44 protein-coding genes and 1 pseudogene (1 of these 45 running past the window's edge) are annotated in these 57671 nt (G+C 34.9%); 32 read left to right on the top strand and 13 right to left on the bottom strand.

Going from position 1 to position 57671, the window contains the following annotated elements:
* Positions 1-146, bottom strand: partial view of a DUF885 family protein gene (locus tag PL77_RS15990; protein WP_044207375.1) — the 5' portion only. 1681 nt of this gene lie to the left of the window's left edge; 146 of the gene's 1827 nt are visible here — the first part of the coding sequence; the start codon lies at positions 144-146; its stop codon lies beyond the left edge, outside the window.
* Positions 147-308: 162 nt separating this feature from the next.
* Here PL77_RS15990 and PL77_RS15985 point away from each other — a divergent pair, with 162 nt between their 5' ends.
* The 3 genes from PL77_RS15985 (at position 309) to PL77_RS15975 (ending at position 6562) form a co-directional block, all read left to right on the top strand.
* Positions 309-3086 (top strand): D-alanine--D-alanine ligase, encoded by a 2778-nt coding sequence (locus tag PL77_RS15985; protein ID WP_371199228.1) that lies wholly within the window; start codon positions 309-311, stop codon positions 3084-3086.
* A 36-nt stretch (positions 3087-3122) separates the two neighbouring features.
* On the top strand, positions 3123-3956 hold the full coding sequence (locus PL77_RS15980; protein WP_044207373.1) for a PASTA domain-containing protein: 834 nt from the start codon (positions 3123-3125) through the stop codon (positions 3954-3956).
* 1310 nt (positions 3957-5266) lie between these two features.
* The gene (locus tag PL77_RS15975; protein WP_052444479.1) at positions 5267-6562 is read left to right on the top strand and encodes a porin; all 1296 of its coding nucleotides are present in this window, start codon (positions 5267-5269) and stop codon (positions 6560-6562) included.
* Between the two features lie 97 nt (positions 6563-6659).
* On the opposite strand, the gene PL77_RS15970 is transcribed toward PL77_RS15975, so the two are convergent.
* The 3 genes from PL77_RS15970 to PL77_RS15960 form a co-directional block, all read right to left on the bottom strand.
* The gene (locus PL77_RS15970; RefSeq protein WP_044207371.1) at positions 6660-7241 is read right to left on the bottom strand and encodes a hypothetical protein; all 582 of its coding nucleotides are present in this window, start codon (positions 7239-7241) and stop codon (positions 6660-6662) included.
* A gap of 221 nt (positions 7242-7462) precedes the next feature.
* Positions 7463-11038: a M1 family aminopeptidase gene (locus tag PL77_RS15965; RefSeq protein WP_044207369.1), complete on the bottom strand. Its 3576-nt coding sequence runs from the start codon at positions 11036-11038 to the stop codon at positions 7463-7465.
* 13 nt (positions 11039-11051) lie between these two features.
* Positions 11052-11936 (bottom strand): ABC transporter ATP-binding protein, encoded by an 885-nt coding sequence (locus tag PL77_RS15960; protein ID WP_044207367.1) that lies wholly within the window; start codon positions 11934-11936, stop codon positions 11052-11054.
* A gap of 315 nt (positions 11937-12251) precedes the next feature.
* Here PL77_RS15960 and PL77_RS15955 point away from each other — a divergent pair, with 315 nt between their 5' ends.
* Positions 12252-13211: an aldo/keto reductase gene (locus PL77_RS15955; RefSeq protein ID WP_044207365.1), complete on the top strand. Its 960-nt coding sequence runs from the start codon at positions 12252-12254 to the stop codon at positions 13209-13211.
* Between the two features lie 292 nt (positions 13212-13503).
* Positions 13504-14556: an aspartyl protease family protein gene (locus PL77_RS15950; protein ID WP_172665876.1), complete on the top strand. Its 1053-nt coding sequence runs from the start codon at positions 13504-13506 to the stop codon at positions 14554-14556.
* Positions 14557-14624: 68 nt separating this feature from the next.
* On the opposite strand, the gene PL77_RS15945 is transcribed toward PL77_RS15950, so the two are convergent.
* Positions 14625-15968, bottom strand: coding sequence for a DEAD/DEAH box helicase (locus PL77_RS15945; protein WP_044207462.1), 1344 nt, complete (start codon positions 15966-15968; stop codon positions 14625-14627).
* A gap of 219 nt (positions 15969-16187) precedes the next feature.
* Between PL77_RS15945 and PL77_RS15940 the strand changes: the two genes are divergently transcribed.
* The 23 genes from PL77_RS15940 to PL77_RS32305 all read left to right on the top strand — a co-directional run bounded on the left by PL77_RS15940 (position 16188) and on the right by PL77_RS32305 (position 38921).
* The gene (locus tag PL77_RS15940; protein ID WP_044207361.1) at positions 16188-17465 is read left to right on the top strand and encodes a DUF255 domain-containing protein; all 1278 of its coding nucleotides are present in this window, start codon (positions 16188-16190) and stop codon (positions 17463-17465) included.
* Positions 17466-17469: 4 nt separating this feature from the next.
* Positions 17470-18051, top strand: coding sequence for a YfiT family bacillithiol transferase (locus tag PL77_RS15935; RefSeq protein WP_044207358.1), 582 nt, complete (start codon positions 17470-17472; stop codon positions 18049-18051).
* A gap of 4 nt (positions 18052-18055) precedes the next feature.
* Positions 18056-18526 carry a GNAT family N-acetyltransferase gene (locus tag PL77_RS15930; protein WP_044207355.1) on the top strand — a complete coding sequence of 157 codons (471 nt, stop codon included), beginning with the start codon at positions 18056-18058 and terminating at the stop codon, positions 18524-18526.
* A complete protein-coding gene (locus PL77_RS15925) occupies positions 18516-18959 on the top strand; it encodes a GNAT family N-acetyltransferase (RefSeq protein WP_044207352.1) in 444 nt (147 codons plus the stop codon). The genes PL77_RS15930 and PL77_RS15925 overlap by 11 nt, the downstream gene beginning before the upstream one ends.
* Positions 18944-19471 (top strand): GNAT family N-acetyltransferase, encoded by a 528-nt coding sequence (locus PL77_RS15920; protein ID WP_044207349.1) that lies wholly within the window; start codon positions 18944-18946, stop codon positions 19469-19471. Before PL77_RS15925 ends, PL77_RS15920 begins: the two co-directional genes overlap by 16 nt.
* Positions 19458-20000, top strand: a complete 543-nt coding sequence (locus PL77_RS15915) for a DUF1697 domain-containing protein (protein ID WP_044207346.1) — start codon at positions 19458-19460, stop codon at positions 19998-20000. Before PL77_RS15920 ends, PL77_RS15915 begins: the two co-directional genes overlap by 14 nt.
* 18 nt (positions 20001-20018) lie before the next feature.
* Positions 20019-21638 (top strand): hypothetical protein, encoded by a 1620-nt coding sequence (locus PL77_RS15910; protein ID WP_044207343.1) that lies wholly within the window; start codon positions 20019-20021, stop codon positions 21636-21638.
* 118 nt (positions 21639-21756) lie between these two features.
* Positions 21757-23643 carry a mucoidy inhibitor MuiA family protein gene (locus PL77_RS15905; RefSeq protein ID WP_172665875.1) on the top strand — a complete coding sequence of 629 codons (1887 nt, stop codon included), beginning with the start codon at positions 21757-21759 and terminating at the stop codon, positions 23641-23643.
* 334 nt (positions 23644-23977) lie between these two features.
* On the top strand, positions 23978-25654 hold the full coding sequence (locus PL77_RS15900; RefSeq protein WP_253273994.1) for a PhoX family protein: 1677 nt from the start codon (positions 23978-23980) through the stop codon (positions 25652-25654).
* 109 nt (positions 25655-25763) lie between these two features.
* On the top strand, positions 25764-27557 hold the full coding sequence (locus PL77_RS15895) for a cytochrome-c peroxidase (protein ID WP_052444478.1): 1794 nt from the start codon (positions 25764-25766) through the stop codon (positions 27555-27557).
* Positions 27558-27764: 207 nt separating this feature from the next.
* A complete protein-coding gene (locus PL77_RS15890) occupies positions 27765-28190 on the top strand; it encodes a MarR family winged helix-turn-helix transcriptional regulator (RefSeq protein WP_044207338.1) in 426 nt (141 codons plus the stop codon).
* Between the two features lie 2 nt (positions 28191-28192).
* Positions 28193-28747 (top strand): NADPH-dependent FMN reductase, encoded by a 555-nt coding sequence (locus tag PL77_RS15885; RefSeq protein WP_044207336.1) that lies wholly within the window; start codon positions 28193-28195, stop codon positions 28745-28747.
* The gene (locus tag PL77_RS15880) at positions 28725-29540 is read left to right on the top strand and encodes a pirin family protein (protein WP_044207333.1); all 816 of its coding nucleotides are present in this window, start codon (positions 28725-28727) and stop codon (positions 29538-29540) included. The genes PL77_RS15885 and PL77_RS15880 overlap by 23 nt, the downstream gene beginning before the upstream one ends.
* A gap of 91 nt (positions 29541-29631) precedes the next feature.
* Positions 29632-31026 (top strand): MATE family efflux transporter, encoded by a 1395-nt coding sequence (locus PL77_RS15875; RefSeq protein WP_044207331.1) that lies wholly within the window; start codon positions 29632-29634, stop codon positions 31024-31026.
* Between the two features lie 204 nt (positions 31027-31230).
* Positions 31231-32103 carry a lysophospholipid acyltransferase family protein gene (locus tag PL77_RS15870; protein ID WP_044207327.1) on the top strand — a complete coding sequence of 291 codons (873 nt, stop codon included), beginning with the start codon at positions 31231-31233 and terminating at the stop codon, positions 32101-32103.
* Between the two features lie 163 nt (positions 32104-32266).
* Positions 32267-32704, top strand: a complete 438-nt coding sequence (locus PL77_RS15865) for a hypothetical protein (RefSeq protein ID WP_044207325.1) — start codon at positions 32267-32269, stop codon at positions 32702-32704.
* Between the two features lie 292 nt (positions 32705-32996).
* Positions 32997-33524, top strand: coding sequence for a peptidylprolyl isomerase (locus PL77_RS15860; RefSeq protein ID WP_044207321.1), 528 nt, complete (start codon positions 32997-32999; stop codon positions 33522-33524).
* Positions 33525-33775: 251 nt separating this feature from the next.
* The gene (locus PL77_RS15855) at positions 33776-34297 is read left to right on the top strand and encodes a peptidylprolyl isomerase (RefSeq protein WP_044207319.1); all 522 of its coding nucleotides are present in this window, start codon (positions 33776-33778) and stop codon (positions 34295-34297) included.
* Positions 34298-34306: 9 nt separating this feature from the next.
* On the top strand, positions 34307-34516 hold the full coding sequence (locus PL77_RS15850) for a YwbE family protein (RefSeq protein ID WP_044207316.1): 210 nt from the start codon (positions 34307-34309) through the stop codon (positions 34514-34516).
* Positions 34517-34540: 24 nt separating this feature from the next.
* Entirely contained in the window at positions 34541-35827 is a 1287-nt protein-coding gene (locus tag PL77_RS15845) for a DEAD/DEAH box helicase (protein ID WP_044207313.1), read from the top strand.
* Positions 35828-36470: 643 nt separating this feature from the next.
* A complete protein-coding gene (locus PL77_RS15840) occupies positions 36471-36908 on the top strand; it encodes a MarR family winged helix-turn-helix transcriptional regulator (protein ID WP_044207311.1) in 438 nt (145 codons plus the stop codon).
* Positions 36909-36970: 62 nt separating this feature from the next.
* Positions 36971-37909 carry an NAD(P)H-dependent oxidoreductase gene (locus PL77_RS31350; RefSeq protein ID WP_044207309.1) on the top strand — a complete coding sequence of 313 codons (939 nt, stop codon included), beginning with the start codon at positions 36971-36973 and terminating at the stop codon, positions 37907-37909.
* 493 nt (positions 37910-38402) lie between these two features.
* Positions 38403-38921 carry a hypothetical protein gene (locus PL77_RS32305; protein ID WP_216595909.1) on the top strand — a complete coding sequence of 173 codons (519 nt, stop codon included), beginning with the start codon at positions 38403-38405 and terminating at the stop codon, positions 38919-38921.
* Positions 38922-39026: 105 nt separating this feature from the next.
* On the opposite strand, the gene hpt is transcribed toward PL77_RS32305, so the two are convergent.
* Positions 39027-39575 (bottom strand): hypoxanthine phosphoribosyltransferase, encoded by a 549-nt coding sequence (gene hpt / locus PL77_RS15825; protein ID WP_044207306.1) that lies wholly within the window; start codon positions 39573-39575, stop codon positions 39027-39029.
* 253 nt (positions 39576-39828) lie between these two features.
* On the opposite strand from hpt, the gene PL77_RS32300 reads away from it, so the two are divergent.
* Genes PL77_RS32300 through PL77_RS15810 form a run of 3 tightly spaced genes read left to right on the top strand, consistent with a single transcriptional unit; the run spans position 39829 to position 41924 of the window.
* Complete coding sequence (locus PL77_RS32300; protein ID WP_063769027.1) at positions 39829-40506, top strand: hypothetical protein; 678 nt, start codon at positions 39829-39831, stop codon at positions 40504-40506.
* A 6-nt stretch (positions 40507-40512) separates the two neighbouring features.
* Complete coding sequence (locus PL77_RS15815) at positions 40513-41376, top strand: hypothetical protein (RefSeq protein ID WP_044207303.1); 864 nt, start codon at positions 40513-40515, stop codon at positions 41374-41376.
* Between the two features lie 2 nt (positions 41377-41378).
* Positions 41379-41924: a hypothetical protein gene (locus tag PL77_RS15810; RefSeq protein ID WP_044207300.1), complete on the top strand. Its 546-nt coding sequence runs from the start codon at positions 41379-41381 to the stop codon at positions 41922-41924.
* Here PL77_RS15810 and PL77_RS15805 read toward each other — a convergent pair.
* From PL77_RS15805 to hisE, 5 genes and pseudogenes are all read right to left on the bottom strand, one after another.
* Positions 41919-42761 carry a DUF4249 family protein gene (locus PL77_RS15805; protein ID WP_044207297.1) on the bottom strand — a complete coding sequence of 281 codons (843 nt, stop codon included), beginning with the start codon at positions 42759-42761 and terminating at the stop codon, positions 41919-41921. The genes PL77_RS15810 and PL77_RS15805 overlap by 6 nt on opposite strands.
* A 7-nt stretch (positions 42762-42768) precedes the next feature.
* Complete coding sequence (locus PL77_RS15800; RefSeq protein WP_044207294.1) at positions 42769-45369, bottom strand: TonB-dependent receptor; 2601 nt, start codon at positions 45367-45369, stop codon at positions 42769-42771.
* Between the two features lie 227 nt (positions 45370-45596).
* The gene (locus PL77_RS15795; RefSeq protein WP_256380343.1) at positions 45597-47102 is read right to left on the bottom strand and encodes a helix-turn-helix domain-containing protein; all 1506 of its coding nucleotides are present in this window, start codon (positions 47100-47102) and stop codon (positions 45597-45599) included.
* A 398-nt stretch (positions 47103-47500) separates the two neighbouring features.
* Complete coding sequence (locus tag PL77_RS15790; protein ID WP_156152396.1) at positions 47501-47758, bottom strand: hypothetical protein; 258 nt, start codon at positions 47756-47758, stop codon at positions 47501-47503.
* 158 nt (positions 47759-47916) lie between these two features.
* Positions 47917-48186: pseudogene (gene hisE, locus PL77_RS15785) on the bottom strand (phosphoribosyl-ATP diphosphatase); the annotation flags it as partial.
* Positions 48187-48542: 356 nt separating this feature from the next.
* On the opposite strand from hisE, the gene PL77_RS30690 reads away from it, so the two are divergent.
* On the top strand, positions 48543-49154 hold the full coding sequence (locus PL77_RS30690) for a hypothetical protein (protein WP_052444476.1): 612 nt from the start codon (positions 48543-48545) through the stop codon (positions 49152-49154).
* Between the two features lie 133 nt (positions 49155-49287).
* On the opposite strand, the gene PL77_RS15775 is transcribed toward PL77_RS30690, so the two are convergent.
* Positions 49288-50712: a hypothetical protein gene (locus tag PL77_RS15775; protein WP_044207288.1), complete on the bottom strand. Its 1425-nt coding sequence runs from the start codon at positions 50710-50712 to the stop codon at positions 49288-49290.
* A gap of 714 nt (positions 50713-51426) precedes the next feature.
* The gene (locus tag PL77_RS30685; RefSeq protein ID WP_052444475.1) at positions 51427-57279 is read right to left on the bottom strand and encodes a PKD domain-containing protein; all 5853 of its coding nucleotides are present in this window, start codon (positions 57277-57279) and stop codon (positions 51427-51429) included.
* Positions 57280-57671: the final 392 nt, after the last annotated feature.

The following is a 57671-nucleotide window of genomic DNA, read 5'->3' as shown; positions in this document are numbered from 1 at the left end:
GCATTAAAAACACTGTCGAAAAAGATGTCTAGATTGGTGTTTTGCTGTTCTGTTTTACTGACTTGTGCCTCATTTGTTTTATGACAGCTTGAAAAAATTGAGGAGAAAAGTACAGTAGTTAGTAGTAGTTTGAAATAATTACACATAATATGTCCTTGTAAAGTTTAAATAATTATTTACAAAATCATATAATTTTCATCTTAATCCAATTGAAAGCGAAATAATTATCATGAATGAATCCTATTTTTATAAACAAACTCTTACAAGGTGAAGTATAGTGCTATTAGATAATAAATTTTCTTGTATTTTTGAGACGTAATTGCCTAGAGAAAACAGAGGAAGAACCTTTGACTTTCTTGGGAAACAGAAAAAATGATATCATGATCAAAGTAGGGATATTTTTTGGAGGTATTTCACGAGAGCGCGAAATCTCGTTTGCAGGTGGTAGAACTGTTTATGATAACTTAAACAAACAACTTTTCGAACCTGTTCCAATATTTGTAGATAGTTTAGGCCATTTTATTCATTTAGATTGGTCATATGTATATAAAGGTACTGTAAGAGATTTTTATCCTCCAGTAAGTAGCATTCCAAGTGATTTACAAGGGTTTCAGATGTATGTGGAATCTTTAGGTAAGCTTTCAGAAGATGAGGCTGCGGATATGGCGTCAGAAGTAGGTAAGAAAGTAAATCCAAGTGATTTTGCAGGGTTATTTGATTTTGCCTTTTTAGCACTGCATGGTCCTTATGGCGAAGATGGTAACTTACAGGGGCTTTTAGAGTGGTATAATATTCCTTATTCTGGTGCAGGAGTACTTTCATCTGCTATTGGAATTGATAAAATTACGCAGAAAAAACTCTTTACGGACTTACAGTTAACAACACCTTCTTTTGATGTGATAACAGAGGATGATTTATCATCTGATAATATCAATACTACTTTCCAATCTTTAAAGGATAAATTAGGAATGCCTTTAGTGGTGAAAGCACCAAGACAAGGTTCTTCACTAGGTGTAAGTATTGTAAAAGAGGATAATGTTGAAGCATTCCATAAGGCGGCTAAAAAGTCACTTTTCATAGAAGAAGTGGAGCAATCTTTTTGGAAAGGATTAGATGAAGAAGCGAGAGTACGTTACATCCATGATTTCACGGATGTACGTCTTGGAATTGGTTTGCCTGTTTACGTATTGGGAAATGATGATTTGGTGATTTATGATCCGAAATCATTATTAGAGTACTTAAATGAGCAGTTAGTTTCTAATAATAAAGAAATTGTAGCACTTCAATCATTGGATGCTGAAGAGGCATTGTTGATTGAAGAACATATAAAGGGTAGAGAGTTCTCATGTATTGTCATTGAAGACGAAAAGGGTAATCCTCTTGCTCTTCCTCCTACTGAAATTGTGAGAGGAAACGAAGGTGTATTTGATTATAGATCAAAGTATCTTCCAGGTATGAGTCGTAAAGTAACGCCGATTGATTTGCCTATTGAAAAGGTAAGGGAGATTCAATTAGACTGTGAGAACTTATACAAGAAGTTACAGTTTGATGTTTATGCTCGAATTGACGGTTTCGTTACAGCTGATGGAACAGTTTACTTAAACGATCCGAATACGACTTCTGGAATGATGCCTTCTTCGTTTTTCTTCCATCAGGCAGCTGAGATTGGATTAAATCCATCGCAGTTCTTAACGTTCATTATTCGTACATCGTTGGCTTGCAGAATTCGTTCTGGTAAGAACACAAGGGTGGCTAAGCCGATGTTGAAAAATTTGGATCATCAGATCGAAGCTTTGAGTGAGGCAGATAAGCAAACGAAAAAAGTAGGGGTAATCATGGGTGGTTATTCTTCGGAACGTCATATTTCTGTTGAAAGTGGAAGAAATATCTATGAAAAATTAGCTTCATCAGATAAATATGAAGCTATTCCGATATTTCTAACGGGATCGCATGATCAGCATGAATTGTATGAATTACCGATTAATATCATGCTGAAGGATAATGCTGATGATATCAAATTAAAGATCAATCAGGCTTTGAATGGTGAGAAGCATGATGTATTGGTGGAGGCAATTCAGAAAGCGAAGCCAATTACTCAAAAATATGCGGCAGATGCTTGTTTTGATCCTAAAACATTGAATTACGACCTCTTAAAAGAAAGAGTGGATGCAGTATTTATAGCCTTGCACGGTAGACCTGGTGAGGATGGTGCTGTACAGAAACATTTAAACGTAAAAGGAATTCCTTACAATGGCTCTGACGTTGATAGTTCAGAAATAACTATTGATAAATACATGACTACTGAGATACTTCGTAAATCAGGAGTGTTTGTGGCTGAGCATATGTTGTTGCAAAAAGAGGATTGGTTATCGAACCCTACTGAAGCTATTGATCAAGTAGAAAAGGATTTTAGGTATCCTCTAATTGCAAAACCGGCAGATGATGGTTGTAGTTCTGCAGTGATGATGATCAAGTCAAGAACACAGCTTGAAAACTTTGCCGAAGCAATTTTTAGAGAAGGTGATGAGGTAGAGGAAGGCTTAAGAATAAAGCTTGATTTAGATAAAAATGAAGAGTTTCCAAGTAAGAAATGTATTCTTATTGAAGAGTTGATCAGTCCATTGGATTCAGATCATTTCTTGGAGATTACAGGAGGCATGCTCACAAAATGGCACGAAGATGGATCGCGTACTTATGAAGTATTCGAACCTTCGGAGGCCTTGGCAAGTGGTGAGATTTTATCATTAGAAGAGAAATTCTTAGCAGGTGAAGGTCAAAATATTACACCACCTCGTTTTTCACCTGATGCAGAAGAGCAGCAATGGATTTCGGATGCCGTGAGAAAAGATTTGGAACATGTAGCGAAAGAATTAAATGTTCAAGGTTATTGTAGAATAGACGCATTTGTGCGTATTTGGAAGGAAACAAAGAAAGTGGAAACTATCGTCATCGAAGTAAACTCGCTTCCAGGAATGACTCCTGCTACTTGTATTTTCCACCAAGCTGCAATTAACGGCTACAAGCCTTTTGATTTTATTGATAGTATTTTAGATTACGGAATAAAGAGAACTGAAGCTAAGTGCTAGGTAAAAACTAGTACTTCAATCATAGCTAAATTAATTATGGATCAAGACAAACTGAAAAAGTTAATTTTTGGAGATACTCCTTCTGCATTATTGATTAATGTGGTATTAATGGTCGCAGCCGCCTTTTTGTTGGCGATCATGTTTTTTTATTTATATCTCCCAACATCAACAAAGCATGGGCAAACTGTAACTGTTCCCGATATTGATAGTTTATCGATTGATGATGCCACCAAGAGATTAGAATCGGCAGGGTTGCGTTTTGAAGTTTTTGATTCTGCAGCTGTCAATTATAATCCTGACTTACCTTACCTTACAGTGTTGTCACAAACACCTTTGGCTGGTGAGAAAGTAAAAGACAATAGAAAGATTTACTTGACTGTAAACCCTTCTAAGCCTGCTGCAATTAAGTTGCCTGATTTGATTGATGGCTCATTGAAAAATGCAGTAGTGAGAATTAAAAACTTAGGTTTGAAAATAGGTTCAATTAATAGAAAGCCAGATCAATTTGTGAACAACGTCTTAGAAGTGAAATATAAAGGTAAATCTATTTCAAAAGAGGAGTTGATTCGAGGTTTTAAAGTATTGAAAGGTACTGAGGTTGATTTAGTAGTAGGTGACGGTATGGGGAATCCACTGACACAGGTTCCTAACCTCATCGGTATGACTGAGGGAGATGCTGAATTCACTTTGTATGGTTTAGGCTTAGGTGTGGGAAAAGTGAAGTATGTACAATATGACACTATTCCAGGTGTTGTAGTAAGACAGTCACCTATTCCAAATATGAATGAGGAAACAGGACGATATCCTAAAATGAGACTTGGAAGAACTGTTAACCTTTGGGTTTCTGAATTCTCAGGAAATAAGAAATAATAAGTACCTGTTCAAAATTATCTATAGCTTAAATGCATTTGAATTAAACTCAGGTTTCGTTAAAATTTTTCGTCTTAGCTATGGCTAGGACTGTAAATTTTGCCTTACCTTAGATCAATTCATTCTACATTTATAAACTATATTTAATTATGATCAGCTACTTAGTTTTTGCTAGTTATATAAAAGCATTTGAAGCCGCCCGTTTTGGGTGGCTTTTTTTGTGTCTAAAATTAGAGATTAACGACGTTTTTATCATTTACTTCACTGTAAACAAAGTTATCATCAACTTCTATTCGAGCTTTCTATGAATATTTATGGGATTTACTTTCAAACTTCCTTCTTCTTCGTTTTTGTCTTGAAACAAAAACGAAGCAAAAAATTCAAGGCTTAGAAGTCAAAAGCTAAATTCCATTTCTCTCGCCTATTGAAAGGATAACTCGATCAAAACTTCATCGTTTTGAGATGCTCAAACAGCAAAATCATTCTTAACGGCTCAATACATGAAATTCTTCACGCTTTTCCCTTCAAGGCCGAGGGAAGAAGTAGCAAATGAATTGGGTAGAAAGTCCATTGGCGCGAATGTTAAGCGATAGCGTCATTCGTGTCCTAAAGATCATTAGAAATCTCCTGATTTCAAAATACCGTAAATATTCGAAAACTTAGTTAACAATGTATTTGCAAAGTAGTGAAGCATTCATCGTATAGTGACTTCTTAGTGGTGTATCATTCTATTTCAAAGAAGGTTGTATAAAGGTACGTTTACCTACCTGTTTTGAGCTATCAATTGTCAATTGATGGGAACCTCATGTGTAATGATTTGTAAATGAATTATTTAGTTTGTTTCTGAGTTTTAAAGATTGTCGTTAGGACATTAAATTTCATTATGTTACTTAAATGTTAATAATGTATTAAGTAAATATATTTTGTAATAATAAATTAATATGAATCAGTTTTCAATCTCTTGTTTTAACTTTGTTAATATATGATTAACATTAGTGTATTTAAAATGTATGTATAGTGAATTGTAAATAACTTTAAAGTTAAAATTGAAGTATTGAGGTTTTTCTATTTAAATGTTGTTAATACATTTTTTACTGATATTTAGCTTGTTGAGATTTTATGATTATTGATTTTGTGCATTTTATTATTCTTTAAATCTAATACACAGCAACATTAAGTACATAAATATTCATTTTTATTTCCTTAAAATGTATTCAATGTTAACTCAATATTAATTATTGATTTTTAGTGGGGATGTAAAATATTTCGGTTTAACATTGCAACCGCAAACACATTATCGAAATATATTAATGGAACAGTTACTTACAATTTCATGGAAAAGATTCACGATGTCTTTTCTTTTTATAGTTACAACAGCCTCTTTATCATTTGCACAAGACTCATTTAGAAATGAGGAAGTAAAAATTGATTCTTTATTCAACCCTGACCAAGACGGTGAAGGACTTATTCAACAGTCTTTACCCAAAGATTGGACAGACAGAATAAAAGTAAGTGGTTATATCCAAGCGAGATATAACGGACTTTTTGAGACAAACCCTGATTTGTCAGTACCTCAGATGGATAAAAACTGGGGAGCAGACAAGGGAATATCTCTAAGACGAGTACGTTTGAAAGTAAGCGGTTGGTTATTGGACAACGTTTATGTTTATATGCAAGCGGACTTTGCAGGTGCTCCAACACTCCGTGATGCCTACATGGACTTATATTTTGACCACCATAAATCGACATGGCTTAGAGTAGGACAAAGTAAAGTGCCTTTTGGATATGAGAATATGCAATCGTCACAGTTTCGTATTCCTTTAGACCGTTCAGACCCTATCAACTCCGCTTTACCCAATGAGCGTGATTTAATGGCCGTTTTATATCATACTCCACAAAAAGTGAGAAAGATTTATGAATACATGAAGGACAAAAACCTAAAGCATAGTGGTAACTATGGTACTTTTGCATTAGGTGTATTCAACGGTCAAGGAATTAATACTCCTGATAAAAACGATAATTTACATGCGGTGGGTAGAGTGTCTTGGCCTTTCCAATTTGCTAATAATCAAATTATGGAGCTTTCTGTGCACGGGTATGCTGGTAAATATGTTTTACCAACCACTTCTCAAGGTTTGCAAGCAGAGATTGATAACAATGGAGAAAAAGAAATTATATATGCAGCAGGTCATAATTTTAACGATAGAAGAGTAGGAGGTACTTTCGTTTGGTACCCACAGCCTATCGGTTTTCAAGCAGAATACAACTACGGTATTGGACCGGAGTATGACCCGGAAGCGAATTTAGTGAAAGAACAAAACTTACATGGTGGTTATGCCATGCTTTATGGTAAGTTTAATTACAAGCATCACACATTTTTCCCATTCACAAGATATATTACTTACCATGGTGGAAAGAAGTTTGAGTTAGATGCTCGTAGTTATAGAGTAAACGATTTAGAAATTGGTATAGAGTGGCAACCTAATAGAGCGTTTGAATTTGTAGCAATGTATGTAATTGCCGATAGAACGTATGTTGACTCTCAAAATCCTGTAAATGACCAAGCAGGTAATCTTTTAAGATTACAGATGCAAGTCAATTTCTAGGCAACAGTTTTTCAATTAGTAGAAACTATATAAAATACAAACGTCATTTTGGGTATTACCCAAAATGACGTTTGTGTTTATAGGATGAGAAGGTTTATTAAAATCTTTTTCCTATAGCAAACCCAAAAGTAATAGCGTCATAAACTTTATCTTCTCCTCTAAATTTTATTTCATAACTCAGCATAGGTGTGACATCCCATCCGCCTTTTCCTACAATAGGAAATTCTCTCTCAATAGACATTTTGAGCACTCCAAAATTTTTATTTTTTTCCATCTCTATTCCAGGACCAATACCAAAAACCCAAAGATGCGCAAACTCTACAAACCCCATTAATGCTCCAATGTATACATACTCTCTTTCAAGTTCATCGCCTTCCCTTGTCTCAATGACATAATTTTGAAGCTCCAAATCATTGGATAATCCAATCGCAAAACGATGTGAGAACCAATATTCATATTCAAAACCAATGGTGGGAATTATTAATGTTTTAGCACTATTATTATCGTTAAATCCCTTAGGAACATAACTATGTCCCCAAAGCAAGGCTATTCTGTGATGTTTAAGTTCACCGTGTGCTTCCTCTCTTTTATGGACTTTTTTATCTGTCGAAGAGTTTTCCTGAGCAAAAGAAAGAGAAGTAATAAAGAGAAATAGTAGACATAGGGTTAGGTACTTCATTTGAATAGAGAACTTTATAATGAAACTTCTGTCATAGGACGTTTCAAATTAAAGAAAACAAACACTTTTCAACCTATTTTGAATTGCTCATTTTGCCTTAATCCAAATAGTTCTTCTCTTAGTACTAGAACTAAAGTTTTGGATGGTAGTAAAAGAAAAAGGATAGAAATTTGAAGTGTTTCGCAACACAAACATTTCTATCCCTTTCATTTTCCTAAATTCTAGAATTTTTTGCTATTATCATTAATTACCCTTTCCACATATAACCTTTTAGGGTCGATGGCCGCTTTTACAGGCTTTTCGGGTAATTTTAATTGAATGGTTTGAGATTCATTTTGAAGAAAAACCTTTTCCGTATAAAAGAGCTCTTTCTCATCTTGGTCTTTATAAAAACCAATTTCCACCCAATCCTTTATTGGGACATTGATTTCATTACCTATTGAATCAGATTTGATTTTTTTAGCTTCTACTTGTAATGAAACTTCATATGTTGAAGCATTAATTTCACTTAGTGAAGCTTCCTTGATTCTGTAATCATATAACGTAATATCTTCAAACCAGTCTCCGATAAGGTACTGTAATGAATCCGGAATTTTAGGTTGAAGATGCCTCAAAAAGTCATTGGAAGTAGGGTATGGAGGAGCCTTGTACCTGTATTCAGCAAGGAAGCTTTTTAAAGCTGCATTGACACTGTCTTCTCCAATAAAATCTTGAAGAGCGTACATAATCACACTTCCCTTTCCATAATGAAGGTAACTTTGATTTTCAACTTCTTTTAGTGGTAATTCCTTTTCTCTTTCAAAACTTCTTCCTTTTAAATAGCGGTCATAATCATATTTCAAGAAGTTTTTCATTTTGATATCATCATTATTCGAAGATTTTTTCATGACCATCAGAGAAGAATATTCCGCTAAACTCTCAGTCATTAATGTACTACCTTGCACATTGGCACTTACTTCTTGATGAGCCCACCATTGATGTGCCATTTCGTGTGCAATAACCGCATCAACTACATTATTCTTTTCCTCATTTTCCAAGTCTACAATAAAACCAAAAGCCTCTGAATAAGGCATAGTTCCAGGGAATGCCTGTGCAAAGGTTGCATACCTTGGGAATTCGATGATACGTGCTTGTTTCAAATAATAAGGACCGAAATTTTCCGTATAATATTTTAAAGAATTTTCTATAGCAAGGAGCATTTTATCAACGTTTACGCCATGCTTTTGATCATAATATACCTCCATGCTCACACCCTTCCAATTTCTCTTTGCCACTTCAAATCTTCCTGAATTAAAGGAAACAAAATTGAGTGCCTTGTGATCCATTTTATAGGTGTAAAAATTTCGATTATTTTTTGTCCATTGTTTTACCAAATTACCAGGAGCAATCGCCATTTGATCTGCAGATGTTGAGATGGTTGTCTCAAAATTCACCCAATCAGATTGGCCTCTAGAAAGATAGTTATGATTACAGGCTTTACTACAATGCTCTGTGAGTAATGGCATACGGTTCCTTGGCGGAAGGTTATGTTCCTTTCTTTTGAAACGATCACTTAATTCAACAGAAGAATTGTATCCGAAGAAAGGTAAGAAAACAAGGTTATTGAAGAATGTACCATTTTCTAAGATCATGATATCTTCTCCGCTGTTCTTAAACCCTTTTGTGATATAATTGGCATGAATAACAATTTCCAATGAATCTTTGTGTTGTAATGGTTTTTGTAGTACAAACTGTTTAACACTTAACTCTTTGTCATCAAGAATTTCTATCGCATTTTGAATTTCAAACTGTATTTCCCACTCATTATTGTATGAGTACATCAAGGTATCAATACTTTCTTTGTTTTCATTGACTACTTTTAGGTTTGAAACCGTATAAATATTTCTTTCTTCAGGATATATATTTACGTTGTATTCAATGTCTACAATTTTAGGAGCAGCCATGTCTTCGTACTGCTTGTATTTCTGTTCGTATTGTACTTGAAGTAGTTCGGTTTCCTCCTCTGTTTTATAAGTATTCATCATTTGAGTATTGTAGAAGATGAAGCTTCCGATGCTCACCCAAACAATAAACAGCGTTCCAACAGCTCCGATAAAATTAGCATCTGTTTTTTGAGGAATACTCTTGATTCTAGTCAGCAAACTATGTGTGGTACCTCTACTAGAAAGTAATCCTCCTATTAGTAGCATAATGATACCAAAGAGAATCCAATATGCATTAAACCAAATAGCCGAAATCACTGAAGGACCATACCCACTAATATCAGAGAATTTAATTTTTGGAGCACTTGCAATATCAAGCATTCTTGAAGAAATGTCCAAAGCATTTAACATTAGTTCTATAGCGAAAAGCATCACAATAGAAACTCCAAATCCAATAAACTTATGATCGACTAAAATATGGACAAGCATCAATACGGCTGTCCATGTAGCAATCATCGGCATGATGTTCAGGACATACGCTAGGCAGTAAATGTCTATATCAATGGCAGTAAATCCAGACCCTAGCTGATAAAGTATACCCACTATGGATAGGAAAGCATAAATGATAAAAATACTTGTGTTGATCGCAAAATACTTGGCAAACAAAGAAATATAAGGGCTATGCGGACTGGCATCAATCACTTCATTGAGATGATGGTCTCTGTCTTCCCAAAGAAGATCTCCAGCATAATAGACCATTATAATCAATAAGAAAATCATTGTACTATTTTGAATATCCTCCACGACCATATACGTTACCGGATACGATTGAAGCCCCATATATTCGTAGCCCTCTTTCAAGATAGCAGCTAACTGTACAAAACTAAATAGCAATAAGATCTTGAATGTATTACTATTGACAATATTTTTCAGATGGATCTTTGTAAAACTATAGCATTGAGCAAAGTCGGTAAACTGCGAAAAATGACTATAAGCCATAGGTTTTTGGAAAATGATATTTTCCTTTTTAACCGCCTTTTCTTTTTTCTTTTTGAATTTGCTACCTCTTTTCTCAAAAGAGAAAAACCCATAAAAGATTTTTAAAAGCACAAAACTGATAATGATCCATAAGATTCTATTGTAGACAATAAAACTATTGAAACTTGGTGTCAGTGTATTTTTCTCTTGAGGTGTGAAATATTTACTATCCAACCCAAAGGCTGATAAACCAAAGGGGTCTACCATTGCACTTAAAACTTCGTTTTCTAAGTCTGAACTTAAGGATAAAGCAATACTGTAGCCTATAAATAGGAGCATAGTGCCTGCAAAAGAGACAGCCGTAGATCTTGAAATAGAGGCAATAGAAAAGATGATTACACCAGAAATAAAAATATTTGGTATGATCACTAAAAAATAATTAGCAAAGAAACCTGCAAAAGAGATAGGTCCCATTTTTTCTGGATCGACCCAACCCATGGCTGGAGCGATAAAAGTGGCAAGAATAAAACCAATGTATATTCCTAAAAACGGTAAAATTGCTAATGTAAACGCACCCCAAAATCGACCTAAGAAGTAATCTTTTTTCTTGATGGGTGTTGTAAACAGAATATCATCAAAATTATTGTTGAAATCTCTTAACGCCGCATTATTAAAAAATGCAGTAGCAATAAAAAGACCTAATAATGAGAATATTAAGCCCATATGCATAATCACATGCGGACTGTTTCGATGTATATTACCAATGGTACCGCCAATGACAATACTGTCACTCGATACGGCTGCAAAAACTAGTATTCCTAATAAAAGAGAAAAAACGTAGATCATGGGCTGTTGAAGTGCCGACCTAACTTCTCTACCATAAAATTCTTTAAACATGTTGATAGTGGGTTTAGTCTGCAATAATTGAAGCGGATGTTTTAGCAAAGAAAACATCTTCTAAATCAGGTTTTACTTGAATAAAACCCTCTTCAGGTTGTTCATGATGAAGCACATGGATTACAGACTTACCAGAGTTCATTTTATTAGAGATAACCTTATGCTGTGCTTGGTATGTTTCTATAGTGTTACGTTCCACTGTTTTTTCCCAAACCAAACCATCTAACTCACTCAATACATTTTGTGGAGAACCTTTGTACATGATTTCACCTTCATTCATGATGGCCATATCAGAGCAAAGTTCTTTTACATCATCTACAATATGAGTAGAAAGAATGACGATAACGCTTTCGGCTACATCGGCTAATAAATTATGAAATCGATTTCTTTCCCCAGGATCAAGTCCAGCAGTAGGTTCATCTACAATGATCAGTTTAGGATCACCAATTAAAGCTTGAGCAATACCAATTCGTTGTTTCATACCTCCCGAGAAGCTTTTTACAGCCTTTTTTCTTTTTTCGTAGAGGTTGACTTTTTGTAGTAGGTAACCGACTAATTCTTTTCTTTCTTTAGCTTTTGAAATTCCTTTAAGTACAGCAATATGGTTGAGTAGTTCTTCGGCTGATATTTTAGGATAAACCCCAAATTCCTGAGGTAGATACCCCAAAACTCTTCTTAAGGATTCAGGTTCGTTGAGTGCATCAATGCCGTTGAGCGTAATACTCCCTTGATCAGGTACTTGCAACGTGGCAATTGTTCTCATCAAAGATGATTTTCCTGCACCGTTTGGACCTAATAACCCAAACATGCCGCTTTCTATTTCTAGACTGATGTTATTAAGAGCTTTTACGCCATTATCGTAGGTTTTTGTAAGATTTAATATGCTTAGTCTAGCCATTCTTTTGAGTTGGATTAGATGAAAAAAAGATTAAATAATGAGTATTTGTTGATTATTATTCGAAAGTAAAAGATGATGAATATAATTTGACACTTGAGAGATTTAAAAATGCTCCTTGTTAGTTTAGACCTTTTAGTTTTTGTGAAGAATAATGTTAGTAACAGATACTCAGTACTCAAAGCTAAGAAGTTTTTCTTGAATAGTTACTTTTCCATTCTGAATTTTTATTGAGATAAAATAAAAACAGTCCTTTTTTATCAACTTAATCAGTCGTATATTAATAATGCAAAAACTATTAGGAAAACTATATTACACATGAGCAAAACCTTTAAATTAAATAATGGAAAAGAAATTCCTGCTATCGGATTGGGAACATGGAAGTCTGAGCCAGGAGAAGTATTTAAAGCTGTAAAAAAAGCAATTGAAATAGGGTATAAACACATTGATTGTGCAGCAATTTATGGTAATGAACCTGAAGTAGGAGATGCCATAAAAGAATGTATTGACGAAGGTATTGTAAAACGTGAAGACCTTTTTATTACCTCAAAATTATGGAATGACGCTCATTTAAAAGAAGATGTGCCCAAAGCCATAAACAAGACATTACAGGATCTGAAATTAGATTATTTAGACCTTTACTTAATTCATTGGCCTATCGCTTATAAGCCAGGGGTTCAATTCACCCAAAAAAGAGAAGAGTTTCTTACGGCAGGAGAAGCACCGATTCTTGAAACTTGGAAAGCAATGGAAGCATTGGTCGCTGATGGAAAGACACATTCCATCGGGGTATCCAACTTTAGTATTGAAAATCTAGAAACAATACTTACCAATGCTACAATAGCTCCTGTCATTAATCAAATTGAGATGCACCCTCTCAATCAGCAAAGGAAAATGATGGAATATGCTGATGCACACGATATCATTCTAACGGCTTATTCACCTTTAGGAACAAGAGATAGTTTGTCGTTTGAAGACGGAGCCAATCCGCCTATCTTATTAGAAAATGACCTACTAAAAGAAATAGGAGATAAGCACGATGCAAGCCCCGCTCAAGTAATGCTAGCGTGGGCCAACCGTAGGGAAACTGTAGCGATTCCAAAATCAGTACATGAAGATAGATTACGTCAGAATTTAGCTTCAACAGAAATCAAATTAACACCTTGGGATTTAAGAGAAATTGCTGATCTCAATGAAAAGTACAGATTTGTAGATGGTTCTATATTTACTTCAGGTGGAAGTCCTTATACTTTAGAATTTCTTTGGGGAAAAGGGTAATGCCATCTAATTAAAATAATAAAGAGAGTGATGAGAGAAGTAGTAGTTTACTTTTTTTATCACTCTTTTTTTGATGAAATTGAATGCTTCACTTCTTTCTACAACCTAATCTTTACGTTTGGTGTCATGTTTAATAGTTGAAAACAAACTATTAACTATGTTATACTTTAAGAAAATTCTATTCTTCTGTCTATTGCTATCCCTTTGTGCTTGTAATCGAAAATTGATGTCGGTGATTAACTCTGGTCATACCACAGAAAACTTTCGAACAGTTATTCCTTTTGAAACTAAAATGGGAATCATCATAATTCAAGCAAAAATTAAAGGTAAACCTTACCAATTTATTTTTGATACTGGAGCTCCAGCTTGTATTGTTTCTTCAGAAATAATGAAATCTTTAGATGCTAAAACGATTACCACGAGTAAGATTTATGATGTAAACAATAGCTATAGAGAACAGGAATTTACAAAAGTGAATGATATTGAAATTGGTGATGCAGTGTTCTCAGATGTGGGGGCAATGGTAATGGACCTAAATACTATATCTACAATCAAATGTCTTGATGCGGATGGGTTGTTGGGAAGTAACTTATTTCGACATGCTACTTGGTATATTGATTATGAGAAAAAAGAAATTGTAGTCGCTAACGATTTAGCAAGCTTAGAAAAGTCGTTGGAAGGTTTTCATTCTATTAAGTTTTTTGAAGGCTTCGGTGGAGTCCCTTCTATCTTCACTTATTTGAATGGGCATAAAATATTGAATACAACAATCGATTTTGGTTTTGGAGGAACAATATGTTTAGCAGAGGACAAAATGAAAAAAATGAGTGATACGCCTGTAAAAAAAGGGTATGGTACTACAAGTGCAGGTCTTTATGGATATGGGAAGCCTAAGGTAACTTACCAAGCAGCCGTAGACCGATTTTCTTTAGGAGAAGGAATTGATTTTATACATGAAAATGTAGTTTTTGAAGGTAAAAGAAGCAATCTAGTGGGGAATGGTATCTTCAAGCATTACCATGTTATTTTGGACTGGGAAAAAAGAGAGGTTTACTTGAAGAAGAATAACCTTACAGAAAAGTCTAAAAAGGATTTTGGGTATTCCTTGGGGTATGATCATGAAAAAAGTGTTTATATCAATAATATTTATGAAGAATCAGAAGCCTCAAAAAAAGGTCTACAATTGAATGATAAGGTGATTTCTATCAACGGAGTTAATTTAGAGCAAATTACTGAAGAGGAGTGGTGCGGCTTTCGTTTGATAAATGATAAAAGTAATTCAAAAGTCTTGATGATTGAAAGGGAAGGTAAGCGGCAACAAGTAACTTTAGGTTCAAGTAGCTAAAAATGAAAAGGGTGAGAGGAAATTGCAATTATTCCTCTCACCCTTTATGCTGCTGTTTGTTTTAGCATTTATTTTTTTCTGAACTTTTTTTTCAACCTTCCTCTGTTGACAGGTTTGGTTTTCTTTGGTCCTCGGTGTACCTTTTTCGTTTGGTTGGCAGGGTTGTTAATTCCTACTTTTTCATGGAATGCACCACCTCCACTAGCTTCGTTGGTTTTCTTTGTAACGAAGTAATTTTTAGTAGAAAGCTTAGGTTTTTCCTCTTCTGTAAAAATATCCGATACTTTTACCTCCTCAGGCATAGGTTCCAATGGAATTTGCTTTTTCATCAATTCCTCAATCATCATTTGGTATTCCTGTTCTACCTCATTGATGAATGTTATGGCCAATCCCTTTTCGTCTGCTCTACCTGTTCTACCAATTCTATGGATATATTCCTCTGGAATTTCAGGAGTATCAAAGTTGATAATATGTGTAATGCCTTTTATGTCAAGTCCCCTTGCAATGATGTCTGTAGCGACAAGAATTTTAAGCTTTCCTGCATCAAATTCATCTACCATTCTGAAACGGTAGTTTTGTGATTTATTGGAGTGAATGACCCCTACTTTTTCAGGAAATAGCTTTTCGATCATCTCATAAAGGCGATCTGCTAATTTTTTATTTCTAACGAAGACCAATACCTTTTCCATTTCAGGTTCATTGGCAAAAAGATATTCCAATAGGTTGACCTTCGTGAAAAAATTGGGCACATGATAAGCACGTTGTGTTACCTTGTCAGCAGGAGTACCCGTTTTTGCAATCTCTACTTTGGTAGGTTTTCTAAAGAAAGTCTTAATGATCTCTTCTACATCATCAGTGATAGTGGCTGAAAGCATGATGTTTTGACGACGAGGTGGTAGCAAATCCATCAAACGAGTCAGCTGAGGTCTAAAACCAAGGTCAAGCATTTCGTCTACTTCGTCAATGACAAATTTTTGAATTGCTTTTAATTTCAAAACACCAGACAACGCTAAATCATATACTCTACCCGGAGTACCTACTAGGATATCGACACCTTCGTTGACATATTGTTTTTGAGTATTGATATTGGCACCGCCATACACCCCTAAGATTCTCAAGGATTGATATTTAGAAAGTGCCTTAGCCTCTTCAACTACTTGAGCTACAAGTTCTCTAGTAGGCACAATAATGAGTACTCTAGGCTCATATTGCTTGGAGAAATTTAAATTTTGAAGAATAGGAAGAAGATAGGCCATCGTTTTACCTGTACCTGTTTGGGCAATACCAATCATATCTTTTCCTGCTCCGATGACCGGAAAGGCCTGTTCCTGAATAGGAGTTACATTGATAAATTCTAAATCATTAATTGCATTTAGAATAAATTTATTCAGCTTTAATTCGTCAAATGTCACTTTCTCAAAATTTATGTTTCCACAAAGGTACATTCCTTGGGGAAAAAAGTGTGAAAATAAAGAAGAATTATAACACACATTGACACGCATGCTCTAAAAATGTATCTTGTGTTTACATTTAATAACGGATTATCAGTGATTTCAGATTGATTTTATTTATTTCTCACAACATGTAATTTGTGTATTGCGTTTTTTCTAATCTATTAATAATGAGATGAAATGGATAGATTAGTCAAGATAGAACCAATTGATAATCAACGTAGAGTTTATATATCGGAAATCTCAAGCAAACCATTACCAATGATCAAGCTACAATTATTATTATTGATAGGGGGCTTTTTAGTGTATCCCCTAACTGCTCAGCAGGTTGATTTTTTTGAAGGCAAATGGGAAGAAGTACTTAAGGAAGCAAAAAAGAAAGACTTACAGGTGTATGTTGGAGTCAATACGCCTTATTGCGAATCTTGTAAAGAAATGGATCGTCATGTTTATAGTGACAAAGAAGTTGCACGCTTTTATAATGAGCAGTTTGTGAATTATAAAGTGGATATTCAATCGGAAATTGGACGTTTTATTAGCTCCAATTATAATATTCGATCGTTTCCAGCACATTTATATTTTTCATCCGCTGGAAAAATTCTTCATCAAGCGAAAGGGAAATTACCTCCTAAGGTTTTTTTAGAGAAAGGCGAAGAAGCACTATCTCCTAGTTTTCAACTTTATACCCTAAAGAAAAAAGTTGAACAAGGAGAAGAGTTAACTTTCAATGAATACTTAAATTATACCTTAGCTTCTTACGACGTAGGTGTGATGGATCATGCTACAAATGATAAATTATTTACATTATTAAAGCCAGAAGATTTAAAGGATAAAAAAGTACAATCTGCAGTGAGTCAGATATTGTATAACTCTGATGTAAACTCTGAGGCATTCTGCTTTTTTGTGAAATACAAACCACTATTTGCGGATATTTTTTCTCCTCAAAAAATGAATAAAATTTATAGAGGGTTAGCAAAGAATACACTTTCGTCTTCTATGGAAGTCAAGGATGTACATTCTTTTGAGGAAAAAATGACTCAATTAAAAGAAGTGCTTCCCAATACAATAGCACTCCGTATGGCTTTTAGTTATGAACCTCGTTTTTTTCTTTCTATGGGTTATGATGAAAAAGCATTTGAATCCATTCAAAACAATTTCCGCTACATACAGTCTAAACCTAATGCATCGGAGTTAAAAAAGTGCAACGATTGGGCTTGGTATTATTATCAGCATTCAGATAATGTGGAACACCTACAAGAAGCATTGAAATGGGTGACATTTAGTATATCAAAGAAAAACTCTTATAACTACTTAGACACTCAAGCACATTTGTATTATAAATTAGGAAGGTATCAAGACTCTGAAAATGTAGCACGAATTGTGCAAAAGCATTATCAAGAAACAGGAAAAGACACAAAAGCAATAGCACAGCTATTAAGTAATATAAAAGTACACTGATCTTATGAACAACTCTTTCACCACTCTAGAAACATTAAAATTCCCCTTTGGACAGTTTGAAGTTCCTGCTTATATACATGAAAATCAAATTAAACTTTGGATACACGAAATTAGAGTGTTCCCTATTCGACTAAAAAAACTAGTAGAAAATCTAACAAAAGAAGAACTTAACCTCATTTACAGACCTGGAGGGTGGACCATCAAACAAGTAGTACACCACTGTGCTGACAGCCACATGAATAGCTATATAAGATTCAAGTTGGCCTTAACGGAAGAGAACCCTTCTATAAGACCCTATTTTGAAGATCGATGGGCGGAGTTGGTAGACAGTCAAGAAGAAGATCTCTCAGATACTTTACAGATGATTGAATTTCTTCATAAAAAATGGACATATTTGTTAGAGAGGCTGAACAAGGAAGATTTAAATAAAACTTTTTTCCATCCAGAATCTGAAGAACAAACGAGCTTAAAGGAGAATATAGGCATTTATGCTTGGCACTGTAACCATCATTTAGGTCATATTAAACAAGCCCTAAAGTTTCGAAATGTTTTTCCTGAAATAGTTGAAAACCTAGAAGCAAAGTGATATTATGATTACTCTTATCAAGACAGACGCAAAACACCGTGATTTTTTACATTTGGTAAATCTTTTAAACCAAGACCTTGCCGTGAGAAATGGTGAGGACCATGAGTTTTATATGCAGTTCAATGGCTTGGAAGATATTGACCATGTAGTATTGGCTTACAGCGATGGAAAAGTAGTGGGATGTGGTGCCATGAAAGAGTTTGAAGAGAGAATTTTTGAAGTGAAAAGAATGTATGTGTTACAGAATCAGAGGGGAAAGGGAGTTGCAACTAAAGTACTTCAAGAATTGGAAGAATGGGGAGTAGCCATGAATTTAAAAGCATTGGTTTTAGAGACCGGTTTGATGTTACCAGAAGCCATCGGTTTATATGAAAAATATGGTTTTGATAAAACACCTAATTATGGTCAGTATATTGGTAATGAAGATAGTGTTTGTTTTAGAAAAGAATTAAAAGCTCGATCTTATGAAAGTTAGAAAAGCTAATTTTACAGATTTTGATCAATTAGCAGAATTGTTTGATGCCTATAGAGTTTTTTATAAACAAGATAGTGATATTGAAGGAGCGAAACAGTTTTTGCAAGAAAGAACAGAAAGAGGCGAAAGTGTAATTTATGTCGCAGAAGAGGAAGGGCATTTAATTGGCTTTGTACAACTCTATCCACTTTTCTCTTCCACTAGAATGAAAAGACTTTGGTTGTTGAATGACCTCTTTGTGGCAACATCACATAGAGGAAAAGGAGCATCGAAATTGTTGATGGGTGAAGCCAAAAACTTAGCGAAAGTTACAGAGGCAGCAGGCGTGATTTTAGAAACAGAAAAAACAAATACGGTAGGCAATCAATTGTATCCTGCTGTTGATTTTAAATTAGACACAGAACATAATTTTTACTATTGGGACGTAGAGTAATACAGTTAAAACCATTACAGAAAGAGAATGTCAACTCTTTTTATCAATGGTTAAATGATCCTGAAGTAATCCGATATTCTCTATCTCTTTTTCAAAAACTCAACACTGAAGAAGAGATAGATTTTTGGTTTAAAGGAGTATTGAGGGATGCTAAAACGCTTTCTTTGGGTATTTATGTTGACGAAATATTTATAGGTTACGCGGGAATATCTAATTTTTCAAGCACTAATAGATCAGGAGAATATTATATTTTTATTGGGGATAAAACCTATTGGGGGCAAGGAGTAGGAACTGAAGTAACAAAGCAAATTATTAAAATTGCTTTTGAAGAAAAGGAGTTGGAAAGATTGATGTTAACCGTTTCTGTACCCAATAAAGGTGGGGTTATTGCTTATACCAAAGCAGGGTTTAAGGAAGAAGGTATTTTAAGAAATGCAGCGTTGAGAGATGGTGCATTTCATGATAAAATAATAATGTCAATTTTGAAAACTGAATATAATGAGCAAACATAAATACATCAGTTTATTGAGAGGAATCAATGTAGGAGGCAGGCGGAAAATCTTAATGAAAGATTTAAAAGAACTTTATCAAAAAGAAGAGGTGGAAGAGCTACAAACTTATATTCAGTCTGGCAATGTTCTATTTCAAAGTAAAGCAATTGTTGAAGCAGACTTCTCTCAAGTCATCAAAGCAAGAATTCAAGAGCAATATGGGTTTGATGTACCGGTCATTACGGTGGATTTACAAACATTAAAAAATGTTGTAAAACTCAACCCCTATTTTGCAGAAAACGTATCAATAGATAGTCTACACCTTACGGTGCTCTCTATAATTCCTGAGAAAGATAAATTAGAGCAAATTGTTTCCCCCGTTAATGGAGATGAGTTTTTTATTCACGATCGCTTCGTCTTTATTCATTGCCAAGGAAAATACAGTCAATCCAAGTTATCCAATCAGTTTTTTGAAAAGAAATTGGGTGTAGAGGCAACCACTAGAAACTGGAAAACAGTAGAAAAGTTGATTGCATTACACGAAAATTAACATAACACAAAACGTCAAATGAAAAAAACTATCACTTATGCTTCCATATCAGTCATTCTGTTATTTTTATTGTATTACTTATTTTTACCAACGGTAAGATTTGATTTTACAGGATGGATAGTCGCTATTTTGGCTGTCGTAGGCGCTATATTATCCATAGAATCTATTGTTGAGCAAAAAAAGAAATTCACAACCACCAAAGTAGTCACATTATCTATCCTATTATTAGGTTTGGTGTATGTGACAATTGTACCTTTTGCAACCTCTTGGGCTTTATTGAGAAGTAAGGATTATAGAGATCTGATAGGGGAAGTAAAAGCGGGTGAAAATTTTACAGATCATGTAGCACCAATTTCAACGGATGAAATCAGAATTGTAGATAATGCCATGGCTCACCGATTAGGGGATAAGGTGTTAGGTTCTATTCCGTCGTTAGGTAGTCAAGCCGAATTAGGAGAGTTTAGTATTCAGAAAGTAAATGGGAAGTTGTATTGGGTGGCTCCTTTACTGCACTCTGGTATTTTCAAATGGAATAACAACCGTGAAGGAACTCCAGGTTATGTAATGGTGTCTGCCACCAATGAACGTGATGTAGAATTAGTGCAAACTGTGGGCGGAAAAGGAGTACAGATTAAATATCAGCCAGGAGCTTATTTCTCGACTGATCTACATAGACATATTTACTTTAATGGTTACATGACGAAAGGAATTACAGATTTTTCATTTGAAATTGATGATGATGGAAAACCGTATTGGATTGTAACGCTTTATGATAAAAAAGTAGGTTTCTCAGGTAAAAATGCTTCTGGTGTTTTGACAGTCGATGTCACTTCAGGAGAAATTATAGAATATGAAATTGATAAAGCACCCATCTGGATTGATAGAATTCAGCCGGAAAGCTTTATCGTAAATCAATTGGATGACTGGGGAGAATATGTTTTAGGGTATTTCAATTTTTCGAACGAAAGAAAATTGACAACTACAAAAGGCATCTCTTTAGTGTATGGAGCCAACAATAGGGCGTATTGGTACACGGGTTTAACCTCTGTAGGTAGCGATGAAGGTACGGTAGGTTTTGTGTTGGTAGATACCAGAACCAAAGAAACGATATGGTATCGTCAGATTGGTGCAACAGAACAAGCCGCTAGACAATCAGCAATGGGTAAAGTACAGGAAAAAGGTTATGTTGCTTCTTTTCCAATTACTTATAATATCAATGGAATGCCTACTTATGTCATGTCTTTAAAAGATAGAGCAGGGTTGATTAAAATGATTGCAATGGTTTCAGTGGAAGACTACACAATTGTGGGGGTAGGGAATACCATCAAAGAAGCATTGAGGTCTTATAAAAACAGTTTGAACAGTAAAGGTAATGCAGTTTCACCAAGTACTTATGCTAATACTTATCAGATTACTTCTGTAGTGACAAGGATAAGCAAAGACATCAGAAACGGCAATACAAATTACTATTTGATGGTGAAGGATAAGCAAGAAAAACTCTTTATTGGTTCTTCAATGATTTCGAGTGAATTGCCCATCACTGCCATTGGAGACAGTGTTGCAGTGAGATATGATGATAGTAATTCTGAAATAGTGGATATTGTTGATTTTGAAAACTTGACCATTGATTTGAAATAAAATAAATCATACATAATATTATGCCTGATAGCTGCTGCTGTCAGGCTTTTTTGTATATTTAATTATTATTAGGTACGTCTAACGTATTGAATTAAAGAACTATTGAAATTAAATGAATATGAAAACTACAATCACTCTTCTTTTTCTTCTACTTTTTCAGACTTATGTAATAGGGCAATCTTTTCAGGAAAAGAAAATGAAAAGTACCATTAAATCAGCGAGAGTTTTTTTGCAAGGAGCAGAACTTTCTAGAAAAGGATCTATAAAAATTGGGAGAGGTAAATACAGGTTAACACTCAATAAATTGTCCACTTCTATTGATGGAAATAGTCTTCAGGTGAAGGGAAAGGGAGATTTTACGATTCTGTCTTCGAGGTTTAATATCAATGTGACCGAAAAACCTAAAAGTAATTTATCAGTGGATAGCTTACTGATAGAAATAGAAAAAATAGATTTCAAATTAAAGCAAATCAATAAACGAGAAAATCTACTTCGTCAAAAAGAAATCTTAATCACTAGTAATAATAAGCTCGGTAGTGAACAAAAAGGAGTGACTTCTACAGAATTAACTCAGATGTTGAGTTTATACGAAACACAAATCACTAAAATTGATAATGAGTTTTTAGAGTTGGAGAAAAAACAGAAACAACTCGAAGAAGAAAAGGCTACTTTAAATTACCACTTTAAACAAGCAGGTGGAGTGGAGAAAGTGAGATCTGGTGAGATCATTGTTGAAATAGAATCTCAAACACCACAAACGGTCACTTTAGAAGCATCTTATTTCATAAAAGATGCTGGTTGGCTACCAAAATACGATATTAGAGCAGATGATATTACTAAACCTTTGAAACTGGAATATAAAGCTGATGTTTATCAAAATACTGGAGTGGAATGGAAAAATGTCGCATTGACTTTGTCAAATGGAGAACCGGCTCAGTCTGGAGTAATGCCTCAGTTAAGAAAGTGGGAATTGAATTATGCGAGGTATACAAGGTCTACAAGTCAAAAGTATGAGGCTTACCATGGAAATAAAATATCAGGTGTAGTTTATGATGAAAATGGAGAGCCCTTGCCAGGTGCTAATATACTATTTGAAGGAACCTCTATTGGTACAATATCTGATTTTGATGGTAAATTTTCTTTGACAAAATCAATACATGCCGAATACATTGTTATTAGTTACATTGGTTACCAATCTGAAAGACTATCTATTGATAGAGCATATTATGATATCTACTTACAAGTAGATGCTGAATCATTAGATGAAGTAGTAGTAGTGGGGTATGGTTCTTCAAGAAGAAGTGTCGGTAAAAATAGACCTAAAGCAGCGCCTTATGTGTCAAAACCAAAACCGAAAAAAGAAGCTATAAAAATGACTTCTGAGATGAAAGTCAATACCACTACAGTCGACTTTAAGATTGATAAAAAATATACAATCAAATCGGGTACTGGAAGTATTGCTGTTAATATGAAAGAGTACCAAATTCCTGTAGACTATCAATATTTTTCCATTCCGAAGCTAGATCAATCTGCTTTCTTGATTGCAAAAATTCCATCTTGGGATCAGTATAACTTATTAAGTGGTGAAGCCAATCTTTTTTTAGAAGGAGGATACGTAGGAACGACATTGGTGGAGGCCAATACTTTAACGGATACATTGGATATATCATTGGGCAGGGATAAATCTATCGTCGTTAATCGAAATAAAGTAAATGAATTGGCGAAGAAAAAGTCAATTGGTTCTACAAAAACAGACAGTAGAGAATTTGAATTAGAAATCAGAAATAAAAAGTCGTCTCCTATCAAAATAGAATTCTATGATCAAGTGCCCGTTTCAGTGAATACTGAAATTACAGTGACCACAGAAAAGCTTTCTGGAGGAAAACAGAACGATACTGATGGCTTCGTAAAGTGGACAGAAGAAATAGCCCCTGGTAAAAGCATTAAAAAATCATTTAAATATTCTGTGAAGTACCCGAAAAAGGAAAAAGTAATTCTAGAATAATTAATTGAATTTAGACTTAATTTAGATAAGTAGTACACATTAACTTAAAGAAAGTAACGTGTACTGCTTTTTGTTTTAACAAAAGATAGAACAGAAATTAAAAACAATTGATTAAGTGAATGAATATTTACTTAAAATTAAATACCGTGGATGAATTATGATTTACATTGAAAAAAATCAGGTTAATTTTATGTAAAATGTAGGGGTGTTTACATTGTTATTTATTCATGAATGCATTAAAATTATGTAAATCTAACTTAACTAAATCCAATTTTCCCTTCTCTAATTTTGCGGTGATAAAAAACTCATACATTCATCCAATCATCGTAACAAAATGAAAAAACTTATTATCTCTTTAATCTATGTTGCACTAGCAGTTTCTTGCTTTACTTCATGTGAAAACAAAGATGAGACAACTGACCCACAAGAAATCATCGGAACAGGTCAAGTAGTAGACTATACAGTTTCTGACGACGGAACTAAAGTAACTGTAGAATTCGAAAACGGACAAAGATCAACAATCACTTTTGACGATCCTTTATTAGGCGAGCAAGGTGTAGGTATCCAATCAATCACTTTTGATGAAGCAACAGGAATGTTGACTTTCACGCTTACTGACGGTACAGTATCTAAATTCCCAATTGTACCAGCAGCTCCATCTGTAGTATTGAAAAACCACTCAGCAACGCCACATTTATTAAAGCGTCATTCAGGTTTTGAAGATTTAGAAATCTATTCTATTCTTTCTTCAGAAGATGCTTTAGAGCAAAGCCCAGATTATTTTTATGGTTCAATGGCTGACGGTGCTGGTTTATTACGTAATGATGACGGTACTTTCACATTAATCAACAACATTGAGGCGCATTACTCAGTAGCTCGTATTTCATTCGACGAAACTTTCAAGCCAGTAAAAGGTGAAATCATCTTGAACGCTGAAGCAACTGCAAGTACTGCACAATGTTCAGGTACTTTAATTACTCCTGAAGAGCACGGATTTGGTCCATTATACCTTAGCGGTGGAGAATGGGGTGGTTCTGCTAGATATGTATATGCTACAGATCCTTTCAGAGATGCTTCAGAAGCAGGTACAGCTAGAACTTTAACTTCAATGGGACAATGGACAATTGAAAATGCAGTTCCATTAAACAAAAATGCATTCCCTAACAAAACAATTGTAATGATCGGTGATGACTCTCACGGTGACGCAGGTGGACAGTTAGTAATGTACGTTTCTGAAACTGTAGGTGACCTTGAAAATGGTAAATTATATGCTTTAAAAGTAGGTGATGGTACTGTAACAGACAATGATTTAGTAGCTGAAGGTGCTGGTGAGTTCGACGCAACTTTCGTAGAGTTAGACGAAAGAACTTATGATGCATTAAATGAGGAAGCAATCAGCAAAAACATCATGGCTTTCAACCGTGTAGAAGATATCGACTACAGAAGAGGTTCTGCTGCTGCTAACCGTGAAATCTACTTCACTGCTACTGGACGTACAGCTTACAACGATACTAGAACTAAATATGGTAGAGTTTACAAATTAGTTTTAGACGAGAATGACCCATTAAAAGCTAAAATCTCAGTAGTATTAAACGGTGACGATTTAGCGGGTAAAGCGAAAAGATTACATAGCCCAGACAACATCTTAGCTACTTCAAACTTCTTATACATCCAAGAAGATCCAAATGGTTATGCTGATGCACCTGAAAAAGAGCACGATGCTTACTTATATCAGTACAACTTAAACACTGGTTTATTAAAAGTAGTATTAGAGTCTGATCACAGAGGTTCTACAGGTATTGACAACGGATATGCTTCTGCTGCTGACCGTTGGGGTAAGTGGGAGTTAACAGGTATGATTGACGTATCTGATGAGTTAGGAATCGATGGTACTTTCATCCTAATCCAACAAGCTCACTCATGGAAAGACGAGTCGTTCAAAAACCCTACAGGTCATGGTTCTGCAATTGAAGGTAGTATCCTAACAGTAGTGAAAGGTTTAGAACGTTAATAAAAACCTAAAATTACTAGAACAACCAAATCACATATGTTCTAGCACTCTGCTCGAGCAATTGTTCATATTGCTCGAGCTTTTTCAAATTTCTATAATAAGAACTCTGATGAAAAACTTAATAATACTAGCAATCTTCACAATGACTATTTGGGGATGTAATTCGACAATTAACAGAGAACAGATTATCAAAGAACAGAAAGAGCAACTAATCCAATATTATCATGAAAATTTAAAAAAATGTCTTACTTCTTTGGAGACCATTCAAAAATTGGAAGATCCTGAGAAGTTGAAGAAAGAGTTTGATGTGGCTAGGGTTTCTTTTAAAAAAGTAGAACCTATCATGTCATTTTATGCAGCCAAAGATTATAAAACCCTCAATCAACCTAATTTACCTCACGTCGATGAATTTGATAATTTTGATAAAGTGATCAAAGCCATTGGCTTTCAGGTAATAGAAGAAGTAATGTATGCTTCAGATTCTATGGACATTAATGAAGTGCATAGACAAGCAGGCTTAATGATCAATACTCTGAACTTGGAGTTGAGTAACAATAAAATTTTAGTATTAAAGCCTTACCATCTACTATGGATGGTTAGAAATGAATTGGTAAGAATCACTTCTTTAGGTATTAGTGGTTTCGATTCTCCTGTTTATTTAAATAGTTTGGAAGAGAATCAATATGCTTATGATGGTATTGCGTTTCTTTTGTCTGTAAGTAAGGATTATTTTAAAGATAAGGCCCTTTTAGCGGAATGGAATGAAAGCATTGCTCAAGCAAAAAATAAGCTGTCCTCTGCAGAGAGTTTTGAGCAATTTGATCGCTTTACTTTTATCAAGGAGTCAGTACACCCAATGTTAGAATTATGGGTGAGAACTATAAAAGATTGGGAAGTGGAGTTTCCTTTTGAACAAAAGATTAATTATTACGCCACTTCTTTATTTGATAAAAATACATTCAATATCAATAAGTTTTCTTCTAGGTATAGTATAGATTACAATGAAGAAGTAGTAGCACTCGGAAAGCAACTTTTCCATGATCAAAAGTTATCATCTAATGGTAAAATGAGTTGTGCTACTTGTCATGATCCTCAAAAAGCTTTTACAGACGGATTGCCAAAATCTATTACGAATACGGGAGCCGCAAACAAAAGAAATGCACCCACATTAATGTATGCGGGTTTACAGGCCGCACAGTTTTATGATTCGAGAAAATCATTACTGGAGAATCAAATCATGGATGTGGTCAAAAATAAAGATGAGTTTCACTCCAATATGGAACAAGTGGTGGATGTGGTTCAAAAGAATGAAGAATATACAAAAGTGTTGCAGAAGCATTATGAAAACACGGATTCCAAAAGTATTCGTAATTCTATTGCAATGTACATTAGAAGTTTAAATCCTTTCAATTCAAAATTTGATCAAGGAATTACATCGAATCAAGTGGAATTGAGTTCGTCTGAAATCAATGGGTTTAATTTATTTATGGGGAAAGCAAAATGTGGTACTTGTCACTTCGCTCCAATTTTTAACGGTACCGTTCCTCCTTTATTCAATCATAGTGAATTGGAAGTATTGGGTGTTCCTTCAGAGAAAGTTTGGGAAAGTGCTGAAGTTGATCCTGATAAAGGTCGCTTTGAGATTTCAAAAGCACCTATTAAGATGTTTGCTTTCAAAACACCAACGATTAGAAATATTAGTAAAACAGCTCCATATATGCACAACGGCGTTTATGAAACATTAGACGAAGTCTTGAAATTCTACAATCAAGGCGGTGGAGAAGGAATTGGTATTCATCTTGAAAACCAAACGCTTCCTCCAGACGAATTAAACTTGACAGAGAAGGAACTGAGCGATTTAGTAGCCTTTATGGAAAGTTTAACGGATCAAGTAAACTATTGATTAGTAATTGTACGCAATTAAAAACGACCTGCTGTTTTTAATTGATTACGTACCTTGTTTAGACATCAGTTACATTTATAGCGAAAGCTCATTTCAATTAGAGGTGAGCTTTTTTTTTGTGTCCAACAGAAATATTATTAGAAAACATTTGCAATTACAGAAAAACGTTTTTACTATTGTATATACATTAATCGTTTAAACAAATAAATGCATTCAAAAAAATATTATAAAGCAATTCATCAGATCATTGTAACAGGACATTGGATTACTGATCAAGTAGGAAAAGACCTGAAAGAATATGGTATTACAGAACCACAATTTAATGTGTTGAGAATATTAAAAGGACAAAAAGGAGATCCTATTACTGTTCAAGAAATACAAGAAAGAATGGTTCAACGATCAAGTAATGTGACAAGGATTGTTGATAAGCTTTTGGATAAACAACTTGTACTCCGCAAAGAATGCCCTACAAATAGAAGAAAAATGGACATTACCATTACAGAGAAAGGGTTGGAGGAGTTACAAAAGTTGGATACCAAAGTAGGACAGTTCCATGAGCAATTCCAAGGCAATTTATCTGAAGAAGAATTGGAAACATTAGCAACATTAATCAAAAAATTAAAAGGAGAATAATTATGAAAAACATCGTAGTATTTGGAGCTTCAAACAGCCGAAATTCAATCAACCAGCAATTAGCACAATGGGCAGGTCAACAATTAGAAGGTGCACAAGTAAAGGTTTTAGATCTGAATGATTATGAAATGCCGATTTATGGTATTGATAAAGAATTAGCCTCAGGTATTCCTGCAGAAGCAACACAATTCTTAAAAGATATTGAAGAAGCCGATGCCTTGGTGATCAGTTTTGCAGAACACAATGGAAATTACTCTGCCGCATACAAAAATATTTTTGACTGGGCATCAAGAGCAGACCGTTCTGTTTATAAAAATAAGCCAACTTTTGTAATGTCAACTTCGCCAGGTCCAGGCGGTGCAGGAAGCGTAATCAATATTGCCAAAGGCTCTTTACCTTATGCAGGAGCAGACGTAAAGGGAAGTTTTTCTCTACCGTCATTCGGACAAAATTTCTCAGCTGAAGAAGGAATTGTAGAAGGGGAATTGAAAGCAAAATTTGATGCTGAATTTTCAAACTTTAAAGAAGCAGTTTATGAAACGTCAATTGAAGCGTAAGCAACCCGGAAGAAACGGTTTTCAATTCATTCTAGATCCAAGTACTAGAAGAGAATTGCAACCCTTCGTTTTTTTCGATGCTGGAAAAAATAAAAGAAGAGATGAGGGCATGTTCTTCGGAATGCACCCTCACTCTGGTATCGGAATCATCACTTATTTTGAAGGAGGAGATTTAGTACATCAAGATTCAGGTAAAAATGATGATATAATTAGAAGTGGTGGAGCACAATGGATCAACGCTGGAGGTGGAATCTTCCATGCAGAAGGTTATAGAAAACCATTGGAGGAAGAAAAGGAAGAGTGGAGTTTAGCCATTCACCAACTTTGGTTGCAATTGCCTGAACATCTTGAAGAAGGGGAAACAGGCTATCAAAACGTTCAACCGGAAGAAATGAAAGTGGTGGACAATGTGAAAATCATTGTAGGTGAATACAAAGGTCAGAAAGCAACATTAGAAGTACCTTATGATCTGACTTATCTTGATGTACAATTGAAAGCGGGTGAAGAAATTAGCATTCCAACCCCCAAAGGCCAATCAAGAGGTTTTGTTTTTCCAAGAGAAGGAAAAGTGACACTACATGAGGAAGAAATCTCTTTGGGACACCTTAATATTTTGGAAGAAAATGAAGGTGAATTGCACTTCAAAGCAGAACGTGATGCACAATTTGTAGTAGGACTGACAGTTCCATCAGATCAGCATATCGTAGTTGGAGGTGGCTCTATTCACTCGTCATTTGAAGCTTTGAATAATTCAAAAGAACGCATCCGAAAAATAGCCATGGAATTAGTTTAACTTTTTATTTTCAATAACTATTGTATGTACAATAATTGTATGTGTTTTAGTTTAATTCTCTTATTCAATTTCGTCTCAACTACTTTCACTCATGACAGATATTTTAAAAGATAAAACCAGTAATGTATTACTTAAAATGAGTTTTCCTATCAGTATCGGAATGCTCTCTACGTTCCTATTTCAAGTCATTGACACCTATTTTGTAGGAAAACTAGGAGGTGAAGCTTTGGCTGCATTAAGCTTTTCATCTGTACTCTATTTTATCATTGTGGGGTTATTTATGGGGCTTGCAGTTGGGGTTTCTACTTTGGTAGGAAAGGCTGTTGGAGCCAAGAACGAAATCGCAAAAGAACAGTATGCCTTAGTTGGTTTATTGATGTGTTTTATTTTGACAGTAGGAGTAGCTTCAGTGGTGTATTATTTTTCTAATTCCATTTTCTTCATGTTGGGAGCACCTCAAGAAATTTTACCCTTGATAGATCAGTATATGTTACCGCTTCTTTCAGGTATTCCTTTATTGACTACAGGGATAATGGCAGGTAGTATTTTGAGATCAACCGGAAATGTAGTAATGCCTGAAGTAACGATGGCATTAGCGGGAGTAGTCAACCTAATTTTTGATTACTTATTGATTTTTGGTGAATTCGGTTTCCCAGAGTATGGTATCTCAGGGGCGGCCTATGCTACAGTGTTATCATGGTTTTTTATGAGTATAGGAATGTTTGTATTATTTGTAGGTGACAGAGTGATGAAATTTTCATATTCTATCTCAACATTGCCCGTTCAACACTTAATGCAACAAATTATGAAAGTGGGTTTGCCAACCACTTTAACGCAAATGGTGGCTCCCGTCACTCAGATGTATTTGACCTATATTATTGCCTCTCATTCGGCTTTGGCGGTGGGCGCATTTGGTGTGAGTAGTAGAATTGAAATGTTGATGTTAATAGGAATTTTAGGAGTAGGAACGGCATTGACACCTTTTATTGCTCAAAACCTTGGCGCAAAACAAAATAAAAGGATTGATGAAGCTATTGTTTTTGGAGGAAAAACGTCAACGTATTTAGGAATAGCACTGGCCGTAGGTTTATATCTTTTCATTGCTCCTTTGGCCTCTCTATTCAGTGAAGATACTACCATTATAGACTATACTACTTCCTATTTCCAATTGGTGGGTGTCTCTTACGTATTTTATGGTTTCTTTATCATGACATCTTCTACGTTCAATGGATTACAAATGACCAAAGATTCTTTAAAAATTATGTTGATCAAATCATTTGTAATGACAGTACCTCTAACATTAATCGGTTCTTACTTTTTTGCTATTGAGGGGATCTTTATAGGTTTGAGTATCAGTAATATTTTAGGAGGAATATACGCTAGTATTTTTATGAGAAAAAAATACAAAGAAATGGATTCGGACTTACAGAATGCCGAAATATGGCAAGATTATAAAAGTGATATTCAAGGTTTATTTTATAGATAAATAGTAATTAATGATCCGTAGACAGAGAATGTATTGTTGTTTTTGTTATCAAAAATGGTGATACATTTTCTGTTTTTTTATTTTGTTATTCATTAATAATTGAATTATTTTGTCTTAACACAAAAGCAATATTAATAATTAACCTTACTATTTTTAAGTACGTGAATTTCTATAAATTCAAAAAATAACCTGCGATCTAAATTAATGATTTTTGTAAAACTTTTTTCTCGATTACCATTCTTTTTTATACACTTCCTTTCTTATTCTATTGCGTTTTTTATGGGGAGTATTCTGCGTTACAGGAGGTCTCAAATCATGCAAAACCTTAAAATTGCTTTCCCTGAAAAATCACATCTAGAAAGAAAGAAGTTACTATTTCAATTTTACCTCAACCTCACAGATGTTGGTTTCGAGGCATTAAAATCTTATAGCATGACAAGAGAACAGATGCTGAAAAGATTTAAGATCACTAACCCTGAAAAAATGGAAGAACACATCAAAAACAACGAACCATTTTTATTATTAGCAGGGCATATTACAAATTGGGAATGGCAACTTTCAGGCTATGCCAGTCAATTGGATTTTAGTTTTGGAGGTGTTTATAAGCCATTATCCAGTAAATTTACAGATGCACTAATGCTTGATATCAGAGCAAATTTTGGAGGGTACCCAATTCCTATGGCCAAAACAATGAGAGAGATTTTAGTGAGGATGAAAAGAAAGGAAATGTTCTCGTTCGGGTTAGTAGCAGACCAATCACCTCCGGGGTATGATAAAAAAAGAGAATGGGTACAATTTTTTGGGAGAGAAACGGCCTTTTTTTCTGGTCCAGAAATTATTACTCAAATGACCAAAATGCCGGTCTATTATGCACACATTTCTAGAACTAAAAGAGGACATTATGAAGGGGAGATTATTCCTGTTTTTCAAGCAGGAGAGGAGTACGTGAAAGGAAGTAGTCAAGTCACCAAAAAATATGCAGCTTTACTTGAGAAAAATATTAAGGAATCTCCTGCAGATTGGCTTTGGTCACATAATCGATGGAAATATACTCGTGATGAAGTAGAAAATAAGTAATAGAATGGGAATAAGTAGAGTGAACTTGTTCCCATTTTTTGTTATTTTTATTCTGTCCTTTTGAAATAAAATGAGGACAAACAATTTAGCCCTTAACTCATTATATATTAATCTCATTCTTATCAAAAACTGAATATGATATTCAGTTTATATTTCCTTTAGTATGAATAAATTTCTCATAATAGCACCCTTTTTCTTTCTATTATTATTATCCTCTATTCCGTCTGTTGCACAAGCTTTTACCGATTATAAAATAGGTGAAAGGCTAGAAGGAAAAGACATGATCAATATGGATATCGCAGGAGTTTCAGGGACTTTATTTGTCTACACTAATAATCGAAAAATAATTAGATCTATGGGTTTTGTCCCATCAAAAGATGGAGGCAATACACCTGCTGAAGTTTATCAAGGTGAATTTGTAAGGTTTAAGACTTTTATGGAACAATACTACCAAAGTGGATTTGAAAGAACAATCGATAACAACCAACAGAAACAACATTATAAATTGAAATACAATGGATGTAATGTAGTGATCACCATTGGTGAATTTGGAGATACATTTTCCACTGCAAGTTTGGTTTTTATGATCAATAAGATCTGAAAAAAATACCCTAAAATGGGTATAGTTTGTTAATGTGAATTTTCGGAAATTTGTATTAGCAAGTAGTATTAAACTAGGCAATAAACTATTACCGAAAAGGTAACAAAGTTGATTCTTTACCCACAAATAGGTAGACATTCAGGCGAAGATGTTTACCTATTTTTTATTTTTGACCAATTCCCAACAGCTTTTTTTCCTCAAATTCTATCTTAATTCACAATAAACCTTTCTTATCGAATAAAATCTTAACTCAACAGATTAATTCTTAGTACCTTTACAAAAAAAATATATAATGAAAGCAACAAAAGATAAAGTAGTCACTTTAGTTTATAGTTTAAGTGAAGAAACTGCAGAAGGTACTCTTCTTCAAAAAGTAGAAAAAGACGATCCATTTGAATTCTTATTTGGTCACATGGATGTACTTCCTGAATTCGAGACTGAATTAGAAGGAAAAGAAGCAGGATATACGTTTTCTTTTAGTATCTCTAAGGAGAATGCTTATGGTGAGAGACAAGACGCTGCGGTGGTAAAAGTTCCTAAGGAAGTTTTCAACATCGAAGACGAAATAGATCAAAACGAAATTTTAAAAGTTGGTAACGTATTGCCAATGGTTGGTCCTGACGAGATGCCAATGGAAGGAGAAGTGACAGAAGTACATGATGATCATGTAGTGATGGACTTCAACCACCCACTTGCAGGGACTAACTTATATTTCACTGGTGAGATTATTGACGTTAGAGACGCAACAAAAGAAGAACTAGAAGAAGCCATTCAAGTAGACAAAATGGAAGGACTTGAAGGTTTGGAAGGTCTTCAGTAGAAAATAAGATAACATTTATAAGTACTATGACAGATGTAAACGGACTTTTTTAGGTTTTTATTTTTTATTCTAATCGAGGCAGATTTGCAGAGCATAACCGTAGTTATGTGATAAAAATCTAACGAAGAGTAGGATAAAAAAGATAAGATACAATGTTCGATTACTTTTGTCTTAGTACTTAAGACAAAGCTTTCTTCCGAGGGATTTATTCGAAAGAAAGCTTTGTTGTGTATTATAATAATAAAAGTCTAATGGGAGAATTAAGTATTTCAGAAGGTTTAGTAGTAGCACTGACTTATAAGTTATATAGAGATAGTGCTGAAGGAAATTTTATAGAAGAAGCACCCAAAGAGGACCCGTTCTTATTTTATGTAGGAGCAGGTGGGGTACTTCCAAAATTTGAAAATGCTCTTTTAGGTAAAAAACAAGGAGATAAATTTCAAATTTCACTGAAAGCAGAAGATGCTTACGGTAAAGTAATCAAAGAATACAGCGAAGTGAAAGTAGCGAAAAATGCTTTCGGTTTTGCTGATGAGGAAGAAGAGGAAGCAATGCTTCAAGTAGGGCATATCCTTTCTGTAGCGGATCAAGATGGCGATGTTTATGATGGTAAAATCACAAAGATCAATAAGAAAGATGTGATCATGGACTTGAACCATGAGCTTGCAGGAATGGATTTATTCTTTGATGGAGAAATCGTAGAAGTAAGAAAACCAACAAAAGAAGAAGCTGATTTTGATGGTGAAGGGGTTGAAATTATGCCTTCAAAATAAAATACTTTTATGGACGACGGAAGAAAAAGAAGCAACATCAAAATTGGAGGTCATGTAAATATTGTTCTTAAAGCAGATCAGAGAACAGGAGAATTGACTGAAGGTTGGGTTGAAAAAATATTGACAAAATCTTCTTTTCACCCTCACGGGATCAAAGTGAGATTGGAAACGGGTGAAGTGGGAAGAGTAAAAGAAATCCTTGAAGACGGAGAGTTTTAATAACCACTCCAAAGTACATTCATAATGAAATTTGAAAAATACAGTATTTCCTCAAGCTTAAAGAGAAGCTTAGAAGAAAAAGGTTTTAAGAAACCAACGGATATTCAGTTTAAATCTATTCCTCCTATCTTAAAAGGAGAGGATGTGTTGGCGATTGCCCAAACAGGTACTGGTAAAACGGCTGCGTTTGCTATTCCTGTAATGGAACGTCTATTGAATAAACCGAATAGAGGAAATAGAAAGAAAAGTATTCGTACTTTGGTGATGGCTCCAACAAGGGAGTTGGCTCAACAAATTACGGAAGTTTTTGAGACCATCGGTAAATACACAAAATTGGATATCTTGTGTATCTATGGTGGTGTAGATCAAGACAAGCAGATTGAAAAGTTAGAGTCTGGCGTTGATATTTTGATTGCCACTCCAGGACGTATGTTTGATTTACAGCATCAAGGATATGTGGATTTGAGTAGAACTGAAATTTTAGTTTTGGACGAAGCCGATCACATGTTGGAGAAAGGTTTTATCAAGGATATCAAAGACGTCATTCGCTTTTTACCGAAGCATAGACAGACACTTTTCTTCTCCGCTACCATTGATGAGCAAATCAAGAAATTGGCGTATTCATTAGTAAAAAATGCAATTAGAATCCAGATCTCACCAAAAGATCCAGTTTCTAAAAACGTACGTCATGCATTGAGCTATGTAAAAATGGATGATAAGCGGTTCTTCTTGGAAAACATTATCCGTGAACATCCAGAGAAGAAAATTCTTGTTTTTGTAAGAACAAAAGTAAGAGCCGAGAGGGTACATAAAGCGATGGAAAGAGTAGGTTTGGAAACAGTGACGATTCACGGTGATAAAGACCAAAAAGCGCGTACGCATGCCATGAAAACCTTCAAAGAAGGCAAAGTAAAAGTGCTTATAGCTACAGACGTTTCCGCTCGTGGTATTGATATTCCAAATGTGCAAATTGTAGTGAACTATGATATGCCTGACGTTCCTGAAAACTACGTTCACCGTGTAGGTCGTACAGGTAGAGGAATGGAGAAAGGAGATGCGATTTCATTCTGTGATGAGAATGAAAAAGAACTGAAGGAAGAGATTGAAGATTTCATGGGCAAAGAAATCGCCGTTCATAGATTGGAAAGAGGTGATTATGCCAATATCGTAGGCTTTTCTTCAGAACAATCGACAGATTGGAAGACAGTGATGAAAGAAATTGCTCAAGACAAGGCGGATTACAAAGAGATCAAAAAGAAATCCAACAGAAAGAAAGAGAAAAAGAAATTGGCGAAGAGAAACAAGAAGTAGCCTTACATTTCTTTCAAGAACATAAATTGAAAAGTCCCATGATTGTGAAATTGTGGGACTTTTTTTGCTTAAAATATCAATTGAGGAGGTACAGGGTTGTAGAACCACAATGTCTTGTGGCTTACGAGCCATCACATCAAAAATTAAGCACAAAGACAGAGGAAAAGGAGCAAATCGTGCACCATGACTGAAGTCATGGGCAGGTGATATTGACTCCGACAACACTAAAGTGTTATCTCTGTTCTCAATCTTCAAGACTTTAGTCATGGTTAGGTTGCTGCATCACCTGCCGGGACTGTCGCAAAACCTATTATAGTGTTGAAAAACCACCATGTTTCAAGTGTTAAGCGTTAGCGTCACTTGGAACTGATCATTGGCGAAGTCTCCCGACTTCGAATATAAACATCACACTTTCATTCATTTCGAAGTCGGGAGACTTCGCCAATATTTAATCACAAGTGACGCCTATCGGCTTAACACTTGCGATATAAAAATGGTTTTGCGACAACTCCATGTACGAAACACACAGTTACTCTTAGTACTTAAACCAAAAGGTATTAGATTATTTTAAAGTGTTTAACATAAAAATATTTGTATGTACAACTAATTTATGTAGTTTTGTATAAATAAAATGATAAATAGGATGGGTGATCAAAGTAAATCTTTTCAAGAATGCTGTTTGTATTTTACAGCCAATTCACTTTCCCGCTTTATAGGGAATATTGCTAACGATGCATTTAGAGTGACGGGCTTACAGACTTCTTATGCTCATTTGTTGTTATTGATTATTGAAGAGCCCGGTTTGAGCCAAGGTGAAATCAGTCATAAAATGAATTTAAAACCATCAACGATCACAAGGTTTATTGATAAATTAATATCAATGGGGTATGTGCAACGTTCACAAGAAGGAAGAACAGTATATATTCACCCGACAGAAGAAGGAATCAAAATGAAACCAAAATTGGATCAGGCATTAGCAGATTTATTTGATAAATATTGTGAGGTTTTAGGAAAAGAAACGGCCATTAAGTTGACAGCTGACATTCATAAAGCCAATCAAGCTTTAGGAGAAAACGAATAGAGAAATCAATTCTCTATTTTTTTATAAAAATATTTGTATGTACAACTAAAAAATAAAATGACATGAAAACATTAATGATTGTAGCACACCCAGATTTAGAAAAATCAATTGCCAACAAATACATTTCAACTACTATAAAAGAGAAAGTAGAAAATGTTGAAGTGAGAGATATTTTTAAATTATACCCAGACTATAAAATTGATATTGAAGCAGAACATGAAGCATTATTAAAGGCAGATACCATAGTTTTCCAATACCCTTTTTATTGGTACAATATGCCTGCAATATTAAAAGCTTGGTTTGATGCAGTATTTTCATTCAATTTCGCTTACGGTCCAGAAGGGGATAAGTTGAAGGGTAAAAACTTTTTATTGAGCATTACAGTAGGTGGCCCGAGTGATGCTTATTCACCATTAGGATACAATCATTTTAGAATTGAAGATTTCTTAAAGCCTATGGAACAGTCGGCTTATATGTCTCAGATGAATTATTTAGATCCAATTTATGTGCATGGAATGGTTTACGTGCCTGGTGTTTATAATACGCAAGAGATCGTTGAACAAAGAGCCGAGAAACAATTGAATAGCATTTTTGAAACATTAAATACTTTATCGAATGCTGATCCAGAACAAAAAATTAAAGATTTTATCAAAGAGTGGTTTGCTCAGTTTGATGTACTAGGAGATGAAGGTTATTTCACAAATCATTTATTAAAAGACACTGTATTAAAATTCCCTGAAGGAGAATTTAAAGGACATGAAGGTTTCAAAGAATGGTACGATGGTATCAGAAAAACGATAAAACCGAATAACAAACACTCAGTCAAATCGATTGTAGTTACAGAAAGCAATGGCCTTTATAATGTTGATTTAAATGTAAGTCTAGAAGCTGAATTGACAAGCGGAGAATCATTGAATTTGAATGTCAAGGAAGATTGGAAAGTGGAAATTACTCGAGATGACAGAGTGAAAATTCATGAATATATTGTAAAACCATTTTAATGAAAACGATAAAAACAGATCAAACTAATTACATTATTAATACATTGTAAACTAAATTTTCGAATATTTATGGCATTTAGAAATCAGGAGATTTCTGCTGATTTGTAGGACACGAATGACGCTATCGCTTAACATTCGCGCCAGTGGCATTCTACCCAATTCGTTTGGCAGTACTTTCCTCGGCCTTGAAGGGAAAAGCGTCAAGAATTTCATGTATTGAGCCGTTAATAATGATTTTGCTGTTTGAGTATCTCAAAACGATGAAGTTTTGATCGAGTTATCCTTTCAATAGGTGAGAGAAATGGAATTTAGCTTTTGACTTCAAAGCCTTGAATTTTTTGCTTCGTTTTTGTTTCAAGACAAAAATGAAGAAGAAGGAAGTTTGAAAGTAGATCCTATAAATGTTTGCAGAAAGGTCTATTAAAAGTTGACGATAATTTAGTTTACAATGTAATTAATCACATTAAGTTTATTAATCCCAATCCATAAAACCATGAGTCAATCCAACAATAAATTATCACAAGAAAGCTATTCAGTACCGACGGTAGATTATGTTACACTGATGGGAGAAATTAGAAAACGTCAGTTTACAAAAAACGATATCAAGAGTTTCGTCTATAAGGTTTTTAGCATGTACGAAAGAGCTACATGTGACAATGTGAACGTATCGGCGGATGAGTTTAAGCCTTTCATTGATGAAAATATTTATGTTGATTTTCCAGAATATCAAATTAGAAATTGGGAAGAGTGGAAAACATGGCATCATTGGATTCACGATATGTTGGTTTCAGACGATCATGAGATAGAATCGATAAAAGTTGATTTCCTAGCGGATGGGAGGTATCAAGCTACTTTTGATGTGCATTGGAGAGCAGAGTTCAAAGAAGGGTCTTATGTAGAAAACCAATTAAGACAAGTGTGGATAATGCATGAGGAAGAAGGAAAAGACTTACCAGTCATAGAAAGGTACATTGCAAAAATGAATGACCCTATGGTGGTCAGCACTCAATAAGCAAGGAGTACAAAGTATTAGGAGCATTGAAAAATATAAAAGGCTTTCAGAAATTAAAAAATCTGAAAGCCTTTTATATATATAAATCTCGTGTTTGAAAAGAGATTAAGATTTATCTTTTAAAACTAAAATCTCAGGAATATTTCTTCCAAAGTGGTCATAATCCAAACCGTAACCCACAACAAAACGAGGGTCGATTTCAAAACCTACATAGTCGATTGTAATAGGAATTTTAAGTGCCTCAGGCTTATAAAGTAAAGCACAAACCTTTACTGAAGCAGGTCCCATTTCATCAAGATCTTTCAATAAAGCTTTCATTGTACGTCCTGTATCCACGATATCTTCTACGATGATAACGTGTTTACCTCTTACATCTGCTTCATTGAAACCGATCAATTGTTTCACTTTACCAGTACTTTCAGTACCTTGGTAAGAGGAGTATTTTACAAATGAAATGTCCATTTCAAGGTCAATTTCTTTTGCAAGGTCTGATGTAAACATGAATGAGCCATTCAATACACTCACCATCAATACGTCTTTACCTTCGTAATCTTTTGTGATTTGTTGTCCAATCTCTTGATTACGTTTCGCAATTTCCTCTTTACTGATAAAAGGAACGAATTCTTTATCTAATACTTTTGTGACTTTAGCCATGAGTTTTTCTCTATAAGACTATGTTGATTACTCTTTCTTTTGAAAATTAGGTAGTTGTGAAAAATATTTTATCGATGGAATCTCTTCAACAACCTCAGAAAGTAAAAGACAAATATAGTATAGTAGAGTCAATAATAATTGTGAGTATTTCCTAAATGATTACTTTATCTTAAATTTTTGGAATTTTCATTCAATTGATTCAAATTTATATAAGCATTTTTATAATCAAATTATAACCCCTTAATACTTATCTATGTCAGATCAAGAAAATGTTGGGTTCTTCCAGAACTTTGTCAACAATATTGAAGATTATATCAACAACTTAGTTACTCTAGATATAAAAACCATTGTCGGTGATTTCCATGTAGAAGGAGAGAAAGATGAAATCATAAAAAAAGAAGGTACAGACTTCAAAGTAATGAATAGCAAAATTCATCTTTTAAAAGGTGATGTGACTTCTTATGTAAGTAATGATCTGGTTCAAGATAGATATGCTTGGGTTCGTGATTTTCATGCTCAAAAAGAACAACATGGACATGCAATTATCAATGATAATATCAAAGCGGTTTATAGTTTGTTTGAGTTGTATGCCAAAACGAAGGGAATAGATGTGCCTCCTGCTGATTCTTTTTACAGTAGTGCAGCTTCAGCTCCTCAACAAGTTTTGCCTACGGCTACAGCACAACCTGCTCTTTCTTATAATCCTGAAGAAACGGCATTTGATCCTTCGCAAACGGCGGCAGCGGCTCCTGATTATGAAGCGGCAGCATTTGATCCAGCTTCCACTGCAGCAGCAGAAGAACCAATTGCAGATGCTCCAGCCTTAGATACTCCTCCAATTGATTACGATGCTCCTGCAGCAACTTCTTCTGACGAAGAGACTTCAGCAGAAGGGGACAATGAGGACGAAACTAAAAAAGAGGAAGAATAGCATACAATGGAGAAATCCCTAAAGTCTATCGCCAATGAGCTATTAACTTTAGAAGTTAATACCATTTTAAAAGAAAATACCACAGGTGCTAAAATGCCTATCAATAAACGTTTGGCCTTAAGAGATATCATTGAGAGGTACAGAAAAACATTGATAGAGTATGGTATTTGTGAAAAAGCCAAAGGAACACCTCCTGCTATTGATGCTTCAGGTAAAGAAAAATTTCTCTTGCGTTTTGAAGGAGCAGGTGAATATTCATATTATGAAGTAAAAAGAGCAGCACAAGAGGGAAAAAGATATTACGAGTCTTTGTTACCAAAAATGCAAACGGAAGAGCAATCTGAAAGTTTGAAGGAGAGGATTCAGATGCTTTACAGAATCGAGCGACAAAGTGCCAACTTCATTGGAATGTTCAAAATGCAGCGTACTAAATTAGCTATTGAAACAAAGCAAGGGCAGAGAGGTTACGATGATGAATTCCATGATGGAGGTGCAGGTCAATATGAAAGGTACCCTTCTCAAATGGGTTCACATAAATGGAACAATGATATTTTGCTTCGCGAAATGAATGAAGTGGAAGAATTGGATTTGGGAACGGAACAGATTACGCAGATTCGTAAAGCTTGGGAATTGGGTACGCAGCAGGTTTTACTTCAAACAGTGGTACAGATTGATGGTGATGTCACCTCTTATCTTACACCAAAGTTTGTCAAACTACCACCCGAGTTGAGAAATATGGTGATGAATTTCCATCAGAATTCTACCAATGAAGCAACAGGACATTGGTCTTCGTTCTTCAAAGTACTGACTGATTTAACGGGAAAAGCGTTTTCATCCATTTTTGGAAATAATAAAACTACTGAATCATAGAAATGACAAATTGGGAGGTATTTAATGCGAAGCTCAAACAACTCAAAGCATCAAAGGATGCGGCTGAGATGTTGGTGGAAACTTTCCAAAACGGAGGGGTAGAGATCAATACCCCTCTGCTTTTAAAAACTGGAGGGGAATATAGTTTTATGACCGTAATTCAGTTGGATGCCGATGTGTTTAATTATATTCCTAAAATGACAGACACTGAAATTCAACTTAATTCCAGTCAGATCAAAAGGACTTTAAGAAGGCATTGGTATGAAGTGGAGTTTGCTTTTTTTAAGTTGAAAACCAATCAAGAGTTTTGGGATGCGTTGTCTTATTTTTTGATGACTTTGGCCAATTCAATATCAATTCTATATGCAATTGATTTTCATAATGCCGTAGAATCTATATTGAGTATTGTTGTGGCTTTTTTATCCTTTTACTTTAGAAAAAAAATCAAAGAATACATTAGCCCTTACCTGATTAGAGGAGGTTTTAAGGTGTATAAGTTTGCACAACCTTTGTTCAAAAAATACTTTAAGAAAAAACTCGCATTATAAAGTATCTCCTACAGCAAAAACTTCAGAATCGTCTACTCCTTCTAAAGAGTAATAACCAAAAGATTGATCTCCTGCACTACTGATAAAATTACTTCTTGGGTTATCTGCAGAAGTGTTTGTTCCTGAAACATCAATTAAATTATTGAGTGATCTATAATAGTCATAGGTGTCTCTGGTCAGTGACTTAAAGTGGACTTGTATCGTATCACTTTCTGAGAAGTTTTTATTTATAAACTCTACAAAAACAGACTTTCCATCAATACCCTGGTCGGTATAAAGCGGTATTTTATTACTGGACAAAAGAACCAATTCTCCATTGATTTTTTGTGATACTCTCCAACTATAATAATTCCTCTCATCTTCAGGGTCTGTAAAAAAAATCCTCAATACATAATCATCGGGTTCACTAGTAGCCTTGAAACCAATAGAATCTATAGGCACCTTTGTAGGCATTACCATGGACGCTTGATAAAGTGTGTCGGGGTCTTCAATACTACCTGGTAGATAGACGGAGAAAAAATAACGTTTGTCTTCTTCTAACTCTACATTATTTTGGGCTTCATATACTGCACCTACGCTTGAAGTATTGACGTGATTAAATGAAAAAGTGTTGGTACCGTTAGATAACACCACACTGGCATTTTCAATAGGAGGAAAGTCTATTGTATCATTAAACCCCAAAGACTTAGATAAAACTACTCTGGAAATAACATTACTCTCAGAGATATTGGCATCAATGATTGTACTAGGTTCACCGCTAGGTAAATCGAGCTTGACAGGTTCTTCACACCCTATAATCGTTAAAAAAAGTAGTATAATTAGGCCGTAGTTTTTCATTGCTTGTTTAGAATTTAAAGTTGTAACTGAACGAAGGTATGATACTAAATAGGTACACTTTTACAGTTTCTAATTCTTGTGGGTTATTGTTTTTACTTCTAAAAATATAAGAATAGGTATTCTTACGTGCATAAACATTATAAATAGAAAAATTAAAACTACTTTCATTTTTCTTTTGTTCGTTCATTTTTCTGTAAAAAGTCAATGAAACATCTAAGTGATGAGTACTTGGTAATCTTGCTTTGTTTCGATCTCCAAAAATAGGAACAACATACCCTTCTTTATAATACTTGCCAATAGGGGCGGTGTAGGGACGGCCAGAAGCATAATTCCAGACAGCAGAAAACTGAATTTGTTTGGAGATTTGAACGGAAGCTAAAATATTAAATACATGGCGTTGATCCTGATCTGTAGGGTACCAATTGCCATTATTAATTTGAGGTATTTTTATAAATGAGTAACTATATGTATAAGAAACAGATCCGGTAATTATTCCTTTTCTTTTTCTGAAAATTGTTTCCACACCATAACTTTGACCAATGCCGGTGGTAACGTCCGTTTCCACATGATCTGTCACGACATATCTACCATTGGGTTTAAATTCCAGAATATTATTTGAAGTTTTGTAGTATGCATCCAAAGAAAAGTCATACACATTATCTCTTGATTTGGTAAGGTACCCAATAGAATATTGGTTATTGATCAAGGGTTCGATGTATTTGTTGGAAGGAATCCAAACACCAGAATTACTAGGTAGTGTAGTCAAAGCCAACTCTTGTGCATATTGTGTCATTCTATCATAAGCAACACGAACAGATTGCTGTGGAGTAAGTGCCACACTGACTGAAAACCGGGGATCTAAATTATGATAAGAATGATCAAAACTAATTCCTGAATTTCTTACTGTATCAACGATATTACCATCAGAAATACTATCCGCTTGCAAAAGGAAAGGTTCAATATCGTAAATATATTCTCTTTCATTTCTAACATTGTCAAACCTAGAGTAACGTAATCCAAGACCAATTTTTACTTTTTGATTCATATTCCATTCAAAATCAGTGTAAGCTCCTGATTCTACGGCTCTGATATCCTGAGGGTCATTGGGTGTGACAATGGATTGGTCATCAAAAGGGGTGATACTACCTTGATTATAAATGTGTAAAATACTTTCTACACCTGCTTTTAATGTGATATTAGGAGTGAAATATTGTTCTACTTTATACTTTAAACCATAATCATCCAATGCATAGGTGGTCCTGTAACTTGTTTCAGGGATATTATTTACAATATTGGCAACATCGTAGTTGGTATACCAAAATGTCAGGTTACTGAAGGTCTTCGGAGAAAGTAAAGAAGACCAAGTCACATTGGCTGTCTTATTGCCCCACTCACTGGATGAAACATTTTGAAAAGCTAACTTATCTCTACTAAAATAACCAGAGACCGAAAGTGTATTTTTCTTATTGAGTTGGAACTTTAATTTAGAACTTAAATCATAAAACACCACTGTATTAATGTCGCCTCTTGTTGAACTAGAAAGTAAATCAGTATAAGGTCTTCTTCCAGAAATGATAAATGACGATTTATCTTTTACGATAGGAACCTCTAATGTTGCGTTGGCGGACATTGTACCAATTCCTCCTGAAAATCGGAGTTTCTGGTTATTTCCTTCTTTCAAATGAACATCAATAACTGATGAACCTCTCCCCCCATATTGTGCAGGAATACCACTTTTGTATGTTTGTACATTTTTAAGAGAGTTGGTGTTAAAGATAGAGTAAAAACCTAAGCTGTGTGTAGCATTATAAATGGGTACATTATCAATTAAAAAGAGGTTTTGATCTGTTCCACCGCCTCTTACTGAAATCTCAGAACTTCCCTCGTTGGCACTCTTAAACCCTGGCATTAACTGAAGTGATTTCATAACGTCTCCTTCTCCCAAAATGAGTGGAAGTTCATTCGTTGCTTCAGGTGTAACGGTGGTGATATTACTCAATTGTAGTATACCGTCATAAACCTCTGAGTTACTTGAAAGTACTACAATTTCTCTTAGTTTCGTCTCCTTAATTTTCAGGTTGAGGTTCAGTTCTGTTTCCCCCTTTACATCGATAATTGTATCAACACTGGCATACCCTAATGATTTGATAGAAACAAGGTATTTTCCAGCGGGAACAGAGATAGAATAAAAACCATTAAAGTTACTGACCGTACCAATGGAAATATCTTCGAAGAAAACGGTAGCACCAATTACTGTTTCCCTTGAATATTGATCTCTGATGATTCCGTTGACGGGGTATCGGGTAAGTTTTCTTCCCTCTTTTGAATCTAATGGAATTCTGATAACAGACACAATTACATCGTCTCCATCCATTCTGTATCCTAAAAATTTTCCATCAAAAAGTGCTGTTAGTACTTCTTCCAGTGTGGCGTTTTTCTTTTGAAAAGTAAAACGATTTACTACAGGGAGGTTGTCATCGCTATAAATAAAGTTGAGATTACACTCTTTAGAAAGAGTATGAATAGCTTCTGACCAACTGACGTTATCAAAATTAAAATCATACTTCTCCTTTACTCTTTTTTGAGCAAAAAGGAGGGAGCTACTCATACAGATGAAAAGTACTAAACAGAAGATATGTTTTGTGTGTAATGTCACAAAAATAATTAACGATGAAAAAGTTTAAGTCCTAAAGATTATAGGTACTTAATTATTTAAAATACAGAAGACGAAGAAACATATAGAATTGAATAATTCCATGAATCTCTTCGTCTTTTTAATATGTTATAAGCAACCGTAATTGCTATAATACACTCAACAGCAGAATTATTCTCCGCCTAAGATACAACAGGTTTTCCTAAAATTGCTTCTAAAGCCGAAATTCTTTCTTTTTCTTGTTGTTCTTTTTTCAATACAATAGAATCAGAAGCTCTTACCTGACAGTCTACTGAAGGACAACGCTCACATGTTTCATTGACAAATTCCATCCTTACTTTTTCTGATTGCCATAATTTGGACTTTTCTCTGAAATTGTCATTGATTAAGAATCCAATTGTAATACTTGTATCAATAGTTTCGTCTACTAAAGGCAATGCTCTAGCAACACTGATACAGAAGTATTCTTTTCCAGATGTGATATATCGTGAAGTTTGGGCATCGCAGATATATTCGTCTTCTTTTCCTTCAGCTCTTGCTTGCTCAAGATCTTCAAAAATTTTCAATGAAACCCATCTTCTGCAATAATGCTCACTTAATACCGTACCATGTGGACTGTGTAGACCATCAAGGTGAAGCTCTTTGGTGAGTGAATAACGATTGGAACCCGGAATATGATCTAATCGTAAGAAGAAGATCTTACTTAACCCAAAGTGTTTTGGTAGAATACTCGTAAGTCGGTGAAGGAATGTTTCTGGAGAAGTATTATGTTTTACAATTAAATCTAACATCTTCTCATTAGAGAAGGTATTACTATGTACAATTGCTTCTAGGTCTTTCACCAATGCCTCTTCAGGTACTAAAAAGGCACCTGCAAAGTAAGTCGCCATATAATCATTGAATAGCATATCAAATGATTTGACTTGCATCCAAGAGTAGGTCATCGACCTTTCCTTAAGGTTTAACACCTGAAATGCAGCTTCACGTGCATAAATAAACGTACGTCTTCGAGCATTCAGCTTTTTATTGATCATCAAGACATGCGTTCCATTGTCTTCCACTTTAATTACTGTTCTTAAAGTATCTAAAGCTTCATGTTCCGAAAGGCTTTCTTCATCAATTCTGTAGTTACAAAAAGTGGTAAGGTATTGACGAAGTTGAATTTCTAATGGCTTATCATCATCTATGATTTTTCTTCTAAACTCCTTAGCCGCTACCTCAACATGTTCAAAATAGTTATCATGGATTTCCTGATAAGAACGTAACACCGAAAAGTAAAAGTTCTCTACGGTGAGGTTGTAATTTCTTGAAATCTCAATGATGGTATTGATGAAAGCAGAAAGTTTGGAAGGAGCATCAGACATTAACTCCAATAAATTTCTTGGCTCTAAACCAAAAACATCAAGTGGTAATTCTTGAAGGATATTAGAGTTCAATAACTTTGAAATTGCCCCCAATTTTTTGGAAATCTTCAAAGACACCAACTCATCATAAGATACTTTTAAAGCAGCTGCGAGTGATGTTATTTTATTTCTCTTCGGGTATTTTTTTCCTTTTTCAATTTCGTTGATATAGGAAACAGACATTTCAGCCTTTTTTGCTAATTCCGATAAAGATAATTTCTGCTCTTGCCTATGCATTCGGACTTTCAAACCGAAAATAAGGCGTATATTTTCTTCTAATATCACAGGATATATATTGACTAACTTGGTTCCTAATTTGATTTTCTAATACACTCAGCACCAACACTAATGATCCACAACACTCGAAATCATCGGCATAAGCACCCTTTCATCTATTCAATAGCAACAAGATACTATCTAATCACGATCAAAAATACTTTATGGTGACTAATAAATGTAAAAATAGCACAGTTTTAATGAAAAATCGGATTTTTTGCGAATTTTCGCTTTCATTTAGTATTTCGTTTTCTTAAGTTTGTAATATCAAATAACAAAACACTGATTTGTTACTGTAAGAATTTCTACTCAGTAAGATATTTTACGCTGATAATCAGATATATAATTTTTCGTTTTCAAAAAAAGGCTACCTTTTCAGAAGGTAGCCTTTTTCGATTCCGTAAAATTTATGAAGCGAAGAATACAAACAATCCACTGACAAAAACCAACAAACCCGCTGCTGCAATAGTTGCAGTCCCATAAGCTACAAGGTCTTTTGCTAGATTGGCCTTGCTCTGAGAAACCACCGCTTTGGAGTGTCTCGTAGCAAAAGCAATTCGTATTCTGTTCTTTTTTTCTATAGGCCAAGAAACCATATCGGTACTCATCTCTACTACCAAATCAAAATCTTCCCTCAGTTCATGGTCAATCGTCAGTCTCCTCAAAAGTGTTTGACTTTCAACGGGACTCAGTTTTCCATTGAGATACTCATCTATGAGCTCAAAGTTTTGAAATGATATAGATTCTAAGGTTTTCATGTGTTTCTTGGGTAGTATGTTGTTTTGTTCTATAATTTAATCAAAATCAAGCATACTTACATAATTTACTTGTGACGTTCTTCTAAAATTTTTGTCACATCTTCTAAACTATAACCTTTAGCACGTAATAGTACAATATAATGATACATTAAATCGGCCGCCTCATTTAAGAATAATTCTTCATTATCATCCTTAGCCTCAATGACTAATTCTACCGCTTCTTCACCTACTTTTTGAGCCACCTTGTTGATTCCTTTTGCAAAAAGACTACTCGTATACGAAGTATCTGAAGGAGAATCATGTCTGTCTTTGATGGTCTGCTCTAAAGCTTCAAGAAATTTTATCGACATAGTAACGTGTAATTGTTTTGTTAACTTAGTGTAATCTTAATCTAATACACTCTTTCTTAAGCGCAAAGGTACAGATTTTATTTTTCAGAATTTCAAATTCTCCTATGAATCAATGGAAAAATAATACGGCAGAGAGTAATTACATGTTTTATTCATAAACGCTACCTATTTTCTTTCCATCTATCTTCTAAAAAAGAGAACAAATTGTTCCTTTTGAAATAAACTATGTAAGGGGCTTTTTGGTTTCAATCAATTTTACAACCTTTGCAAAAATAAATTTATTATAACACTTAAGTGGATTCACTAACAGGAATACACTTCCAATAATAACGATTGAAGATATGGCACTGAATACACGCGTTTTTGTTTCTGATGTAGATAATTTGGGAGATGGAAGATATTGTGCAGGAATGGGAGTTGAATTGATTGGCTTTCCCATTGAAGCATCACATAAACGTTTTGTGTCTCCTGATAAGTTTAAAGAAATAGCAAGTTGGTTGGCAGGAATTAAGTTTGCTGGTGAGTTATACGAAACCGCTGATGTTAATTTGGAAGAGTACGAAGCAATTGATGTTTTAGTGACAGACAACCCTGCTTTGGTCAATGATTTATCGAAATTAGGAAAGCCTTTAATTTTCAGAATTAAAGTAGAAAATAACCTTTCAGAAATCGAACAACAAATGTCAATCTTGGATCAACAAGTGGAGATGTTCCAATTGGAGTTCGAAGAAACATTATCAGAAGAAACTTTAAAGCAGTTGAAATCATTTACTGAGGAATATAAAATCTTAATCGCAGGTGGTTTTGATGAAAACTCAATCAATGATGTTTTAGAAACTGTAAATCCAGAAGGTATTGCTTTAAAAGGTGGTTCTGAAGTTTCAGTGGGTGTAAATACTTTTGACGGATTGGTAGAAGTAATTGAGGCTATTGAAGCAGATGAGTGGGATTAATTCCTGAACTTTTTAGATATTAAAAAAGCGATCTCTTTTTTTGTAAAGGAGATCGCTTTTTTTACTACTAACAAATGATGGTTCTATCATAGTGTGATTGTAATCACTCTTCATATTGTGGAGAAATTGGTCGTTAAGTATTTGCTTTGCTACCCTTATCCTCCTTTTTATCCTCTGTAGTTTGACCATTATTAGTTACCATATTAGTAGCCGTTTTTTGTATATCAGCAACTTTAGTAATGACATCTTTGGCGGTGTCTAGAACAGATACATTATCTTTAGTGTCTCTTGAAACATATGGAGCATTATGTATTTTATTAATTGATTCTAAGAGCATTTTACTTTTACTACTATCGTCTTTTAGTAATTCTGCATAGTGAGATAATGAATATGCAACAGAGGCTTTAAAAGCATATTCTTCTTTTATATTACGCTCTTTATTGTATTGAGAAATACAATAATAAAGAATATATATAGCAGGTATTGTTTTTAACGTAGTTGATATGAGAAGTAATGGGTCAACAGACACAACATTTTCAGTTAATTGATAAAATACCATGTATATAAAAACTAAAGCTACTATACCAGTTATATATATTGCTATTCTCCATTGATCAAGAGTTTTATTAATATCTATGACTCTCTGAGAAAATTTTTCATGGAGTTTATCTTCTACAATAAGGTTTAATAATCTTTTTACTTCTTCATTGTTTGATTCTAATGTTTTAATTGTTGAGACTAGTTTACCAGCTACTTTTGTATACTCATTTTTAGTTACATGTGCCTGGGTAACACTTTGATTTAAGTCTTTTTTTGTACTTTCAATATCTTCTATTAAAGATTCAATAGTTTTAAAAGATGCTTCTGACTGATAAGATAACTTATCTATCTTTCTTTGACTCTCATCAGCATAGTTAGCAAATTCTTCAGTTTTTTTCCATCTCTCTTTAACAGTTTCCTCTTCTTCGATTTGGTCTTTATAAAATTTTTCAGCTTTATGTAGTATTTTTTCTGATCGCTCAATTAAACCTTGGACATGTATTTTCATTGTCTGTGTTTGATCAAGATATTTTTTTAATCTTTCATTTTCAGAATGTAGTTCTTCAATTTCATAATCAGCGTCACTTTTGTCCCATATACCAAATGATTTCTGAAAATGAATTAATGCAATCAATGCTTGAATAGGGGTATCGATAATTTGAGGTTTTTCTTGACCGTTGGCATTATATACTTTAGATATTGCTACTTCTATAATATTGTTGTAAGTATCCTTAATAGATAAATGACTTGTTGAAATTACATCTTCATTTGTACTACGATCTTTTTTAGAAATGCTATAAGGAAAGTACAAGGGAATAAATAAACTATCAGATTCTAATTCTCTAGAAAAATTAGCTGTGACTCTTTCAGTTAGTGTTACATATTCAATTGCGTCTATATCATAGTTATTAAAAGTAATCTTATTATTTTTTTCTGCCTCAAGGACCTTATCATATGTCGTATTAGATTCAAATTTTTCTAATAACTTTTGAAATTGCTTGGTTTCTATTTTATTCATTCGTTCAGAAGAGTTTAGTTTTTAAAAAGTGAGATAAGGTAACAAAAAAGATGTTTTGATTAAAGTACTTCGAAATTAAATTTCTATTTCACTGTTGGTAATTAACGATTGTAATTTTGTACATTGTTTTCATAAAAAAAACTGAACTATAAAATGAATGAAGTAGCAATTCATAAGACTTTGCAAGATGTATCGAACAAATTAGGTATAAGCCAACAATACGTGCTTAAAAGTTAACCTTATTTATTTCTCTTACCCAGATAACGATTTGGATGAGAGAACCTTTAAACCTACTAACAATTCGGTTTGTATCCCCCTTTTTGTATTTGGAGTAGAAACGTGAACCTTGAAAAGGTTTGTCATTATTTTAGTTGGTGTTAGGGGGGAAGGGTGTAAAGCTTTGGAAGAGAAACAATTTGAGAGGTTTTAAGAAGCATTGATGTAGGATGATGAGTAAAAAAGCCACTCAATATTTATGGTTTTAGAAATTTCATGATTTCTAATGATCTTTAAGTATAAATGTCTCTATCGCTTAACATTCGCATACTTAGGTTTACAACTTTATTAGTTTGTAGAAATGCCAATGAAATGATTGCATAGTTTGTTCATTACTTTTGAATAGTGCGAAGTGAGCACAAAAAAACACCCACTTCAAATTCTTGAAGCGGGTGTTAAGGGTAGAAGTTCTCACAACTAAAACCATGATAGAGGAAATTACTTCTTCACTATTTTGTGTACAAATAATTTTCCTTGGTGGATAAATTGGACAATATATACTCCGGTTTGTAAGTCTGAAATATTGTATGACGTTTGACTCTTGTCAAATGACTTGAGGATTGTTCCTGTTAGTGAATAGACTTTTAAAGAGTTGGCTGCTACATTGATTTTAAATGCATCAGAGACTGGAATAGGGTAGATGACTGGTTTTTCCTTTTCCAAAAGTTCGTTGTTGGAAATAATCGTGGACCATTTGGCATAAAGAGTGATTTCACCTTGGTCCGATGCATCTATCGAAGTGACTTGATTGGTGAATGCTGTATCAGTGTACCAACCCTCAAAATTATAACCGCTTTGTATGGCAGGCTCTAATTGAATAGTTTCTCCTTCTGTGTAGGTAGAAGGGTTGTTGTGTGAGAAACCATCAATGTAGGTAATGGCATTTACTTTTAGCCATTTAGCGTATAGTGTCACGGCCTCTGTGTTTCCTTTTGAAATTTCTGTCATTGAATTTTCAAATGAAGCTTCAGTATACCATCCTCCAAAAATATAATCTGCTCTTGAAGGATCTTTCAATTCTAAACTATTGGAAGACACAAAACGTGGAGGGTTTTCATTTTCAAAATCATCTACATAAGTAATGTCATACCAAACAGTTTCTTCTCCTTCCTTTTCAGCTTGTCCGTAGACTTCCATTTCCCAAAGGCTATAACCATATGGAGTACCTCTTTGTGTCCCTAATAGTCGGATGTATTGACAGCTTCCGTATACTTTCAATATGTCTGTTTCACCATCGCCATTTGTTTCTGTGTAGATGGTATGCCATTCGTTTGCATCATCTGAAACCTGAATTTCGTAGGCTATACCAAAAGCACCTTCCCAGTGTAAAACCACTTCAGAAATATTATATCTTTCATCAAGGTCAATCATAATCCATTGAGGATCTTCAAAAGCACTTGACCATCTTGTATCCATACTACCGTCTACAGCATTATGACCGCTTACACTACCATTTTCTTCAGAACTTGTAGTTGTGGTTTTGTTGAGTGCAACATTAATTCTTTGGATTACATTGATCATCACATCAGCAGATGCACTAGCTCCTTCATTATCTGTCACGACTAATGTAACTAGGTTGAGACCCATTTCTAATTTTACAGTAGGTTGTACTCCTCTACCAATTTCTACATTTCCTTTATACCATACATAACTATAGATAGAACCGTCTTCGTCACTACTTTTTGAGCCGTCCAATACTACATCAATAAATTCATCACCGTCATCTTCCATGATTTCAAGGTCGTCTCCAGCAGACGCTAAAGGTGCTTTATTGTCGCTTCGAGTCACTATCACTTTGATTTCATCAGAAGCATTGGAGTTATGATTATCGAAAACATGTAGTGTCACGATGTTCGTCCCAACTGGGAATGAATAATTGAATGAGGATGTAGTTCCGATTTCTTCTCCATTAAACATCCATGAATATTTTACGATAGTACCATTAGCATCGCTACTGCCTGAGGCATCCAATGTTACATTTTCCATGCCGTTACCATCGGTATCGATAACCAAAATGTCTTCACCTGCATTGGCTAATGGAACTTGGTTCACAACAATAATCAATTCATCGGTACTTGTCTCCCCGTCATCATCCGTGACCTCCAAAGTAATGATATGGTCACCGACAGCAAGGTCGACAGTCACGGAAATATCTGTTGCGATTTCAGTGTCTCCGATTTTCCAAACATATTTCTCGATAGTGCCATCACTGTCTGTACTCAGCGAAGCATCTAAAGTATAGCTTTCCCAACCGTCTAGGTCTTCATCGATCAACAATTGATCTTCCCCAGCTTTTGCGACAGGTGCTTCATTGTAAGGGTCAACCACAATTACTTTTACTTCTGTTTGTCCAGTAACACCATCATCATCGGTTACTTCAAGTGTTATAAAGTAGACTCCTGTTGATAGTGTGACTGTTGGGTTGATTCCTCTGGCAATTTCAGTTCCGTCAATCAACCATACGTACTTTTCAATGTTTCCATCACTATCTGTACTTGCTGATGCATTGAGTGTGAATGTCGCAAAGTCATCGTTATTATCATCTACTACAGTGATGGATTCGCCTGCATTGGCCACTGGAGGTTGATTATTAGGGTCAATTACCGTCACTACTATTTCGTCTGTTCCTATAAGTTCCGCTTCATCTGTAACTTCTAAACGGATGGTATGAATTCCGGTGCTTAACTCTACAGAAGGAGTACTACCTGAAGCAATTTCTTGCTCACCGATAAACCATTTATAACTGACAATTTCGGTATTGGCTTTTTCAGAAGCAGTACCGTCTAAAGAAACCATAACAAGGTCGTCATCGTCATCATCGTTGACCGAAAAATCCTCACCAGCGTTTGCTATCGGTGACAATCCACCATTCGTAATCGTAACAAGCACTTGATCGGTAGCGGAATTTCCTTCGGTATCAGTGATGGTTAGCGTGACTTCATAAGTACCTCTGTTGAGTTCCACTTGTGCAACCTCACCCGTTGCGATTTCTTCTCCATCAATCGACCAAGAGTAGCTTTCGATCTCTCCAGTATGATGAGCACTATTGGAACCGTCCAATACAATTGTTCCTTTTCCTTCCCCTTTGATGTCTAAATGAATAATGTCTGAACCAGCATTAGGAATAAGTCCACCATTGAGGGCAACTTCACCTACGCCATCCCATTTTAAAACTCTTACATAATCCACCAGCATTTTGCCTGGTAGATCAGCAGTCACTTGAGAAGAGTTAGCAGCATCAGTAAATGTTCCTCCGACAGCCAAATTCAGGATAAAATAGAAAGGTTTATGGAATTCTTCCGAACCTTTACCAATAGGAAAAGCATCGGCATATAAATCAAACTCGACGCCTTCATCTTCGACCGTTAATCGCATTTGATGTTGATTCCAATACAGTCTATAAATCAAGAAGCGATCCGTCAACGCCGTGTTTGCTTGGTACCCTTTGTAGTAGTAAGTATCGAAGGCAATACTAGCGGCACAATCTGGATTACCTCCTGAACATGCTGCATCATCATAGTAGATAAGATTACCACCCACTACATCATTTTCAGTCGTATTGATAAAACCTTGAGATTCTCTGAAAGACCTTCTATGTCCCATTTCCATCATATCAATCTCACCCGACCTTGGCCATCCTACTTCGGGTAAATTAGTACCTAAAAGCCAAGCAGCAGGCCATAATCCTGTCGCTAGATTATCGGGTACTTTCATTCGCACTTCCACAAGGCCATATTTTATACTGACTTTATTTTCTGTAGTAACTTTACCAGAAGTGAACTCAGCGCCTTCTTTATTTTCTTTTCTTGCTTCCAATACCAATGCACTGTTGCCTTCTTCTCCTTCTATAGGTTCAATAAATACATTGTCGGCGTGATAATATTCAAGTTCTTCATTACCCCATCCACATAAATCAGGGCAACCATCCCCTTCAATTGCATTCCAGATATTTGTTTCAAAAGCATTAAATTGATCTTCCCAAAGAATTTCTCTGACATCAATTTTCATCATGTCCGTAGCAGTATTTCCGTCTTTGTCCGTAACTTTTAATTGAACATGATGTACACCAGCATTAAAAGTAAGTGTGCTTTTGGGGTCAGAGGAAAGTACAGCACCTCCTTCGCTCCATTCATAACTCACAATATTTCCAGAGCTGTTACTTCCATCTAAAGTGATCGTTTCAATACCATCTTTATCAAGATCCGTAATTTCTATGTCTCTTCCGGCATCGGCAACCACTGTATTTGCACTTAAAGTGACTTCACCTTGTCCTTTCCATTGATGTACTTTTACATAATCAATATAAACTTTGCCAGGCAATGGAACAGTTACGTCTTCGGGTTCAAAAATATCAGGAAAGGCACCACCAACCGCTAAGTTGAGCAATAAGTAGAAAGGTTTTTTAAATGCACTTGCTTCACCTGTAGGAAAAGGGGCTGCGTATAAGTCGTGCTCAATGCCATTATCAACTGCCGTCAAACGGATTTCATCAATATCCCAGTACATTCTGTATGTCATGAAACGATTGTTCATAGGTGCTCCAGGCATATATGGAGTGTTATAATCAGAGTCATAGGCAATACTTGCAGCACAAGTTCTGTTATTGGCATCACATGCTTGGCTAGTATACCAGAGTAAGTTAGCTGCTACATAATTATTGGGAGAACCACCGTGACCTTCCCTTGCTCTTGCACTGACTGAATGCCCCATTTCCATAATGTCAATTTCACCACATTGTGGCCATCCTACTGAAGCATGATTGACACCTAAAAGCCAAGCAGCAGGCCATAGACCACCATTTACATCTGGCACTTTCATTCTTACCTCAATCATTCCATATTTTACGGCCACCTTATTTTCAGAAGTAACTTTACCTGATGTAAAAGCACTATTTCCTGCTGATTCTTTTTTGGCTTCCAGTACCAAAGCAAAGTTTCCAGGTTCTTCAGCAATTTCTTCAATGTAAACATTATCGCTTTGGTAACTTTGAAGTTCTTTATTACCCCAACCACAAAGGTCTTCATCACATCCATCTCCAATAGAAATGTTCCAATGATCGGTATTCAATTCAGAAAAGTTATCTTCCCAAATTACCTTGCCTAAATCTTGACTGCCTACTTTTACGATGATATGGTCTTTGGTTGTATTGCCGTTCGTATCTGTAATGGTCAATGTGATTTTATGAGTACCTGTTTCGAGGTCAACATCTTCTACTTTTTTCTCGTTGCTGATTATTTGCTCACCGATAGACCATGAATAACTTTCAATAGGACCGTAGCTTCCTGAAGCATCTAACGTGATTTTTTCATCTGTATTAATTTCTTTGTTACCACCAGCGTTGGCCATTAATTTATCCGCAGTATAAATTTCACCCTTACCATTCCATTGATGTACCCTGATATAATCGATGTACATTTTGCCTGGCAAATCAGCTGTTACTTGACCGTTGGTTAAGGCATCTGTAAAGTTTCCGCCCACGGCAAGGTTCATAATGAAGTAAAAAGGCTTATGGAATTCAGTGGAAGCACTACCAACTGGAAAAGGAGCGGTGTACAAATTGTAGACGTTTCCTTCATCCTCAACTGTAAAACGCATTTCATCTTCATCCCAGTAAATTCTGTAAGTTAAGAAACGATCTGTAAGAGGAGTTTCGCCCCTGTAAGGAGTACAGTAGTAATTGTCAAAAGCAATACTTGCAGCACAATCTGGATTACCATCGTTGCATGCTTCTTTGTCATAAAAAATCAGATTTGCACCCACAACATCATTTTCTGTACTTCCTCCTAAGTTTTTTTCATTACGAAAATGAGCTTTATGTCCCATCTCCATGATATCAATCTCACCGCATCTTGGCCATCCTTCAGTGCTATGGTTGGTACCAAGAAGCCAAGCTGCGGGCCATAATCCTGTTGCGAGATTGTCGGGTACTTTAATACGAAATTCAATCATTCCATATTTTACACCCAATTTGTTTTCAGTGGTTACTTTACCAGAGGTAAACGCTTGGTCTCCTCTGTTTTCTTTTTTAGCTTCTATGACTAGGGCGTAGTTTCCAGGCTCGCCTGGTATTTCTTCTACTTTAACATTGTCCCCATGATAGTATTGCAATTCTTCGTTACCAAAACCACAAAGTTCTGGACAACCATCTCCTTCAATGTTGTTCCAAATAGATGAATTATAAGAGTTGAAATTTTCTTCCCAAATAATTTGCCCTACTTGAGCCTGTGTAGTAGTGGAGAATAAGAAAAATGCAATCAATAGTAAATTGCTTTTCCAAAAATGTAATTTCATACTTTAATTAATTGTTGATTTAAGTGTAGATGCAACAAGTTTAATTTTATTCTGTATGAGAACGTAGTTTAGGGTGTCAATTAAAATACAATACACTTCATGATGGACTACAACATTATCTCATCAAGGTTTATTTTTTAATTCTTAATATATTGTTTTTGAGTGTTTTAGGTTTGTTGTTTTTATGCATTAAAAAAGGAGGTCGTTGAATGGGATAAGGAGGGAAAAGGAAGAGTGACTTTGTTCTTTATGGATTGTAAACTTAGTTTTTTCATCTATCAATCAAGGTTTCTGCTATCTTTAAGGGTATTACTTCCAAGCTACCTTCTTTTTCATTGCTAATAAAACGAAATAAAAAAAGCTTGGCTTAGAAGTCAAAAGCTAAATTCCAT

Origin of the sequence: Flammeovirga sp. OC4, from assembly GCF_000812565.1 — a bacterium.
In the GTDB taxonomy this organism is placed as follows: domain Bacteria; phylum Bacteroidota; class Bacteroidia; order Cytophagales; family Flammeovirgaceae; genus Flammeovirga.
Note: the sequence above shows the minus strand (reverse complement) of the source record. Positions and strands in the feature narration are given on the sequence as shown.

Coding starts and splice junctions, on each gene's coding strand:
- PL77_RS15855 (WP_044207319.1), top strand. CDS start 33,776: ATGGGAGAATTAAGTATTTCAGAAGGTTTAGTAGTAGCACTGACTTAT.
- PL77_RS15805 (WP_044207297.1), bottom strand. CDS start 42,761: ATGAAAAACTACGGCCTAATTATACTACTTTTTTTAACGATTATAGGG.
- PL77_RS15840 (WP_044207311.1), top strand. CDS start 36,471: ATGGGTGATCAAAGTAAATCTTTTCAAGAATGCTGTTTGTATTTTACA.
- PL77_RS15960 (WP_044207367.1), bottom strand. CDS start 11,936: ATGGCTAGACTAAGCATATTAAATCTTACAAAAACCTACGATAATGGC.
- PL77_RS15860 (WP_044207321.1), top strand. CDS start 32,997: ATGAAAGCAACAAAAGATAAAGTAGTCACTTTAGTTTATAGTTTAAGT.
- PL77_RS15955 (WP_044207365.1), top strand. CDS start 12,252: ATGAGCAAAACCTTTAAATTAAATAATGGAAAAGAAATTCCTGCTATC.
- PL77_RS15950 (WP_172665876.1), top strand. CDS start 13,504: ATGGGAATCATCATAATTCAAGCAAAAATTAAAGGTAAACCTTACCAA.
- PL77_RS15930 (WP_044207355.1), top strand. CDS start 18,056: ATGATTACTCTTATCAAGACAGACGCAAAACACCGTGATTTTTTACAT.
- PL77_RS15865 (WP_044207325.1), top strand. CDS start 32,267: ATGAATAAATTTCTCATAATAGCACCCTTTTTCTTTCTATTATTATTA.
- PL77_RS15970 (WP_044207371.1), bottom strand. CDS start 7,241: ATGAAGTACCTAACCCTATGTCTACTATTTCTCTTTATTACTTCTCTT.
- PL77_RS15925 (WP_044207352.1), top strand. CDS start 18,516: ATGAAAGTTAGAAAAGCTAATTTTACAGATTTTGATCAATTAGCAGAA.
- PL77_RS15980 (WP_044207373.1), top strand. CDS start 3,123: ATGGATCAAGACAAACTGAAAAAGTTAATTTTTGGAGATACTCCTTCT.
- PL77_RS30685 (WP_052444475.1), bottom strand. CDS start 57,279: ATGAAATTACATTTTTGGAAAAGCAATTTACTATTGATTGCATTTTTC.
- PL77_RS15965 (WP_044207369.1), bottom strand. CDS start 11,038: ATGTTTAAAGAATTTTATGGTAGAGAAGTTAGGTCGGCACTTCAACAG.
- PL77_RS15775 (WP_044207288.1), bottom strand. CDS start 50,712: ATGAATAAAATAGAAACCAAGCAATTTCAAAAGTTATTAGAAAAATTT.
- PL77_RS15895 (WP_052444478.1), top strand. CDS start 25,764: ATGAAAAACTTAATAATACTAGCAATCTTCACAATGACTATTTGGGGA.
- PL77_RS32305 (WP_216595909.1), top strand. CDS start 38,403: ATGAGTCAATCCAACAATAAATTATCACAAGAAAGCTATTCAGTACCG.
- PL77_RS15910 (WP_044207343.1), top strand. CDS start 20,019: ATGAAAAAAACTATCACTTATGCTTCCATATCAGTCATTCTGTTATTT.
- PL77_RS31350 (WP_044207309.1), top strand. CDS start 36,971: ATGAAAACATTAATGATTGTAGCACACCCAGATTTAGAAAAATCAATT.
- PL77_RS15880 (WP_044207333.1), top strand. CDS start 28,725: ATGAAACGTCAATTGAAGCGTAAGCAACCCGGAAGAAACGGTTTTCAA.
- hpt (WP_044207306.1), bottom strand. CDS start 39,575: ATGGCTAAAGTCACAAAAGTATTAGATAAAGAATTCGTTCCTTTTATC.
- PL77_RS15915 (WP_044207346.1), top strand. CDS start 19,458: ATGAGCAAACATAAATACATCAGTTTATTGAGAGGAATCAATGTAGGA.
- PL77_RS15810 (WP_044207300.1), top strand. CDS start 41,379: ATGACAAATTGGGAGGTATTTAATGCGAAGCTCAAACAACTCAAAGCA.
- PL77_RS15815 (WP_044207303.1), top strand. CDS start 40,513: ATGGAGAAATCCCTAAAGTCTATCGCCAATGAGCTATTAACTTTAGAA.
- PL77_RS15890 (WP_044207338.1), top strand. CDS start 27,765: ATGCATTCAAAAAAATATTATAAAGCAATTCATCAGATCATTGTAACA.
- PL77_RS15870 (WP_044207327.1), top strand. CDS start 31,231: ATGATTTTTGTAAAACTTTTTTCTCGATTACCATTCTTTTTTATACAC.
- PL77_RS30690 (WP_052444476.1), top strand. CDS start 48,543: ATGGCACTGAATACACGCGTTTTTGTTTCTGATGTAGATAATTTGGGA.
- PL77_RS15845 (WP_044207313.1), top strand. CDS start 34,541: ATGAAATTTGAAAAATACAGTATTTCCTCAAGCTTAAAGAGAAGCTTA.
- PL77_RS15905 (WP_172665875.1), top strand. CDS start 21,757: ATGAAAACTACAATCACTCTTCTTTTTCTTCTACTTTTTCAGACTTAT.
- PL77_RS15850 (WP_044207316.1), top strand. CDS start 34,307: ATGGACGACGGAAGAAAAAGAAGCAACATCAAAATTGGAGGTCATGTA.
- PL77_RS15935 (WP_044207358.1), top strand. CDS start 17,470: ATGAACAACTCTTTCACCACTCTAGAAACATTAAAATTCCCCTTTGGA.
- PL77_RS15900 (WP_253273994.1), top strand. CDS start 23,978: ATGAAAAAACTTATTATCTCTTTAATCTATGTTGCACTAGCAGTTTCT.
- PL77_RS32300 (WP_063769027.1), top strand. CDS start 39,829: ATGTCAGATCAAGAAAATGTTGGGTTCTTCCAGAACTTTGTCAACAAT.
- PL77_RS15800 (WP_044207294.1), bottom strand. CDS start 45,369: ATGAGTAGCTCCCTCCTTTTTGCTCAAAAAAGAGTAAAGGAGAAGTAT.
- PL77_RS15940 (WP_044207361.1), top strand. CDS start 16,188: ATGGATAGATTAGTCAAGATAGAACCAATTGATAATCAACGTAGAGTT.
- PL77_RS15875 (WP_044207331.1), top strand. CDS start 29,632: ATGACAGATATTTTAAAAGATAAAACCAGTAATGTATTACTTAAAATG.
- PL77_RS15885 (WP_044207336.1), top strand. CDS start 28,193: ATGAAAAACATCGTAGTATTTGGAGCTTCAAACAGCCGAAATTCAATC.
- PL77_RS15975 (WP_052444479.1), top strand. CDS start 5,267: ATGGAACAGTTACTTACAATTTCATGGAAAAGATTCACGATGTCTTTT.